This window comes from Escherichia sp. WS338 (assembly GCF_046486405.1).
GTDB classification, from domain to species: Bacteria; Pseudomonadota; Gammaproteobacteria; order Enterobacterales; family Enterobacteriaceae; genus Escherichia; species Escherichia coli.
In genome coordinates this window covers 57,672-114,798 of sequence record NZ_JBJQLL010000012.1, presented here as the reverse complement: position 1 = coordinate 114,798, position 57,127 = coordinate 57,672, and the positions used below count along the sequence as shown (strand labels likewise).

Below are 57,127 nucleotides of genomic sequence, written 5' to 3'. Positions count from 1 at the left end.
ATTAGAGATAATCGGCACGGCCACAATCAGGCCATAACCTATCAAACTGCTTAACCAGCTCAGGCGACGGCTCCAGTAACGGGCGGTCTCGTCATGAATCGTGAACGGGCGCAGCTCCGCCACATTTGGGCAAAAAATCAGGCGTAGTACAGCTTTGAAAAATTCAATCAGGGCAAAGGCGTTGAGAAACAAACTTTGTTGGAAAGCGATGGTGCGACTGCCCGCATTCAGGTTGTCGCTTAAAACCTGACCGACAAATAATGTCAGTGCCAGTAACAGCAGGTCGATAATAAACGCCCCGATAATCATCGCCGGAAGCTGCAACCAGTTACTGCGCTCACGATTTTTTTGCCGCGCCCACTGGCCCATTTTGCGATACAGCGGAAGTGCGCACAGGCGAATCAGCCAGTAAAAACCAAACACTAATACCGCTAACATTGAAAAATGGGTCAACGCATTGCTGAAGGTTTGTGGATTAAACGGCTTATGCGGGGAGCCGGTGATATTGCGATAAAGTTGTCCGAAGCGGGCGGAAAGGGCTTCACCATAATGGCGGCTGACTTCGGTGACTTTTTGCAGCACGGTTTGCTCTTCAACCAGCGTCGGCGGCACGATCTTCGGTACGGGTTCCGCAGGAGGCGTAGCGGCGACGGTGCGCAACTGGTCGATCAACTCTTTACGTGAGGTGTCATTATCCAGCACATCCGCCAGTGCACCATAGGCCGCTTTTTTTTGTTCGATATCCGGTTCCGGGGCCGGTTCAGTCGTTGAGTCCGTTGTCGTTGTGGTTGTAACGCCGGGTATGGATACCGCGTGGGCAGGTGCGCCCAGCAGGCAGAAGAGGATGAACAGGATCCACCGCATGACTCCTCCAGTGAGAAAACAGAGCAAAAAGATAAGTATAGATGCTGGAGGAGGGGCGATTTTAAATGAGAGGAATCTGGTGTGCCTCCCTTTCGGAGGAAAGGGAGGCTGAGAAGTTAAGAGACGTGCTGCAAAAATTCCTGCAAGCGCTGGCTCGGTGGGTTCTTGATCAACACCTGCGGATCGCCATCTTCCGCAATCCGGCCTTTGTCGATAAAGATCAGGCGCGAAGCTACTTTCTCGGCAAAACCGATTTCGTGGGTCACGATTACCATCGTCATCCCTTCTTCAGCCAGATCCTGCATAACCTTCAGCACTTCATGGCGCAGTTCCGGGTCAAGAGCGGAAGTCGGTTCATCAAACAGCATCATTTTCGGCTTCACCGCCAGCGCGCGGGCAATCGCCACACGCTGCTGTTGACCACCAGAAAGTTCGGAAGGGTAGTGATGTGCACGCTCTGCCAGACCGACTTTCGCCAGCAGCTCACGCGCCAGTTTTTCCGCCTCTTCTTTATTCGCGCCACGCACGCGTAGCGGGCCAAACATGACGTTTTCCAGCGCCGTCAGATGCGGGAAGAGGTAAAACTGCTGGAACACCATACCCGCTTCCTGGCGAATCAGGCGCTCATCAACTTTCGGATCGTTAACCTTCAGGCCATCGACAATCAGATCGCCGGAGGTGATTTCTTCCAGTTTGTTGATGCAGCGCAGCAGGGTCGATTTACCGGAACCGGACGGCCCGATAATCACCACGACTTCGCCCTGAGCAATGTTCAAATCGATATTGTGCAGCACCTGGGTTGGACCAAAATGCTTGGAGACGTTTTTAAATTCAATCACAGGATTTTCATCCTTCTTTCCAGACGACGCAGAATAAAGCTCAGCACCAGGGTAATAATCAGATAGAACACCGCCACGGCGCTCCAGATCTCAAGGGCGCGGAAGTTACCGGCAATAATTTCTTGCCCCTGACGGGTCAGTTCCGCCACGCCGATAACAATAAACAGCGAGGTGTCTTTAATGCTGATGATCCACTGGTTACCCAGCGGCGGCAGCATACGACGCAGTGCCAGCGGTAAAATGACGTAGCGAATGGTTTCCCAACGTGAAAGACCGAGCGCCAGTCCTGCTTCACGAAAACCTTTGTGAATAGACAGCACCGCACCACGCGTGATTTCCGCAATGTACGCGCCGGAGTTGATCATGATGGTGACCACCGCCGCAGTAAACGGGTCGATGCGTAAGTCGTTAAACGCCATCGGCAGGGCGAAATAGATAAACATCACCTGGACGACGATAGGTGTGCCGCGGATCACTTCAATAAAGACCAGCGCGACGTGGTTGGCTATCCAACCACCGAAGGTGCGTGCAAAACCTGCCAGCAATCCGATCACCAGGCCGCCAGCCAGACCGAGGACCGAGATCCACAGGGTCATTTTGGCACCTTCAATCAGAAGCGGAATGGCAGGCCAGATGGCACTCCAGTCAAACTGCATATGTTGTTCCTGTTACCGTGGTGTAAATAATCAAATTCAGGGTAATTAATGGCCCCGGAGCGGGTTTGCGCCCCTCACCCTAATCCTCTCCCCAGAGGGGAGAGGGAACTGCCAGTGCGCCTTACAGGCGTAGCGTTATTATTTCGGTTCAGTACCGAACCATTTTTTGTAGATTTCGTTGTAAGTTCCGTTCTCGCGCAGGGTTTTCAACGCGCCGTTGACTTTGTCACGCAGCTCGTCGCTACCTTTCGGGAACGCAATACCGTATTGCTGTGCTTCCAGAGAGTCACCTACCGCTTTGAACTGACCGTTACCGGCGGTTTTGATGAAGTACAGAATGTTTGGCGTATCGTGCAGAACGGCGTCTGCGCGGTTGGTGCCCAGTTCCATATAGGCGTTATCGATGTTCGGGAACTGACGCAGATCTTTAGTTTTGATGTTTGCTTTCGCGTAATCAACGGAGCCAGTGCCGCTCTTCACAGCAACCACTTTCCCGTCGAGATCTTTCACGCTTTTCACATCGTTATTGTTGGCTTTCACCATCACTAACAGGCCGCTTTTGTAGTAGCCGTCAGAGAAATCGATCGCTTTTTTACGCTCGTCGGTAATGGTGATGCCCGCCAGCGCCAGATCGACGTTTTTGGTTTGCAGTGCCGGAATGATCCCACTGAAATCCATCGGCTTCAGTTCGTAATCCAGCTTCAGTTCTTTAGCGATGGCAGCCCACAGATCAACGTCAAAGCCTACATATTTATCACCCTGTTTAAATTCAAACGGAACGAAGGCGGTATCCGTCGCGACAACTAATTTTTTATCCGCGGCATGAGAAGAAACCGCAAAAGCCAGGGTCAGTGCAGCCAGTGAAACTTTTAATACAGACTTCATAGCATTTCCTTTTTTCTATCCACGGGACGATCCCCTGCGTGACATTCACATATATGAAAAAATCGTGCCAATTTTGCAACTCATTGATTTATCGAGATGCGGTAAAAACGTGATGCACGATTTATAGGGCAATACCCTGAAGATGCACCATTCTGGGGCACCAAACTGGTGCGCTAAAATTGTGCACTCAACACAGTGATTATTTAGCGTAAAACCTGATGAAAAAACAATCTTTATGTAACGATTGTGTGATGATGTGGATACAAAAAATTTACTTAATCAGCTGGGGATAGCAGAAGGATGCACTAAATAAGTGCGTTGAGGCAGGCTGCAAAACAAAACGGCCTCCTGTCAGGAAGCCGCTTTAATCGGGTACTAAAGTTCTGCACCATCAGCGATGGATTTATTCGATGTTAGACTCGATAAACCACAGGAATTTATCCAGGTCGCGAGATGCGGCGGTCAGGATATCTGCGGTGTCGTCATCTTTCGCTTCGCCAATCGCTTTGCGTACGTCATTAGCGACGATTGCGTAACGGTCAGCCAGTTCTTTCAGGTGATCCTGAACGTTGTGGATGTCCAGCGGGTAACTTTTCAGCGGGGTTTTGCTGTTGATAACTTGAGTGGTCCCCAGAGCTACACCGCCCAGCTGCACTGCACGTTCTGCCATGGTATCCAGATGATCGATCAGTGCGGTGCGGAAGCCATCCAGCATTTCATGTACGGCAATGAAGTTAGCGCCGCGCATGTTCCAGTGCGCTTGTTTGGTAATCAAAGAAAGATCAATAAACTGGATAACCTGGCGATTCAGCAACTCTACTGTTGCTTTTTTCTCGCTGTCAGAGACATCGTTGCGGGTATAAAGCAGATTGGTCGCTTTTGATTTAACTAATTTAGCGGTACTCATAATTTCATATCCTCTTGATGTTATGTCCCAGTAATTAACGAGACTAAGTATAGCACCAGCTATGTGTTCCGCTATTCTGGCTGTTCCTATCACACTAATAGTGGTAACAAGCGTGAAAAAACAAAACCAATAAAGATTCAATGAGTTAGATATATTGATAAGAACAATTCTTATTTATTTGCTCGACAGGAATTTTCGGAATAAATATGCTTTTGCATAATTCGATATATAAAGACGGTGTAGAGGAAAAGTAGCGATAAATTCTGCATGGTTATGCATAACCATGCAGAAATGTAAATTTAATTAATGTCTAATTCTTTTATTTTGCTCTCTTTGCGTACTGTCAGCGTAGAACCCATTGAAGCGGCGATGATAGCGCCGAGCGCCAGCAGCTGTATGGGTGTCAGTGTTTCTCCGAGGAAAATCATCCCGGAAACGGCAGCCAGCGCCGGTTCCATGCTCATCAGCGTACCAAATGTGCGCGTTGGCAAACGGGTGAGGGCAATCATTTCCAGCGAATAAGGCAGAGCGGTCGAGAGAATAGCGACCGCCAGACCCAATGGAATAACCGACCAGTGCCAGAGTGCTTCACCAGCCTGAAGCGCTCCAATTGGCACGAAAATTAACGCTGCAATCAACGAACCAATTGCCACCGTCGCAGGGCCATGTTCCGCTCCTGCGCGTTGCCCACTTAAAATGTAAATAGCCCAACAAGCCCCGGCCCCCAGAGCCAGCGCACAGCCGGTTAAATCGACATGGGAAACGTCTTGCCCCAGCGGTAGCAGGAACCACAGACCAAGAACCGCCAGCACAACCCAGACGAAATCTACCGGGCGACGAGAAGAGAACAGCGCCACCGCCAGTGGTCCGGTGAACTCCAGCGCCACCGCAATACCCAGCGGTACCGTCTGAATAGAAAGATAAAAAAGATAATTCATCCCACCCAGCGAAACGCCGTAAAACAACAGCGGTAACCGCTGCTCTTTGGCAAAGCGCAGTCGCCATGGCTTAAAGAACGCGATGAGGATCAGCGTTCCTAATGCCAGACGCAGCGCAGTGACACCCGGTGCGCCCACCAGAGGAAAAAGTGACTTAGCTAACGAGGCTCCACCCTGAATAGACGCCATGGCAACGAGCAATATGACTATTGGTAACCAGACCGGCATTTTACGTAATGAACCAGGCATCCTTTCTCCCACAAATATCTAAACCTAAGTAAAGCGTGGAGTGTACTGGATATACCCAATGCTGGTTGAGCATTTGTTGAAAAAATTTTCCCCCGTTTTGACTAAAATGCGCCAGGATTGATGGAATCATTAGTCTGGTGATTAGGAATAATCTGGATGAATGACAGGGAAAACATGCGTAATACTTATGCAGTTCTCTGAAAAAGTGATTTAAATTTAGATGGATAGCGGTGTATGGAAACGTTCTGTTACATGAAATGGCCCGTTAGACATCACAAATCGCGAAGAGTTTCCCATTAATTTTTGATATATTTAAAACTTAGGACTTATTTGAATCACATTTGAGGTGGTTATGAAAAAAATTGCATGTCTTTCAGCACTGGCCGCAGTTCTGGCTTTCACCGCAGGTACTTCCGTAGCTGCGACTTCTACTGTAACTGGCGGTTACGCACAGAGCGACGCTCAGGGCCAAATGAACAAAATGGGCGGTTTCAACCTGAAATACCGCTATGAAGAAGACAACAGCCCGCTGGGTGTGATCGGTTCTTTCACTTACACCGAGAAAAGCCGTACTGCAAGCTCTGGTGACTACAACAAAAACCAGTACTACGGCATCACTGCTGGTCCGGCTTACCGCATTAACGACTGGGCAAGCATCTACGGTGTAGTGGGTGTGGGTTATGGTAAATTCCAGACCACTGAATACCCGACCTACAAACACGACACCAGCGACTACGGTTTCTCCTACGGTGCTGGTCTGCAGTTCAACCCGATGGAAAACGTTGCTCTGGACTTCTCTTACGAGCAGAGCCGTATTCGTAGCGTTGACGTAGGCACCTGGATTGCCGGTGTTGGTTACCGCTTCTAATCACTTCGGTGATATAAAAAATCCGCCTCTCGGGGCGGATTTTTGTTTTTAAGGTTTCGGGTCGAAAATATCGGTTCCGAGATGGTTGTAATCCACCTTCTGTAACTGGAAGTTGGTGATGTATATCGGCCCGGCTTTCTTCTCAGATATAAACGGGTATTTGATATTTATTTCCTTCGCTTTAATTCCCGTCCACTGGGAGAAAAAGCCTAAGAAGTCATTGGCCGAGCGGCGGGCTTTAATCACCCGATGCGCTTTATCGTCGCTGGAAATGACCATAAAAGGCACCTGGAAATTTTGCTGATACTTATCATCATGGGCAAGGTATTGCACGTCTTTGCCGCGCTCTTTAAAGGCCAGACCGTGGTCGGAAAAGTAAACCAGCGAGAAGCTACTGCCGCTGTTGCGTAACTGATCGTACAGCTTACGCAGTAAATTGTCTGTTTGCGTCATGGTATAGAGATAGCACGACGTTTCTTTTGATTGCACAAAGGTTTCGTATTTGCCTTGTGTCCGGTCGCAGGCCTGCGGATGCGAGCCCATCAGATGTAGAACAATCAGCTGCGGTTGCGAGTGCTCTTGCGCCAGCACTTGAGCGGTCATATCCAGTAACGCTTCGTCTTTCGTGTTTTTATCTGCTTCAAAATTACCTTCTTTCAGGAAGTACACTTCATCTGCTCGTTTGGCGATGCTGGCGATGGCGGTATCGTATTCGCCGATTTGACCCTGGTTGGAAAACCACCAGGTCTGGAAGCCCGCGCGATTTGCCAGGGTGACAAAGTTATCCTGAAACTGTGGTTTGCCATCGACTACGCGATTGAGCGTTAAGCCAAGCGATTTCTGCGTGGAGCCACTGGCGGCAATGTAGTCAGCAAATATCAAACCGTTAACGCTGCTGGCAAACGGGGTATTGTCCCAGTGACCGCCAAAGGCACCGAGGGCATCGCGACGCGCGCTTTCACCGATCACCACCACATAGGTCTGATACTTCGGCTTAACGGCAGTGACCGTCCAGGTATCTTTCATTCCGGACAGTTTTGCCATCCGTTCTTGCTCTTCAATCACCTCGTTATTATTGACGATGACATCCTTAGCAAAACGAAATACCGGATAGCCAGTATCTTTCAGTTTAAATACGCCGCCCCAGGCCAGGTTTTGCACGGGAGCAACAAAAAATGTCGCCACACTGAATACCAGACACAGGCTGTCGAAGGTATTCCAGTGCGCTTTTTCATTCTCTTTTTTTCGCCTGATTGCTATTACGCCGAGCGCAAAAATAAATAAGCCGACCAGGTAGCTGTACCACGGAAAAATCGTCAGGATTTCGGTCGACTCTTCCATATTGGTGGAGTGCAATGCCAGCAATGTATTGAAATTAGGTGCGCCGTAGGCCTGAGCAAAAGGGAAATAACAAGCCGCCACCAGCGAACTGACACCGACCAGAACTTTTTGTACGTGAGGCAATGTTCGCCATAGCAAAAGCAAAATAGCCGTAAACGCAGCGGTGTAGAGCAAACTGAAGGGGTAACCTAAGCCGAGGTTAATTAATAGCGACTGTAAAAAGTAGAACGCAGTCCACGGGCTAAATACCCGGCTACGGGTAACAAGCGATTCTTTGAGGGTTAAATTCATATGCCACTATCGTAACAAACGCCATGTGCTTACCCTGGCGTCAAGGGTCAATACCTGCAAGAGTGCGTGAAGAGGGGAAAGGGGGCCGCATCCGCGAGCCGCAATATACGCAGGGCTGCAAGAAGATAGAGCGAGCCGCCGTTCAGGTCAACTACTGACGAACAAATCTTTTGCGAAGGGGATTGCAAATCCGACAAAAAGTGGGGTTTTTCAGACCAAAACGCGTTATGCCTGCATAAAAGCAGGAGTGAAGCGGCGTACCGCGACGCCGCTATTTATCTGAAGGTTTATCTTGCTGCGGTTTGTTGTTGACCATATCGCACAACATAGAGAGCAGCATTAACCGTACTTTAAAGGGAGAATGACTAAACACGCGCATACACCTCTTGAACTCATTCATAAGACCTCCTGACTTGCTAATCCCGTCGATCCTTGAGGGATGATTGCATTACATACAGATATAGCACAGGCTATATTATATAGCTATTGCTAAAACGTTAATTTTTTGTACCTTCGCAACTCTGGTTTACAATGTGCGCACGAAATGAGAACGCTATGTATGCGTCACCATAATGAGGAAGCACAATGAGTCGTCGCGCAGGTACGCCAACAGCAAAAAAAGTGACGCAGTTAGTGAACGTGGAAGAGCACGTTGAAGGGTTCCGCCAGGTCAGAGAGGCGCATCGGCGCGAGCTTATTGATGATTACGTTGAGCTGATTTCTGACTTGATCAGGGAAGTGGGGGAAGCTCGTCAGGTGGACATGGCTGCTCGTCTGGGAGTTTCGCAACCGACGGTGGCTAAAATGCTTAAGCGGCTGGCAACCATGGGGCTGATTGAAATGATCCCCTGGCGAGGCGTGTTTTTAACGGCAGAAGGAGAGAAGCTGGCGCAGGAAAGCCGCGAGCGACATCAGATAGTCGAAAATTTCTTGTTGGTGTTGGGCGTCAGTCCGGAAATCGCCCGTCGCGACGCGGAAGGCATGGAGCACCATGTTAGTGAAGAGACGCTGGATGCCTTTCGTTTGTTTACCCAGAAACACGGTGCCAAATGAGCCTGCCTTTTTTACGCACGCTGCAAGGCGATCGTTTTTTTCAGTTATTAATTCTTGTTGGTATCGGATTAAGCTTTTTCGTGCCCTTTGCACCGAAATCCTGGCCTGCTGCTATCGACTGGCACACCATCATCACCTTAAGCGGCCTGATGCTGCTGACCAAAGGTGTGGAGTTAAGCGGTTATTTTGATGTGCTGGGGCGCAAAATGGTGCGCCGCTTTGCTACGGAGCGTCGGCTGGCGATGTTTATGGTGCTGGCGGCGGCGCTGCTTTCTACCTTTCTGACCAACGATGTCGCGCTGTTTATTGTTGTTCCGCTGACTATCACGCTAAAAAGACTGTGTGAGATCCCGGTTAATCGGCTGATTATTTTTGAGGCGCTGGCAGTCAACGCTGGTTCGCTACTGACGCCAATTGGCAACCCGCAAAATATTCTTATCTGGGGACGTTCTGGTCTTTCGTTTGCCGGATTTATTGCCCAAATGGCACCGCTGGCTGGCGCAATGATGCTGACACTCCTGCTGTTGTGCTGGTGTTGTTTCCCTGGAAAGGCGCTGCAATACCATACGGGGGCGCAAACGCCGGAGTGGAAACCGCGGCTGGTGTGGAGTTGTCTGGGGCTGTATATCGTCTTTCTGATGGCGCTGGAGTTAAAACAAGAGCTGTGGGGACTGGTGATTGTGGCGGTGGGCTTTACGCTGCTGGCACGTCGCGTGGTGCTCAGTGTGGACTGGACGCTGCTGCTAGTGTTTATGGCGATGTTTATCGACGTCCATTTACTAACCCAACTGCCAGCTTTGCAGGGGGTGTTAAGTAACGTGAGTCATTTATCCGAACCCGGATTATGGTTAACGGCAATCGGTTTATCGCAGGTGATCAGTAACGTGCCGAGTACCATATTGTTGCTGAACTATGTGCCGCCGTCGTTGCTGCTGGCATGGGCGGTAAACGTAGGGGGCTTTGGTTTATTACCCGGATCGCTGGCAAATTTGATTGCGTTACGGATGGCGAACGATCGCCGTATCTGGTGGCGTTTCCATCTCTATTCAATACCGATGCTGTTGTGGGCGGCGCTGGTGGGATATGTTTTGTTGGTTATACTCCCAGCCAACTAGGGTCTGGCCAAATAAAAAAGGCGGATTATGAATCCGCCTCTGTTTTACGTTTTGACGATTAATTCAGACGAACCGGCATCCCGGAACGATTTTTGATCGCTTCATCAAGAACAACCTGGTCAACATCTGGCTGACCGGTCACTGTCTGCACGCTCTTCGTCAGGGTAATTGGCACAATTTCCTGACCTTCAAACTGGGCTTCGGTGGTAGACAGCGGGTTATGGACTTCAATGTAACGGCTGCCGTCTGGTTCGGTAGTCGCTTTCACCGGCTCATCAATAAACTGCACGCGAGTACCGACAGGCACTTTCTCGAACAGGAATTTAATGTCTTCGTTACGCAGACGCACACAGCCATGACTTACACGCAGGCCGATACCGAAGTTGGCGTTGGTGCCATGGATAGCGTACAGGCGACCGATGTAGAGTGCATACAGACCCATCGGGTTATCCGGACCTGCCGGAACGACAGCCGGAAGCGGTTCGCCCGCAGCGCGGTACTCTGCGTGCATTTTGGCGGTCGGCGTCCAGGTCGGGCCTGCTTTTTTACGCTCAACTTTGGTGGTCCAGTTGATAGGCGTGTCTTTGCCTAACTGACCAATGCCGATCGGCAGCACGATAACGGTGTTGGTTCCTTTCGGATAGTAATACAGACGCATCTCTGCACTGTTAATGACGATGCCTTCATGAACGGTATCCGGCAGGATCAGCTGCTGCGGAATGTTCAGTACAGTACCGCCTTTCGGCAGGAAGGTATCCACACCCGGGTTCGCTTCCATCATATTGGAAAGTCCCATCTGGTACTCGGCGGCAAAATACTCCAGCGGCTGAGTGTTACCTTCAGGAATGGTGATCACCTGATTCTGACCAACCAGGCGACTCCCGTCGGTTGGCAGAGGATAAGTTACCGCAGAGGCGGTACTGCAAAAGCCGACAACAGCGAAGGCCGCTGCGAATAATGTTTTCAATTTCATATTCATGTTAAGCGAGATTTTGTGCCTGGCAGGCCATTGGGTTGAGAATATTAGAGTATTGGAAGCGCATTATAAGTTCATTCCAGCTCACAGTGAAATCAGATGTGTACGAAATCACATTTTTTGCCTTTGGCTTGAGTGTAGACCTTAAGCGAGGAGCAGGATCTTCTTTCAGATTTATGGCATAATGCGCGGTTTGTCATATCTCTTTTCAGGATACGCCTGTGTTAGTTTCCAGTAACGTCACCATGCAGTTCGGCAGTAAGCCGTTGTTTGAAAACATTTCCGTCAAATTTGGCGGCGGCAACCGTTACGGCCTGATTGGCGCGAACGGTAGTGGTAAATCCACCTTTATGAAGATCCTCGGCGGCGACTTAGAGCCGACGTTGGGTAACGTTTCCCTCGATCCCAACGAGCGCATTGGTAAGCTGCGTCAGGATCAGTTTGCCTTTGAAGAGTTCACTGTGCTGGATACGGTGATCATGGGGCATAAAGAGTTGTGGGAAGTGAAGCAGGAGCGTGACCGCATCTATGCTTTGCCGGAAATGAGTGAAGAAGACGGCTATAAAGTGGCCGATCTGGAAGTGAAATACGGCGAACTGGACGGTTACTCTGCGGAAGCTCGCGCTGGTGAACTGTTGCTTGGCGTGGGAATTCCAGTGGAACAGCACTACGGCCCGATGAGTGAAGTTGCTCCTGGCTGGAAGCTGCGTGTGCTGCTGGCGCAGGCGCTGTTTGCTGATCCGGACATTCTCCTGCTCGACGAACCGACCAACAACCTCGACATCGACACCATTCGCTGGCTGGAACAGGTGCTGAACGAGCGTGACAGCACCATGATCATCATCTCGCACGACCGTCACTTCCTTAACATGGTTTGTACCCACATGGCGGATCTGGATTACGGCGAGCTGCGCGTTTATCCGGGCAACTACGATGAGTACATGACGGCGGCGACTCAGGCGCGTGAACGTCTGCTGGCTGATAACGCCAAGAAGAAAGCGCAGATTGCTGAGTTGCAATCTTTCGTTAGCCGCTTTAGCGCCAACGCCTCGAAATCTCGCCAGGCAACTTCGCGCGCGCGCCAGATTGATAAAATCAAACTGGAAGAGGTGAAAGCCTCCAGCCGTCAGAACCCGTTCATCCGTTTTGAACAGGATAAGAAACTGTTCCGTAACGCGCTGGAAGTGGAAGGTCTGACTAAAGGGTTTGATAACGGTCCACTGTTTAAAAATCTCAACCTGCTGCTGGAAGTGGGTGAAAAACTGGCTGTACTGGGTACCAACGGCGTCGGTAAATCAACGCTGCTGAAAACGCTGGTGGGCGATCTGCAACCGGACAGCGGCACCGTAAAATGGTCTGAGAACGCGCGCATTGGTTACTACGCCCAGGACCATGAATATGAGTTCGAAAATGATCTGACCGTGTTCGAATGGATGAGCCAGTGGAAGCAGGAAGGCGATGACGAGCAGGCGGTACGCAGCATTCTCGGTCGTTTACTGTTCAGCCAGGACGACATCAAAAAGCCAGCGAAAGTGCTTTCCGGTGGGGAGAAAGGGCGGATGCTGTTTGGTAAGTTAATGATGCAGAAGCCGAACATTCTGATCATGGACGAACCGACCAACCACCTGGATATGGAATCCATTGAGTCGCTGAACATGGCGCTGGAACTGTATCAGGGCACGCTGATCTTTGTGTCTCACGACCGTGAGTTTGTAAGCTCCCTGGCGACCCGAATTCTGGAAATCACCCCGGAACGCGTGATCGACTTTAGCGGTAATTACGAAGATTATCTGCGTAGTAAAGGGATCGAGTAAGTTATTATCCGTCAGCCCGATACTGTCGGGGTGACGGCGGCTGATGACAAACGCAAGATTGCCTGATGCGCTATGCTTATCAGGCCTACGCAGTACCTGCAATATATTGAATCTGCAGGACTTTGTAGGCCGGATAAGGCGTTAACGCCGCATCAGGCATTAACAAAGCGCATTTGTCAGCAATCTGAGTAACGTTGAATCGATTTTCTTAATCCCACATCAATTCACTTCCATTAACTCTCAAACATCCATGCCCAGTGCGCGCTTACCGTGAATGTTCAGATCCTCCAGCGTAAAGCGGCCTTCCCAGTTTGCTTCATAATCTTCCCGCGGGAAGTCGCCAGGTGATGCGCCTTTTTCCAGCGCCATTTTGACTTTGTGTGCATAAGCCCGATTTTTCTCGCACATCGGTGCCGCAGGAATGTACATCACGTTGCCCCAACCCTGTTGATTGTCTACTGGCGCGACGGAGTGAATCACATCGCAGTGCCACCAGACGGAATCCCCTGCTGTTATCGCGGGAATGGAAGTCAGCGCTTTAAGCAGTAGTGGATGCCATTTCTCTGAAATGGGCAGAACTTTGCCAGGTGCAACCCCGCACAGTTCATCGTCCGGTACGTCATCCAGCAGCGGGCGCAATAAAACATACGCCATCGCTTCCGGGATAGGCACCACATGTAACAATCCCTGACCCGATAACATATCAGAGAGCGCCGTCCAGCCCTGAAACGTGCGGAACACCGAACATTTTGTAGTGTTATCTACCGTGTACTCTTCGACATCGGTCCGGTGTGCAGCATCCCAGGGATCGTAATCATCGAAATTACCATTAAACACATTGGCAAAAACGCGCTGATAAGCGGGTAATAACCACCGTTCCAGCGCACCAGAATCGGTATGCGCGCCCAGGCCTTTAGATGTAGTACCTGGAGGGCGGCGGCGGATCCTGTCTGGATAAATCACACTGATATCAGGATTAAACCACTGTTTGCCGTTGCTTTCAGACTTCCACAGTCGGTTTAGAAAAGATTGCACAGCAGCCATGTTTTCGCTCTGCCGCGCCTGCATCTGTGCTTGCGACCAGTAAATGGGATAGATTTCGGGACGAGAAGCCTCCAGCGAGCCGAAAAAACTGTCGCCAGGGCCTTTATAAACATCATCAAAATGATTGATATCAAGATAATCGAGCATGGCACGATCCCACGCCATCGCCTGCTCGCGAGGGAAATGGCCTTTTATGACTGCACAACCGCGACGTTTAATTTCATTGCGAGTGGCATCGCTTACTGTACCTGCGGCAATATCACTATAAGAAACTTCCGGCCAAACCGGCAGCCCTTGCGCTTTTAGGGCATCGATTTCAGCAACACGCGTTTCGATTTTTGCAGAGAGTGTATCGAAAACCTGTTGCACATCACTGAGCTGTTCCCGCAGCGCAGCTTTCATCTCTCGGATAGCTGCTTTCGCATCTGTGGGCAGCATCTCACAGGAAAAAGTCATATCAACCTCGCTTCTTTCATTCGAAAGTAAAATGATTGCGATTGATACATTAAGTTAAAAATAAGTTAACGCAAGATAAAAATCTTGAGTCAGTGCACAAAGCGAGCAAAAAGGAGAGAGGCCGAAGTGGTCACTTCGGCCAGGGGGAAGATCAACAATTGAAAGGAGCGATATTATCCAGCACCGCCTGAATCACATTCAGCGCGCCTTCATGATTATTATCATCGGTAGCGTAACGGGCGATTTGTTTAATGTTTTCCGCAGCATTGCCCATCGCAAAGGAATAACGCGCCATTTTCAGCATCTCCGCATCGTTACCGCTGTCGCCAATCGCTACCACATTTTGCGGCGACAGATCCCAGCGTTTCAGTAACCGCGAAATACCGTTTGCTTTATGTAGACCGGGAATAATCAGGTCGATAAAGCCAAAACCACTGGTAACGGGTTTCATAATGCCATCCAGCGCTATGTGTAGTTTGTCGATCACTAACGGGATTTGTTCATCCGGCAGGTTGAGCGAAAACTTGAACAGTACGTCGTCAATCTCCTGATAATCTTTTACAGGTTTCAGGCGATGGTAGTGTTTTGCCATCAGTGCGACGAATGCTTCGGGGGCGTTTTCGCTGACATATGCACTTTGCTGACCGCAGGCGACAAAATTGAGTTGCTTATCTTTTAGCAACTCGCCAATAACAATCCGCGATTCATGTCGGGTCAGTTCGCCGTGGAACAGTTGCTTGCCATGTTCGTAAACCAGTGCGCCGTTTTCCGCGACAAAAGAGATCTCATCCTTTAGCTCAGGAAAAAACGAAATAAGCTGGTAATACTGATTACCGCTGGCGACAACGAACTCAATGCCGCGCTTTTTCAGTTCCTGATATTGCGCCATAAAACGTGGTTGGTTGTACGTTTTGGCGTCGTTAAGAAAAGTACCGTCCATGTCTGTGACGATAACTTTTACGCTCATAGGTGTGCTCCTGGCTCGAAAATGAAACCGTAACAGTGTAATAACAATGTGACGCAGAGCACAAATTATATTTCGAATGAAAGCGAGGCTGAAATTGATGATGTGAATGATTTAGCCCGGCGACGACGCCGCCGGGCTGAGGAGATTACAGCATATGTTCAGTACGGGCGATGATATCGTCCTGAGCGTCTGGAGAGAGCGCGGTGAAGAAGGCGGAATAGCCTGCGACACGCACTACCAGATCGCGGTACTGATCCGGATGTTTTTTCGCTTCCAGCAGCGTTTCGCGGGAAACGATGTTGTACTGAATATGCCAGCCTTTATGCACTTCAAAGAAGGTGCGTAGCAGTATCATCAGTTTCTGCTTGTCAGATTCGTTCTCCAGCGTTGCTGGATTCAGTTTCTGGTTGAGCAGCACGCCGCCGAGAATCGCTGCCGTAGGCAGTTTACCCACCGAGCCAATGACCGCAGTAGGTCCAAGATGATCAGTACCGGAGGCCGGACTAGCGCCTTCTGCCAGCGGGGTATGCGCTTTACGTCCGTCCGGCGTTGCCATCGTCTGCGCGCCAAAGGGTACGTTAGCGGAGATAGACGACGTACCCGCGTAATAATTGCCGCCAACCGGACCACGACCATAGCGCGGGTTATGGTACTGTTTTAGTTCGTCGATATAGGTCTGATAAGCGCGAGCCAGCAGCGTATCGACAGTATCATCGTCGTTGCCGTACTTAGGCGCACCGTTAATCAGCCGCTGACGCAGCTGCTCGTGAGTCAGGCCGTCGAAGTCATCCGCCAGTGCGGCAGCCAGCTGTTGCTGACCAATCGCGCCCTGTTCAAATACCAGTTTCTTCACTGCCGCCAGGCTGTTGCCGAGGTTAGCAATGCCGACCTGCAGGCCAGAAACCCAGTCATATTTCGCGCCGCCTTGCTTGATACTTTTCGCTCGCTCAATACAGTCATCCACCAGCGCCGAGCAGAGAATATCGTGTACGTTCTCTTCCAGCATGGTGTCGACGACATATTCGATTTCGATTGATTTACGCGTGTAGTAACGGATTTGCGTATCCCATGCGTCCATTACTTCATCGAAGTTGTTGAAGTTACCCGCTGACAACGCTTTTTCTTGTGGCAGGAACACTTTACCGCTGGTGGCATCACGACCGCCTTCCAGCGCCGCCAGCATCACGCGGGCGAAGTTGATAAAGCTCATGCCGGTACAGCGATAGCCCCATTTGCCACCGACGGCGGTTTCGATACAACCAATCGCTGCGTAGTCGTAAGCGTCCTGCGGTTCAATACCGAGTTTAATAAATTCCGGGATGACGATTTCGTCGTTGTTGAACGCCGGCATCCCGAAGCCGCAGCGGATCACCTGAACACAGGCGTCGAGGAAATCGTTACTCATACCCGCATGGTAACGCACGCTGAGGTTAGGCTGAGTCGAACGCAGGCGACCGCAAGATTCGAGGATCGCATAAGAGAGTGGATTTACCGCGTCCATCGGTTGACCATCAACCAGATTTTGCCCGCCAATGGTGACGTTCTGATACAGCGGACTTCCCGCAGAGGCTTTTGAGTGTGAGCCGGAGCGGATTTTGTTCACTTCCAGCAATTTCAACCAGCAGCTATGCAGCATCTCGATGGCGTGTTCGCGATCCAGTGTCTGGTTCAGTTCAACGTCACGGCGATAGTACGGGTAGAGATACTGGTCCATACGACCAAACGATACCGAGTGACCGTTAGATTCGATCTGCAAAATCAACTGGATGAAGTAACACAGTTGCAGCGCCTGCCAGAAAGTCTGCGGCGGTTGGTGGGCGATAAGATCGCAGTTTTCTGCCATCGCCAGCAGTTCATCGCGACGGCTTTCGCGGGTTTCGGTCGCGGCCATTTCACGCGCCAGGGCAGCGAAACGTTCAATGTGTTCACTGACTGCCACCAGCACGATATCAATCGCTTTCAGGAATTGCTCACCGTGTAAATCTTCCAGCACCGTCAGGTTGATGCGCGAGCGACGTTCCGCTACTTTCTCGCGCAGACCATCAAGCCCTTTTTCCAGCAGCAGCGGGAAATTGACCGCCAGGTGCGCATCGCCGGAGGTCATATTGCCTTCCGCTTTAATGATGCCGGTCGCCAGCAGACCTTTTTGCTCATCGGTAAACATGCCGTAGCAGCGATCCTGTACGGTCTGACCGCGCCACCACGGGCACACTTCATGCAGAACGCGTTTGTTCTCTTCGCTCACCGCAAAGCCAGCACCGGGACGATCTGCCAGATCATCAATCTCTTTTTCGATCCACGAGACAGTATATTCCGGGAAGATCGGCGCGGCGCGAACTTCGCTTGCCTGGTTGCCGATGATCAACTCATCGTGCTTGATCCAGATAGTGCGATTCGCCAGGTGATGTGCCAGCGCCAGCGCGCGACGTACAGGGATCGGCTTATCGAGATGTTGTTGATACATCTCGGTATAGTGCTGCGCGCGCTCGGTACAAACCGGCGGTTTCACAATATGCACCAGCGCATTTTTGTGCGCTTTAATGCGGTCGCTGAGCGTGTCCAGTTTCAGTGTGGTCATGGTTGTTATCCTCGTAAGGTCGCGGTTAACCCTTTCTGGCAGGCATACTGCTGGGCAAAGTCGAGCAGTTCTGGCGCATCAAGCGGTTTTTCCGGGGCGTCATAGGGCAGATTAAGTAAGTGATATTTGTTGATGCCCAGCGTGTGGTAGGGCAGGAAATGAATTTCACCAACGTGCAGCTCGTCGGCGGCAAAATCGGTAATGGCTTTCACAGAGGTTTCGTCGGCATTAAAGCCCTGAATCAGCGGCACGCGGATAATGATTTTTTTGCCCGCTGCGGCGAGTTTTTTCAGGTTATCCAGCACTCTGGCGGCGTTACCGTCGGTCCACTGTTTAAACGGCGCGTCGGCAACGTGTTTTAAATCGGCAAGAAACAGATCGATATAGGGCAGAGAAGGGGCGATATATTTCCACGGCACATGCAGACAGGTTTCTACCGCAGTATGAATGCCGGCCTCGTGGCTGGCTTGCAGTAGCGCTGTCGCCATTTCCGGCTGCATGAATGGTTCACCGCCAGAAAGTGTTAAGCCGCCGCCGCTGCGATCGTAAAACGGTTTATCGCGCAGAACGGTCGCCATGATCTCCTCAACGCTTTTCACTTCACCACACACGGTTAACGCCTGTGTCGGGCAGCAGTCGGTTAGCGCCGTAAAATGCTCCGGGGTTAACTTTTCCCGATGAATCAGCAAGCCATTCAGCGCGCGCTCAATCACTTCCGGCGCGGCCTTAGCGCACAGCTCGCAGCCTTCCAGACACAGTCGTGTGTCATACAGCAGATCCTGCGTGCGGGCGCGGCTTTCCGGGTTCTGACACCAGCGGCAGCCCAGCGAACAGCCTTTAAGAAATACGACCGTGCGGATACCGGGGCCATCATGGGTCGAGTAGCGCTGAATATTGAAAATCATAGTTGCCTCTCTGTTTCGTTCAAACATTAAAATACTTTCGAATGAAAGTTAGATTGATGTGCGTCAACTGTTCAGAGAGTTTTCCCGTGATAGTCTACATTCAGACAAAAAGTACATTTTGAGGATGGTTATGGAACTGTATCTGGATACTTCAGACGTTGTTGCGGTGAAGGCGCTGTCACGTATTTTTCCGCTGGCGGGTGTAACCACTAACCCAAGCATTATCGCCGCGGGTAAAAAACCGCTGGAGGTTGTGCTTCCGCAACTTCACGAGGCGATGGGCGGTCAGGGGCGTCTGTTTGCCCAGGTAATGGCTACCACTGCTGAAGGGATGGTGAATGACGCACGTAAATTGCGTTCTATTATTGCGGATATCGTGGTGAAAGTTCCGGTGACCGCTGAGGGGCTGGCAGCAATTAAGATGTTAAAAGCGGAAGGGATTCCGACGCTGGGAACCGCGGTATATGGCGCAGCACAAGGGCTACTGTCGGCGCTGGCAGGTGCGGAATATGTTGCGCCTTACGTTAATCGTATTGATGCTCAGGGCGGTAGCGGCATTCAGACTGTGACCGACTTACACCAGTTATTGAAAATGCATGCGCCGCAGGCAAAAGTGTTAGCCGCAAGTTTCAAAACCCCGCGTCAGGCGCTGGACTGCTTACTGGCAGGATGTGAATCAATTACTCTGCCACTGGATGTGGCACAACAGATGATTAGCTATCCGGCGGTTGATGCCGCTGTGGCGAAGTTTGAGCAGGACTGGCAGGGAGCGTTTGGCAGAACGTCGATTTAACCGGACGTTCTGCATCCTCATAAATTGCTGATGACGTGGCGGAGTGCACCGATGCCTGCCACGTCTTATCAGGCCTGGAGGTGGCAATTACTGCCCGCACACCTCACACCCCGGATTGCGCATCAGTTTCATTTCGCGAAACTGACAGGTCATCGCATCGTACATCACGATTTTCCCGCTGGCTGGTTTGCCATAACCTGCCAGCAGTTTGATCGCTTCCATTGCCTGCAACGAACCAATTACGCCGATCAACGGTGCCATCACGCCTGCTTCTACGCAGGTTAACGCGTTCTCGCCAAACAAACGGCTAAGGCAGCGATAGCACGGTTCGCCGTCCTGATAAGTGAAGACGGTGATTTGCCCTTCCATACGAATTGCCGCGCCGGAAACCAGCGGCACCTTCGCGGCAAAACAGCCTGCGTTCAGTTGATTACGTACTGCAACGTTATCCGTACAGTCGAGCACCAGATCGTGTTTTGCAATCATCGCAGCAAGTTCAGCGTCATCAAGCAGCGCATTGACTGGCGTAATCGCGATATGTGGGTTGATCCGCGTCAGGGCGTCACGGGCGGATTCCACCTTTGGTTGCCCGACCGTGGCATCACTGTGCAGCGTCTGGCGTTGCAGATTGGAGAGCGAAACCGTGTCGAAGTCGAGCAGCGTCAGGTTGCCGACACCGGCGCTTGCCAGATACTGCGAAGCTGCGCAGCCGAGTCCACCAAGGCCGACGATCAGCACACGAGAATCTTTTAGCGCCTCCTGACCGTCAAAATCAAAACCGCGCAGAATGATTTGCCGGTTGTAGCGCAGCATCTCCTGATCGCTGAGTTCCGCCATTACAGGCCTCCGAACAACGCGTTAAACGGTTCTACTTCCACCCATTCGCCCGCTTCAACATTGCCGCGATCGCGCTCCAGCACGATAAAGCAGTTACCGAGGCTAAAGGAGCTAAATATATGTGAACCCTGATGTCCGGTGGTCGTCACTTCCAGTTCGCCATCGGCGTTGCGTTGCAGCACGCCGCGCTGGAAATCAAGGCGTCCTGGCGATTTCTTCAGAGGCGATGCCGTGCGCACACGCTGGCGCGCGGGCAGGCCGCTGGCGGTATTGCCGCTTAGTTTTGCCAGCAAAGGCTGTACCAGTTGATAGAAGGTCAGCGTCGCTGAAACCGGGTTGCCCGGCAGGCCGCAGAACCAGCTATTAGAAAGTTTTCCGAACGCGAACGGTTTACCTGGTTTAATCGCCAGCTTCCAGAAGGCGATCTCCCCCAGCTCTTCAAGAATGGTTTTGGTGTAATCCGCTTCACCCACTGAAACACCGCCGGAACTGATCACCACATCCGCCTGGCTGTCGGCTTCAATAAAAGCGGCGCGCAGGGCATGGGGATCGTCGCGGATAATCCCTAAGTTGATTACCTCGCATCCCAGCTGTTCTAACATCAGGTGTACGGCGAGACGGTTGGTATCGTAGATTTGGCCGTCGCCCAGCGGCTGGCCTGGCAACTGGAGTTCATCACCGGTAGAAAAAAGCGCTACACGCACTTTACGAATCACCGGAACTTCGGCAATCCCTAGCGAAGCAATCACTGGCAGTTCAGCGGTAGTCAGGCGAGTCCCCGCCGGGAAAACAACCGCACCTGCAGATATATCTTCACCGCGACGGCGAATATTTTGCCCGCTACGCACTTCAGCAGTAAAACGCACGCCATTGTCCGTTTGTTCAGTCTGCTCCTGCATCACCACCGCTTCGCAGCCTTCTGGCACCGGCGCACCGGTCATAATACGAATGCAGGTACCCGCAGGCCATTCACCATGGTACGGCTGACCGGCAAAGGATTTACCGGCAACGGGCAGCGGTTGCCCGGAGGCAATATCGGCTAAACGCACCGCGTAGCCGTCCATAGCGGAGTTATCAAACCCCGGGACATCCAGTGGCGAAACGACATCGCTCGCCAGAATACGACCAAAACACTGTACCAGTGGCAGCGTTTCCTGGGCGGTCAGTGGGGTAACGCGAGAAAGCATCTCATTAAGCGCGGTGTCGAGCGACATCAATCCGGTGGTAAATTCCATGAAAACACTCCTGCGGAGGCAAAATCGAATTTGCCTATTATGTCAGAAAAACGCCACAGACTGTATGCCACCTCGGGCGTAGCGCTGGCTCCTGCCTTTACATGCCATATCCATCTTTCTATATTCAAAAATTGAATGAGTAATTCATAAAAATTCTGATATTTATAGCAAAAGTGGCGAGCCACCCTTAATGGACGAATACTATGGGCAAAGCAGTCATTGCAATTCATGGTGGCGCAGGTGCAATTAGCCGCGCGCAGATGAGTCTGCAACAGGAATTACGCTACATCGAGGCGTTGTCTGCCATTGTTGAAACCGGGCAGAAAATGCTGGAAGCGGGCGAAAGTGCGCTGGATGTGGTGACGGAAGCGGTGCGTCTGCTGGAAGAGTGTCCACTGTTTAACGCCGGAATTGGCGCTGTCTTTACGCGTGATGAAACCCATGAACTGGACGCCTGTGTGATGGATGGTAACACCCTGAAAGCCGGTGCGGTGGCGGGCGTTAGTCATCTGCGTAATCCGGTTCTTGCCGCCCGGCTGGTGATGGAGCAAAGCCCGCATGTGATGATGATTGGCGAAGGGGCAGAAAATTTTGCGTTTGCTCATGGCATGGAGCGCGTCTCGCCGGAGATTTTCTCCACGCCTTTGCGTTATGAACAACTACTGGCAGCGCGCGAGGAAGGGGCAATGGTTCTCGACCATAGCGGTGCGCCACTGGATGAAAAACAGAAAATGGGCACCGTGGGGGCCGTGGCGTTGGATTTAGACGGCAATCTGGCGGCAGCCACGTCCACGGGCGGAATGACCAATAAATTACCCGGACGAGTTGGCGATAGTCCCTTAGTGGGGGCCGGATGCTATGCCAATAACGCCAGTGTGGCGGTTTCCTGTACCGGTACGGGCGAAGTCTTCATCCGCGCGCTGGCGGCATATGATATCGCCGCGTTAATGGATTACGGCGGATTAAGTCTCGCGGAAGCCTGCGAGCGGGTAGTAATGGAAAAACTCCCTGCGCTTGGCGGTAGCGGTGGCTTAATCGCTATCGACCATGAAGGGAATGTCGCGCTACCGTTTAACACCGAAGGAATGTATCGCGCCTGGGGCTACGCAGGCGATACGCCAACCACCGGTATCTACCGTGAAAAAGGGGACACCGTTGCCACACAGTGATGAACTTGATGCCGGTGATGTGCTGGCGGTTGAAAATCTGAATATTGCCTTTATGCAGGAGCAGCACAAAATAGCTGCGGTCCGCAATCTCTCTTTTAGCCTGCAACGTGGTGAGACGCTGGCAATTGTTGGCGAATCCGGCTCCGGTAAGTCAGTGACTGCGCTGGCATTGATGCGCCTGTTGGAACAGGCGGGCGGTTTAGTGCAGTGCGATCAAATGCTGTTGCGGCGGCGCAGTCGTGAAGTGATTGAACTTAGCGAGCAGAGCGCTGCACAAATGCGCCATGTGCGCGGTGCGGATATGGCGATGATATTTCAGGAACCGATGACATCGCTGAACCCGGTATTTACTGTGGGTGAACAGATTGCCGAATCAATTCGTCTGCATCAGAACGCCAGTCGTGAAGAAGCGATGATCGAGGCGAAGCGGATGCTGGATCAGGTACGCATTCCGGAGGCACAAACCATCCTTTCACGTTATCCGCATCAACTCTCTGGCGGGATGCGCCAGCGAGTGATGATTGCGATGGCGCTGTCATGCCGCCCGGCGGTGCTGATTGCCGATGAGCCAACCACCGCGTTGGATGTCACTATTCAGGCGCAGATCCTGCAATTAATCAAAGTATTGCAAAAAGAGATGTCGATGGGCGTTATCTTTATCACTCACGATATGGGCGTGGTGGCAGAGATTGCCGATCGGGTACTGGTGATGTATCAGGGCGAGGCGGTGGAAACGGGTAGCGTCGAACAGATTTTTCATGCACCGCAACATCCTTATACCCGTGCGCTGTTAGCTGCTGTTCCGCAACTTGGTGCGATGAAAGGGTTAGATTATCCCCGACGTTTCCCATTGATATCGCTTGAACATCCAGCAAAACAGGAACCACCCATCGAGCAGAAAACGGTGGTGGATGGCGAACCTGTTTTACGGGTGCGTAATCTGGTCACCCGTTTCCCTTTGCGCAGCGGTTTGTTGAATCGCGTAACGCGGGAAGTGCATGCCGTTGAGAAAGTCAGTTTTGATCTCTGGCCTGGCGAAACGCTATCGCTGGTGGGCGAGTCTGGCAGCGGTAAATCCACTACCGGGCGGGCGTTGCTGCGCCTGGTCGAATCGCAGGGCGGCGAAATTATCTTTAACGGTCAGCGAATCGATACCTTGTCATCCGGTAAACTTCAGGCTTTGCGCCGGGATATTCAGTTTATTTTTCAGGACCCTTACGCTTCGCTGGACCCACGTCAGACCATCGGTGATTCGATTATCGAACCGCTGCGCGTACACGGTTTATTGCCAGGTAAAGAAGCGGCTGCACGCGTTGCGTGGTTGCTGGAGCGCGTGGGCCTGTTACCGGAACATGCCTGGCGTTACCCGCATGAGTTTTCCGGCGGTCAGCGCCAGCGCATCTGCATTGCTCGCGCGTTGGCATTGAATCCAAAAGTGATCATTGCCGACGAAGCCGTCTCGGCGCTGGATGTTTCTATTCGCGGGCAGATTATCAACTTGTTGCTCGATCTCCAGCGTGATTTCGGCATTGCGTATCTGTTTATCTCCCACGATATGGCCGTGGTAGAGCGGATTAGTCATCGTGTGGCGGTGATGTATCTCGGACAAATTGTTGAAATTGGTCCACGGCGCGCGGTCTTCGAAAACCCGAAGCATCCTTATACGCGTAAATTACTGGCGGCAGTTCCGGTCGCTGAACCGTCCCGACAACGACCGCAGCGTGTACTGCTGTCGGACGATCTTCCCAGCAATATTCATCTGCGTGGCGAAGAGGTTGCAGCCGTCTCGTTGCAATGCGTCGGGCCGGGGCATTACGTCGCACAACCACAATCAGAATACGCATTCATGCGTAGATAACATTCAGGCGGAGAATAAAATGGCAAGAGCTGTACACCGTAGTGGGTTAGTGGCGCTGGGCATTGCGACAGCGTTGATGGCATCTTGTGCATTCGCTGCCAAAGATGTGGTGGTGGCGGTAGGATCGAACTTCACCACGCTCGATCCATATGACGCGAATGACACGTTATCTCAGGCCGTAGCGAAATCGTTTTACCAGGGGCTGTTCGGTCTCGATAAAGAGATGAAACTGAAAAACGTGCTGGCGGAGAGTTATACCGTTTCCGATGACGGCCTTACTTACACCGTGAAACTGCGGGAAGGAATTAAATTCCAGGATGGCACCGATTTCAACGCAGCGGCGGTAAAAGCGAATCTGGACCGGGCCAGCGATCCGGCGAATCATCTTAAACGCTACAACCTGTATAAGAATATTGCCAAAACGGAGGCGATCGATCCGACAACGGTAAAGATTACTCTCAAACAGCCGTTCTCAGCGTTTATTAATATTCTTGCCCATCCGGCGACCGCGATGATTTCACCGGCAGCGCTGGAAAAATATGGCAAGGAGATTGGTTTTCATCCGGTGGGAACCGGGCCGTATGAACTGGATACCTGGAATCAGACCGATTTTGTGAAGGTGAAAAAATTCGCGGGTTACTGGCAGCCAGGATTGCCCAAACTGGACAGCATAACCTGGCGTCCGGTGGCGGATAACAACACCCGCGCGGCAATGTTGCAAACCGGTGAAGCGCAGTTTGCTTTCCCCATTCCCTACGAGCAGGCCACACTGCTGGAGAAAAACAAAAATATCGAGTTGATGGCCAGTCCGTCAATTATGCAGCGTTATATCAGTATGAACGTGACGCAAAAGCCATTCGATAACCCGAAGGTCCGTGAGGCGCTGAATTACGCCATTAACCGCCCGGCGCTGGTGAAAGTGGCCTTCGCGGGCTATGCAACGCCAGCTACTGGTGTGGTACCGCCGAGTATCGCCTACGCGCAAAGTTATAAACCGTGGCCTTACGATCCAGTGAAAGCGCGCGAATTACTGAAAGAGGCGGGATATCCCAACGGTTTCAGTACCACGCTGTGGTCGTCACATAACCACAGCACCGCGCAGAAAGTGCTGCAATTTACCCAGCAGCAGTTAGCGCAGGTCGGGATTAAAGCCCAGGTGACTGCGATGGATGCCGGACAGCGGGCGGCAGAAGTTGAAGGTAAAGGGCAAAAAGAGAGCGGCGTGCGGATGTTCTACACTGGCTGGTCGGCTTCAACCGGCGAAGCTGACTGGGCTCTATCGCCGCTGTTTGCCTCGCAGAACTGGCCACCGACGCTGTTTAATACCGCGTTTTACAGCAATAAACAGGTGGATGACTTCCTGGCTCAGGCACTGAAAACTAATGATCCGGCGGAAAAGACCCGCTTGTATAAGGCGGCGCAGGATATCATCTGGCAAGAGTCGCCGTGGATCCCGCTGGTGGTAGAAAAACTGGTGTCGGCACACAGTAAAAACCTGACCGGTTTTTGGATCATGCCAGACACCGGCTTCAGCTTTGAAGACGCGGATTTGCAATAAGCAACGCAGGGAGTGGAATGCTTAATTACGTTATCAAACGCTTACTGGGGTTGATTCCGACGCTGTTTATCGTCTCGGTGCTGGTGTTTTTATTTGTCCATATGCTGCCCGGCGATCCGGCGCGATTGATTGCCGGGCCTGAAGCTGATGCGCAGGTTATAGAACTGGTGCGTCAGCAGCTGGGGTTGGATCAGCCCCTGTATCACCAGTTCTGGCACTATATCAGCAATGCTGTGCAGGGGGATTTTGGCCTGTCGATGGTGTCGCGTCGTCCGGTTGCCGATGAGATTGCCAGCCGCTTTATGCCAACGCTGTGGCTGACCATAACCAGTATGGTCTGGGCGGTGATATTTGGTATGGCGGCGGGAATTATCGCCGCCGTCTGGCGTAATCGTTGGCCGGATCGATTGAGTATGACCATTGCGGTGTCGGGGATCTCGTTTCCGGCATTTGCTCTGGGGATGCTTTTAATTCAGGTATTCTCCGTTGAACTGGGCTGGCTGCCTACCGTGGGAGCAGACAGTTGGCAGCACTACATTTTACCCTCCCTGACGCTCGGCGCGGCAGTGGCAGCCGTGATGGCGCGCTTTACCCGCGCGTCGTTTGTCGATGTTTTAAGCGAAGATTATATGCGTACCGCGAGGGCGAAAGGGGTGAGCGAAACCTGGGTTGTCCTCAAACACGGGCTACGCAACGCGATGATCCCGGTAGTGACCATGATGGGCTTACAGTTTGGCTTCTTGCTCGGTGGTTCCATCGTGGTGGAGAAAGTTTTCAACTGGCCCGGACTTGGACGCTTACTCGTTGACTCCGTAGAAATGCGCGATTACCCGGTGATTCAGGCGGAAATTCTGCTTTTCTCGCTGGAATTTATTCTTATCAACTTAGTGGTGGATGTGCTTTACGCCGCCATTAACCCGGCTATCAGGTACAAGTAAGGATGCGACTATTTAACTGGCGACGTCAGGCGGTGTTAAACGCCATGCCACTGGTCAAACCTGACCAGGTACGTACACCGTGGCATGAATTCTGGCGACGATTTCGCCGTCAGCATATGGCGATGACCGCCGCATTGTTCGTTATTTTATTGATTGTGGTGGCTATTTTTGCACGCTGGATCGCTCCCTATGACGCCGAAAATTATTTTGATTATGACAATCTGAATAACGGACCTTCTTTGCAGCACTGGTTTGGCGTCGATTCACTGGGGCGTGACATTTTCAGCCGTGTCCTGGTTGGTGCGCAAATCTCGCTGGCGGCGGGCGTGTTTGCCGTGTTTATCGGTGCGGCGATCGGGACGTTGCTGGGCTTGTTGGCTGGATATTATGAAGGCTGGTGGGATCGGCTGATCATGCGCATTTGCGATGTGCTGTTTGCCTTTCCGGGTATTTTACTGGCGATCGCTGTTGTTGCGGTGTTGGGAAGCGGCATTGCTAACGTGATTATCGCAGTCGCCATTTTTTCCATCCCCGCCTTTGCCCGCCTGGTGCGCGGCAACACGCTGGTGTTGAAACAGCAAACCTTTATTGAGTCAGCACGCAGTATTGGTGCCAGCGATATGACCATTTTATTGCGTCATATCTTGCCTGGGACCGTCTCGTCTATCGTGGTGTTTTTCACCATGCGCATTGGCACCTCGATTATCTCTGCCGCCAGCCTGTCATTTCTCGGCCTCGGTGCGCAGCCGCCGACACCAGAGTGGGGAGCAATGCTCAATGAGGCACGAGCGGATATGGTTATCGCGCCGCATGTCGCTGTTTTTCCGGCCCTGGCTATTTTTCTGACCGTACTGGCGTTCAATTTGTTGGGCGATGGTTTACGCGATGCGCTGGATCCGAAAATTAAAGGATAGTTACGTTTGAATATTGCTTGAAAGGGTAATCACCTCACAGGAAATTATTGCCCTAAGCAAGTGTTGTAACTTTCTGCTGATTTTGTAGAATCGGGTAATTTGGTTAAAAAGCCGCAGCAAGGGACTGTTTTTGCAGTGGCACAGCGTTCAGACAGTTATTTTGTTAAATGTATTAACATGCTGAGTTTATACGAAAAGATAAAGATAAGGCTGATAATTTTATTTTTATTGGCAGCACTGTCATTTATTGGCCTTTTTTTCATCATTAACTATCAACTGGTATCGGAACGCGCGGTAAAACGTGCCGATAGCCGCTTTGAACTTATTCAGAAAAACGTTGGCTATTTCTTTAAAGATATTGAACGCTCGGCCCTGACATTAAAGGACTCACTGTATTTATTAAAAAATACAGAGGAGATTCAACGCGCTGTGATCCTGAAAATGGAAATGATGCCATTTTTAGACTCGGTGGGACTGGTACTTGATGATAATAAATATTATCTCTTTTCGCGGAGGGCGAATGATAAAATCGTTGTTTATCATCAGGAAGAAGTAAATGGACCGCTTGTCGACGAGTCAGGGCGGGTTATTTTTGCCGATTTTAATCCATCGAAACGACCATGGTCGGTGGCTTCAGATGACTCTAACAACAGCTGGAATCCGGCATACAATTGCTTTGATCGTCCGGGTAAAAAATGTATCTCTTTTACGCTACGCATCAACGGCAAAGATCATGATTTGTTAGCAGTAGATAAAATTCATGTCGATTTAAACTGGCGATATCTGAACGAGTATCTTGATCAAATCAGCGCTAATGATGAAGTTCTATTTTTGAAACAAGGCCATGAGATCATTGCCAAGAATCAACTCGCGCGTGAAAAACTGATTATTTATAATAGCGAAGGTAATTATAATATTATTGATTCTGTCGATACTGAATATATCGAAAAAACATCAGTAGTGCCAAACAACGCATTATTCGAAATATAGTTTTATTATCCTGGCGGTAATTTATTGAACGCATCAGATAAACTTTTTTATCTGCCGTTTGCGTTCATTATTATCGTATTGTTGGTGGTTTATTTAATGACCACTCGTGTGTTCCGTCGGCAATTTTCTGAAATGACCGAGCTGGTTAATACGCTGGCGTTTTTGCCCGACTCAACGGATCAGATCGAGGCTCTGAAAATTCGCGAAGGCGATGCGAAAGAGATTATCAGCATCAAAAATTCGATCGCGGAAATGAAAGATGCCGAAATTGAACGGTCAAATAAATTGCTCTCACTGATCTCTTACGATCAGGAAAGCGGTTTTATTAAAAATATGGCGATTATTGAGTCCAACAATACTCAGTATCTGGCTGTGGGGATCATCAAACTGTGTGGTCTGGAAGCTGTGGAAGCGGTGTTTGGTGTTGATGAACGCAATAAAATCGTCAGGAAATTGTGTCAGCGAATTGCCGAGAAATATGCGCAATGCTGCGATATCGTGACATTTAATGCCGATCTCTATTTACTCCTGTGCCGGGAAAATGTACAGACGTTTACCCGTAAGATAGCGACGGTAAACGATTTTGACAGCAGTTTTGGCTACCGCAATCTGCGCATCCATAAGTCTGCTATTTGTGAACCTTTGCAGGGGGAAAACGCCTGGAGTTACGCAGAAAAGCTGAAACTGGCGATTTCCAGTATCCGCAACCATATGTTCTCAGAGTTTATTTTCTGTGATGATGCGAAACTCAACGAAATAGAAGAGAATATCTGGATTGCGCGTAATATTCGCCATGCAATGGAAATTGGCGAACTATTCCTCGTCTATCAACCGATCGTTGATATTAACACCCGCGCCATTCTGGGCGCGGAGGCGTTGTGCCGTTGGGTGTCTGCGGAGCGGGGGATCATTTCACCGCTGAAGTTCATTACCATTGCTGAAGATATCGGGTTTATCAATGAGCTGGGTTATCAGATTATTAAAACGGCAATGGGTGAATTCAGACATTTTAGTCAGCGTGCATCGCTGAAGGATGATTTCTTACTGCATATTAATGTTTCGCCCTGGCAGTTAAACGAACCACACTTTCATGAGCGTTTTACCACCATCATGGAAGAAAATGGCCTGAAGGCGAACAGCCTCTGTGTTGAGATCACTGAAACCGTGATCGAGCGAATTAATGAACATTTTTATCTCAATATTGAACAACTGCGTAAACAAGGGGTACGGATATCGATTGATGACTTTGGCACCGGTTTGTCAAACCTGAAACGTTTTTATGAAATTAATCCAGATAGCATAAAAGTGGACTCACAATTTACCGGCGATATTTTCGGTACTGCGGGAAAAATTGTGCGCATTATTTTCGATCTGGCACGCTATAACCGGATCCCGGTGATTGCGGAAGGCGTAGAGAGCGAAGACGTTGCGCGCGAATTAATCAAATTAGGATGTGTTCAGGCTCAGGGGTATCTGTACCAGAAACCCATGCCATTCTCCGCCTGGGATAAAAGTGGAAAATTAGTAAAAGAGTAGTTTACGTATGTCCAGAATCAATAAGTTCGTACTTACAGTCAGTCTGCTGATTTTTATCATGATTTCAGCAGTTGCCTGCGGGATCTACACTCAAATGGTAAAGGAACGGGTGTATAGCCTGAAACAGTCCGTTATTGATACTGCTTTTGCGGTGGCAAATATTGCTGAATATCGGCGTAGCGTGGCAATTGATCTTATCAACACGCTAAATCCCACGGAGGAACAGCTGTTGGTTGGCTTACGCACAGCTTACGCCGACTCGGTTTCACCCTCTTATTTGTACGATGTCGGTCCTTATCTGATTTCCAGTGACGAATGTATTCAGGTAAAGGAGTTCGAGAAAAATTATTGTGCAGATATTATGCAGGTTGTGAAGTATCGACATGTCAAAAATACAGGGTTTATCTCTTTTGATGGTAAAACCTTCGTCTATTACCTCTATCCGGTAACTCACAATCGTAGTCTGATATTTTTGCTTGGTCTGGAACGTTTTTCTTTACTGTCAAAATCGCTGGCGATGGATAGCGAGAACCTGATGTTCTCCCTGTTCAAGAACGGTAAATCGGTGACCGGTGATGAATATAACGCTAAAAACGCCATCTTCACTGTTTCGGAAGCGATGGAGCACTTCGCCTATTTGCCGACCGGGTTGTACGTATTTGCTTATAAAAAAGACGTTTATTTTCAGGTATGTACATTGATTATTTTCTTTGCCGCATTGGTGGCAGTGATATCGGGTGCCAGTTGCCTCTATCTGGTACGCAGAGTGATTAATCGTGGTATTGTGGAGAAAGAAGCCATTATTAATAACCATTTTGAACGCGTACTGGATGGCGGGCTTTTCTTTTCGGCTGCCGATGTCAAAAAACTCTACAGTATGTATAACTCGGCATTCCTGGACGATCTGACCAAAGCGATGGGCAGAAAATCCTTTGACGAAGATTTAAAAGCGCTGCCGGAAAAAGGCGGTTATTTGTGCCTGTTTGACGTCGATAAATTCAAAAACATTAACGACACCTTCGGTCATTTGCTGGGCGATGAAGTGTTGATGAAAGTGGTGAAAATCCTTAAATCACAGATCCCGGTAGATAAAGGTAAAGTCTACCGCTTCGGCGGTGACGAATTTGCGGTGATTTATACGGGGGGAACGCTGGAAGAGTTGCTATCGATTCTAAAAGAAATTGTTCATTTCCAGGTGGGAAGCATTAATTTAAGCACCAGTATCGGTGTAGCGCATTCAAATGAATGTACTACCGTCGAACGCTTGAAAATGCTGGCGGATGAGCGGCTGTATAAGAGTAAGAAAAACGGCAGGGCACAGATTAGCTGGCAGTAGAATTAGAATAGTGTTAGTACCCCTTAATCAAGGGGTACTAATGAATGTGGTAAATCATTTGCAAACATTTTACTTTGCAAAAACTTCCGGCCCTTTTATTGCCAATGTATTCAAAATACGTAATGCCGGGCCGCTCGGTTTTATTTCATTACGTTCCCATTTCGAGACACTTTCTTTTGACATTCCCATTGTATGTGCCAGCACGGATTGTGACATGCCGTATCGGGTGCGGATGGCTTTGATCTCTTCACCCGTCATTGATTTGACTTTGGCTATACGGGCGCTGACTTCACGAGCTTTGACCATGACGGCAATGGCATCAACTTCACTATCAGACATCAGGCCCAGTGCATTCAGTTCCTTTGCATCTTCCAGCATCATTTGTAATTTATCGCTCATTTTTCACCTCAATCAAAAAGCCAGTTTCGATCAAATCCTCTATTTGCTTATTGCTAAAGGCCAGAAATGCATTTGCCATTTTTTTGTAGGCCGCCAGTTCATCATCTTCGATTTCTTTGGTTCCTTTACTGCTTAGACCACTCTTGGACCAACCATCATAAAAAAACACATGATTTGCTGATTTAAAAAAGATAATTGTTCTGGCTCCACCACTCTTTCCTTGTTGGAGGGGTAAACGTTTTTTGATGACACCGCTACCTAAATCAGCCTCCCATATGCCCTGCATCACTTCTTCAGCGGCAGCCATGAGAACTTTATCGTGAATACCAAGTTTTTTCGTGCTTTGGCTGAATCGTCTTGCCTTATACACACCCATACATCCATCCTTGTGGTAATGTTTACTATAGTAACCATTACGCTTATTTCAAGTAATTGCGATCAAAACTTTAATTTGGTGTGAAAAAGTGAGAGTTGCCTCGAGTACGATTCATTTTTCTCGATTTATGCGTCAGGGGATTTTGTGCGTAAGGGTAGGACATCGGGAAGGGTAGCAGAGGCAGATCGAAGAACAATATCCTTGTTAGATCTGCCTTAAGATTAATTAAACCCGGCTACCCCACAAATCGTACTCATCGGCGTGCTCGACTTTCACACGCAGGATATCACCCGGCTTAACGTTGGTTTCACCATTGAGATAAACCGCGCCGTCGATTTCCGGTGCATCTGCCATGCTGCGACCAATCGCGCCTTCTTCGTCCACTTCGTCGATAATCACCAGAATTTCACGGCCCACTTTCTCTTGCAGGCGCTCGGCGGAAATTTGCTGCTGCAACTGCATGAAACGGTTCCAGCGTTCTTCTTTCACTTCTTCCGGAACCTGGTCAGGCAGGGCATTGGCGTCTGCACCTTCAACCGGGCTGTATTTAAAGCAGCCAACGCGATCCAGACGTGCTTCTTTCAGGAAGTCGAGTAGCATCTGGAAATCTTCTTCCGTCTCGCCAGGGAAGCCAACAATAAAGGTTGAGCGTAGGGTCAGTTCCGGGCAGATTTTGCGCCACTGTTTGATGCGCGCCAGTTGGCGATCTACAGAACCCGGACGTTTCATCAGTTTGAGAATGCGCGGGCTGGCGTGCTGCAACGGAATGTCCAGATACGGCAGGATTTTGCCCTCTGCCATCAGTGGGATGACGTCGTCCACATGCGGATAAGGGTAAACGTAGTGCAGACGTGTCCAGATCCCCAGTTTCGATAACTGTTCGCACAGGCTGACCATGCTGGTTTTTACCGGCTCGCCGTTGTGGAAGCCAGTACGATGTTTAACATCGACGCCATAGGCGGAAGTATCCTGCGAGATCACCAGAATCTCTTTAACGCCCGCATCAACCAGACGTTTCGCTTCACTTAACACTTCGCCAATCGGACGGCTCACCAGGTCGCCGCGCATAGACGGAATAATGCAGAAGGTGCAGCGGTGATTACAGCCTTCAGAAATTTTCAGATAGGCATAATGACGCGGCGTCAGTTTCACGCCTTGTTCTGGCACCAGGCTCAGGAATGGGTTGTGTTTCGGTTTTGGCACGTAGTGATGAACGTGCTCCAGAACCTGCTCATAGCTATGAGGCCCGGTGATTTCCAGCACTTTCGGGTGGACTTCGCGGATCTGATCTTCTTTTGCCCCCAGACAACCGGTCACAATTACCTTGCCGTTTTCATTCAACGCTTCACCAATGGCTTCCAGTGATTCTTGTACCGCGCTGTCAATAAAGCCGCAGGTGTTGACGATCACCATGTCCGCATCGTCATAGCTCGGTACCACGTCATAACCTTCAGTGCGTAGTTCGGTGAGAATACGCTCTGAATCGACAAGGTTTTTCGGACAGCCAAGGGAAACAAAGCCGATTTTCGGCTGGGGAGTTACTTTGCTCATAGCTTAAAAAATATTCAGTTACAGGAAAGGTCAGGGCAGGGATTCTACAGAGTTCTGGATAAAATTTGTATCGCAATCTCATTCGCTGGCGGAGGCGAAGGAAATGTAAATTTTGTTAATTCGGCGTGAAGAATTGATCCTGGACAGCATTTTGCTCAAAAAATAGCCATACTATTTAATTGCAATAAGGCTGGAAAGAGGAGGATCGAAGTATGTTCGTTGACAGACAGCGAATCGATCTGCTGAACCGGTTGATCGACGCACGCGTTGACCTCGCCGCATACGTGCAACTGAGGAAGGCAAAAGGATACATGTCCGTCAGCGAAAGCAATCATCTACGAGATAACTTTTTTAAACTGAATCGCGAACTGCACGATAAATCGCTGCGGTTGAATCTTCATCTGGATCAGGAAGAGTGGAGTGCTCTTCATCATGCTGAAGAAGCATTAGCGACAGCCGCAGTATGTTTGATGAGTGGGCACCATGATTGCCCGACTGTTATTACCGTCAACGCCGATAAGCTTGAAAATTGTCTGATGAGCTTAACGCTGAGTATCCAGAGCCTGCAGAAGCACGCCATGCTTGAGAAGGCCTGAAAACTAAGGGGGAGAAAGCGTCTCCCCCTTCATGTTTAAGTTTTTGTAAAAATAAATTTGTTATCTCCTCCACTGACTACGCTTTAAGCCAGAGTCAATCCGGAGGCGTTATGCATCGACAATCCTTTTTCCTTGTGCCCCTTATTTGTCTTTCTTCCGCTCTCTGGGCGGCTCCTGCAACGGTAAATGTCGAAGTACTGCAGGACAAACTCGACCATCCCTGGGCGCTGGCCTTTTTACCCGACAATCACGGTATGTTAATCACTCTGCGCGGCGGCGAGTTGCGTCACTGGCAAGCAGGAAAAGGATTATCTGCGCCGCTTTCCGGAGTGCCGGACGTTTGGGCGCACGGGCAGGGCGGCCTGCTGGACGTGGTTTTAGCGCCCGATTTTGCTCAGTCGCGCCGCATCTGGTTAAGTTATTCCGAAGTTGGCGATGATGGCAAAGCCGGAACTGCTGTGGGTTATGGCCGCTTAAGTGATGATCTCTCAAAAGTGACCGACTTCCGCACCGTCTTTCGTCAGATGCCAAAACTGTCTACCGGCAACCATTTTGGCGGGCGGATGGTATTTGACGGTAAAGGTTATCTTTTTATTGCTCTGGGCGAAAACAATCAGCGCCCGACGGCGCAGGATCTGGATAAATTACAGGGCAAACTGGTGCGACTGACCGACCTGGGAGAAATCCCGGATGATAATCCTTTTATAAAGGAATCTGGTGTGCGCGCCGAGATCTGGTCTTATGGCATTCGTAATCCGCAAGGAATGGCGATGAATCCGTGGAGTAATGCACTATGGCTGAATGAACATGGCCCGCGCGGTGGCGATGAAATTAATATCCCGCAAAAAGGCAAAAACTACGGCTGGCCGCTGGCAACCTGGGGAATCAACTATTCAGGCTTTAAGATACCGGAGGCGAAAGGGGAGATCGTCGCCGGGACCGAGCAACCTGTTTTTTACTGGAAAGATTCGCCCGCCGTGAGCGGCATGGCCTTCTATAACAGCGACAAATTCCCCCAGTGGCAGCAAAAATTATTTATTGGCGCGCTGAAAGATAAAGATGTCATTGTGATGAGCGTCAACGGCGACAAAGTGACAGAAGATGGCCGTATTTTAACGGACAGAGGGCAGCGAATTCGTGATGTTCGCACTGGACCCGACGGTTATTTATACGTTCTCACCGACGAGTCCAGTGGGGAATTACTTAAAGTTAGCCCACGCAATTAGCTAACGGGAATCATCACCACTTTGCGCACTGCGGGGCGTTCAGTGAGTTGCTGATACCAGCGTTGCAGATTTGGACGCGGTGTCCAGGTCAGGCCAACGTTAAACAAATTGTAGATGAACGGTGCGATAGCGATATCGCCCACACCAAACTCGTCGCCTGAGAACCATTTTACTTTTGCCAGTTCCGCATCGAGCAGGGCAAACAGGGCGTCGCACTCTTTGCAACTGGCATCAATGGCGGCCTGATCGCGCTCTTCCGGTGGTGTTCTGACTAATCCCATCAGGATCCCGCGATGAGCATTACTGAGCGTCTGGTTTGCCCAGTCCATCCATTTTTCGGCTTCCGCACGACGTGCCGGTGAGTCGATCCACAGGCGTTTTTGCCCGTACTGTGCCGCCAGATAGCGGACAATGGCGTTTGATTCCCAAAGAATGAGATCACTTTCGTCGTCACGCAACAACGGCACCAGCCCGTTAGGGTTCATCGCCAGAAAATCAGCATCGTGATTTATCCCAAACTCACGGCCCGCGAGAATTTGCTCATAAGGTAGTTCCAGTTCTTCGAGCGTCAGCAATACTTTTTTTACGTTGGTTGAATTATTCCGACCCCACAGCGTAATCATACTCACCCCTTTTCCGACAGGCAGCCACGGCTGAACAGGACTCCGATGGTGAAGTAAAGTTAACTTTTAAGCAACAGCTGGCAAAAAAATGACACCAGAAGCAGCGAAGCGGCAGGATATTGCATAAACTTTAAAAACTTTACCAACTTACGGTTTCTTTAAGTTTGTGTGTGCGTTATTAATCACCGAACTTATCATACGGCGATATAACGTATTTTTTTTGAATGGATACTCGGGTGGCATTTATGACGCAATACTCCTCTCTCCTTCGTGGTCTTGCAGCGTGTTCTGCATTTTTATTCCTTTTTGCCCCAACGGCATTCGCGGCGGAACAAACCGTTGAAGCGCCGAGCGTGGATGCGCGTGCATGGATTTTAATGGATTACGCCAGCGGTAAAGTGCTGGCAGAAGGCAATGCGGATGAAAAACTGGACCCCGCGAGCCTGACTAAAATCATGACCAGCTATGTGGTTGGGCAGGCGCTTAAGGCCGATAAGATTAAACTCACCGATATGGTGACGGTCGGTAAAGATGCCTGGGCGACGGGAAATCCGGCACTGCGTGGTTCATCGGTAATGTTCCTCAAACCGGGCGATCAGGTTTCGGTGGCAGACTTGAACAAAGGTGTGATTATCCAGTCCGGTAATGACGCCTGTATTGCGCTGGCTGATTACGTTGCCGGGAGCCAGGAGTCATTTATTGGTCTGATGAATGGTTATGCCAAAAAACTGGGTCTGACCAACACTACCTTCCAGACGGTGCACGGTCTGGATGCGCCGGGGCAGTTCAGTACCGCGCGCGATATGGCATTGCTGGGTAAAGCATTGATCCACGATGTGCCGGAAGAGTATGCCATTCATAAAGAGAAAGAGTTCACCTTCAACAAAATTCGACAGCCTAACCGTAACCGTCTGCTGTGGAGCAGCAATCTGAATGTTGATGGCATGAAGACAGGAACCACGGCAGGCGCGGGATATAATCTGGTTGCTTCGGCTACCCAGGGCGATATGCGTTTGATCTCCGTAGTACTGGGTGCGAAAACTGACCGTATCCGTTTTAATGAGTCTGAGAAATTATTGACCTGGGGTTTCCGCTTCTTTGAAACCGTGACGCCAATTAAACCTGATGCCACCTTTGTGACTCAGCGCGTCTGGTTTGGTGATAAGAGCGAAGTGAATCTCGGGGCAGGCGAAGCGGGCTCAGTGACCATACCGCGTGGGCAGCTGAAAAACCTGAAAGCGAGCTACACGTTAACGGAACCGCAGCTTACCGCACCGCTGAAAAAAGGTCAGGTTGTCGGGACCATTGATTTCCAGCTTAACGGTCAATCCATTGAGCAGCGTCCGCTGATCGTGATGGAAAATGTGGAAGAGGGCGGATTCTTTGGTCGGATGTGGGATTTCGTTATGATGAAATTCCATCAGTGGTTCGGCAGCTGGTTCTCTTAATCTTCTGATAACCGGATGGCGCGAAACGTCATCCGGTTATACGTCATTAATACATCAACTTAATACGCTGCGTCTGAGCGTACTTCACATACTCATCTTCCGGGCAACAATCGCTCACCACAATATCAAAGCGTTTCAGGTCACCCATGCGCGCCGGACGCACCTTACCAAATTTACTGTGGTCGACAACCAGCACATGCTTTTGCGCCATCGACATGGCCCAGTGTTTTACCGGCAACTCTTCAAGATTAAAGCAGGTAGCGCCTTTACTGACATGCACGCCCGCAGCGGAATAAAAAGCGATATCCGGGCAAAAATTATTCAGCGTTTGCTGAAAATCGATGGGTTTGAAAATGGCGTTGCTGGCGTGAAATTCACCACCGCAAAGAAACGCGCGGCAATGGGGTTTCTCTTTCAGCGCCAGAAAAGTATTTAGCGAATAACAAACGGCGGTAAAAGGGATTTCATTATCAATTGCTTCAATAATCCACGGCGTGGTGGTGCCACAGTCAAAAAAGAGGGTCTGATCGGGTTCTATCAGCGTCGCAGCCAGTTTTGCCGCCCGGCGTTTTTCTTCCACCAGGCGGGATTTTTGATCGCTTAACAGGTAATGGCTGGCGCTGCGTGGTTCCAGAACAATATAGCCGCCGAGCAAAACGACGGGCGCACTGTGGTTGTTCAGATCGCGACGAATCGTCATCTCCGAAACCCCAAGCAGGGCGGCGGCGTCTTTAAGATGTAACTTATCACTGCGTTTTAATTCTTGCAGCAGCTGCCCGATACGCTCTTCGCGACGTGTTTCCATAATCCCTCTGAATAGTTATTGAAGCGAGCCGCTCAATACTACACTTTTTAGCAGAGATCAGTCACGCACCCAGCCTTTGCGGATCGGTAATGCAAAACAGAAGCGATACCACGATTGCAGACGTTGATAGAGTTTATGCCCCATCGCTTGCCAGATAATCTGGGCGCTAAGGCAGCCAATCATACCTGCCAGCAATCCACCGAGCATATCCAGCGGCCAGTGGACGCCAAGATAAACGCGCGACCAGGCAATGACGACGGCCAGCACCATTAAAAGTGAGCCGGACCACAGGCGATGCCAGCATAAAAATGCCAGTGCAAAGGTGAAAATCACCGTACCGTGATCGCTCGGGAATGAGTCATCCGCCGCATGATGCAGGAAGTTATAGCCGATATTTTCGACAAAGGGTCGGTCGTGCGGAAAAAGATGTCCCATCGTCCAGGACACAAACAGGCTGACCGCCAGCGCGATAGCGATTTTTATCACCAGTTGCCGTTGTGCTGTAAGCCCCCACAACCAAAGTACTGCGGCCAGCAACGGCACCACGGTAATCAAATCTTTAGCAATAAAAATCGCCAACGAGATCATCCACGGCGCAGAGTCTGGCGTTGCGTTAATAAGAGAGAATAGAGAGAGATTCAAATTTTCCAGCATAACTTCCCGACGCAAAGTGATTAAAAGGGAGCCAATACAGGCAAGTCGTTGAGAATAAAGTGCAGGTTAAACTGGGTAAAGCGGCATCGTCTTATTTCCCTCAAGCGGCCTGTTTACGGTAGGTGATTGTAACGGGCAAAGGTTAAATAAAACTTAAAGAAAGCGTAGCTATACTCGCAATAATGTAAGAATGTGCTTAACCGTGGTTTCAGCTACAAAATTCGCTTTCTCGTTAGCTGCGCTTTTATTAAACTTTGCGCGATTATTATTGGCGAAGAAATTGCATGCAAAATAAATTAGCTTCCGGTGTCAGGCTTGGACGTCAGGCGTTACTTTTCCCTCTCTGTCTGGTGCTTTACGAATTTTCAACCTATATCGGCAACGATATGATTCAACCCGGTATGTTGGCCGTGGTGGAACAATATCAGGCGGGCATTGATTGGGTTCCTACTTCGATGACTGCGTATCTGGCGGGCGGGATGTTTTTACAATGGCTCCTGGGGCCGTTGTCGGATCGTATTGGCCGCCGTCCGGTGATGCTGGCGGGAGTGGTGTGGTTTATCGTCACCTGTCTGGCAATATTACTGGCACAAAACATTGAACAATTCACCCTGTTGCGCTTCTTGCAGGGCATAAGCCTCTGTTTCATTGGCGCTGTGGGATACGCCGCAATTCAGGAATCCTTCGAAGAGGCGGTTTGTATCAAGATCACCGCGCTAATGGCGAACGTGGCGCTGATTGCTCCACTACTTGGTCCGCTGGTGGGCGCGGCGTGGATCCATGTGCTGCCCTGGGAAGGGATGTTTGTCTTGTTTGCCGCATTGGCAGCGATCTCCTTTTTCGGTCTGCAACGAGCTATGCCTGAAACCGCCACGCGTATAGGCGAGAAACTGTCGCTGAAAGAACTCGGTCGTGACTATAAGCTGGTGCTGAAGAACGGCCGCTTTGTGGCGGGGGCGCTGGCGCTGGGATTCGTTAGCCTGCCGTTGTTGGCGTGGATCGCCCAGTCGCCGATTATCATTATTACCGGTGAGCAGTTGAGCAGCTATGAATATGGCTTGCTGCAAGTGCCTATTTTCGGGGCGTTAATTGCGGGTAACTTGCTGCTAGCGCGTCTGACCTCGCGCCGCACCGTACGTTCGCTGATTATTATGGGCGGATGGCCGATTATGATTGGTCTGTTGGTCGCTGCTGCGGCAACGGTTATCTCATCGCACGCGTATTTATGGATGACCGCCGGGTTAAGTCTTTATGCTTTCGGCATTGGTCTGGCGAATGCGGGACTGGTGCGATTAACCCTGTTTGCCAGCGATATGAGTAAAGGTACGGTTTCTGCGGCGATGGGAATGCTGCAAATGCTGATCTTTACCGTCGGTATTGAAATCAGCAAACATGCCTGGCTGAACGGGGGCAACGGACTGTTTAATCTCTTCAACCTTGTCAACGGAATTTTGTGGCTGTCGCTGATGGTTATCTTTTTAAAAGATAAACAGATGGGAAATTCTCACGAAGGGTAAAAAAAAGCCTGATTGCTTTGTGCGATCAGGCATTCTCGAATTAATGGTGATGGTCGTCAATCTGGTGTTCGATAACCATCCCTTCACCTACGCTGGCAAGATGGCGAACATAAGGATGCGGGCGGTAAGCCGGAGCAGGAGCCGTATAGACGGTTTGCGGCACAGTCGCGACGCTGACCGCTTGTGGAACGCTGACTGAATCAGGAACCACAACCACTTTGTATCCACTCGGCACATCGACGGTGACATTTTGCGCCATCGCCACACCAGTAAAGCCCATTAAAAGCGCGCCCAACAGTAGACAATTTTTCATAATCATTTCGCCTGAAATAATGCAGCGGGTTAATTTCCGCGAATTATGCAGCCTTCATTCAGGCATTGTGTTGCCGGGCGTGCTGCCGTTTTTATTGGTTAAATGGCGCTTCGTGTTTAAGCACTTTATCGATCACATCCAGTACGCCTTCACGGTTATTGGAGCCTGCCCGGTATTTTGCCGCTGCGACGACCGCGCTGCCGGCATTTTCCATTGCAAAACTAAAGCCTGCCTGACGCAGCATCTCAATATCGTTACCGCCATCGCCAAAGACCACCACTTCGCTGTCGTCTATTCCCCATAATTTCTGCAGTTGGCGAAGGCCATTGGCTTTATGTACGCCGGGGATAATCAGATCGATGCTGCCGTTGCCGGTGTGGACCGGCACCATAATATCGCCGATGGCCTCATGTAATGCTTTTTGTACTTGTGGAATCAGTTCATCGGAAAGATTCAGACCAAACTTAAAGAAGATATCATCTAAGTTGTCAAAGTTATCGACGTATTCCAGACGGTGATAATACATTTCCGCCACCGTTTTCGTGGCATCGTCATATTTTTTGAGGGTATAGGCGCTATTTTTTCCGCAGGCAATAATTTCCACTTCCGGGCGCGTCAACAAATGTTCCACGACAGTAGCAAACGCATCCTTCGACAGCTCGCCATTAAAAACATCTTTGCCTTCGCTCACTACCCAGCCGCCGTTTTCAGCCACAAAGGCTATTTCATTAGCAATTTCCGGAAAGAAAGAGATCAACTGATAATATTGATTCCCGCTGGCGACCACAAAGCGAATGCCTTGTGCTTTCATTTGCTGATACTGAGCCATAAACCGCTCACGGTTATAGGTTTTTTGATCGCTTAAGAAAGTACCATCCATGTCTACCGCAATTAATTTAATGCTCATCAACTATTCTCCATCGCCGTCTGCGTTTTGGTATCGGGTTTGGCGACGGCTTTCGCGACAATAGCCGCGAGAATAACCAGCGCCAGTACAACCAGCATTGCACTACGTAATCCATAATGTTCGCCGAGATAGCCCAGCAGTGGCGGCCCGACGAGGAAAGCCAGATAACCGGTCGTAGCTACCACGCTGACGCGGGTTGGTGCATCGGGGCCGGTATCGCTGGCGGCAGAAATGGTCAGCGGGAAGCCCAACGAGGCACCCAGTCCCCAAAGTACAACAGACACCCCAGCAACCCAGGCGCTATCGACAAAAATAATCAGCCCAATACCCAACGCCCCCATTAGTGCACTGGCCCGAACCACGGCAACGCGACTGTAACGGTCAATGAACCAACCGCCGGTAAAGCGTCCAACGGTCATCCCCAGGGTAAAACCGGCATAAATCAGCGAGCCGGAAGTAGGGCTAAAACCGTGACCGTCAACCATTAATAAGGGTAACCAGTCGTTGGCAGAACCTTCGGCAAAGGCCATCGCCAGCACTACAACACCAATCAGCAGCAACTGGATATCGCGATAAAAAGGTACGCCTTTTTCACCATGCTGGGTGCCATCGGCAGCATTTTTGCCCGTACCATCAGGGATTGCCTGAATGGCGATATAAATAGGCGCGATGCCTACCAGCGCCGCCAATAAAATGTGCACCGTTGCCGGAACGCCAAAGGCCGTTAGTGCCATCCCGACACCAGCGCCTGCCAGCGTGCCCAGGCTATAAAAACCGTGCATCATCGGCAAAACCGTCTTATTCATTTCTCGCTCAACGGCAGCACCTTCAACGTTTATCGCCACTTCCGCAGAACCAAAACTTGCCCCAAAGACGCCGAGACCAACCGCGAAGAGCAGGGGCGATGTCAGCCAGAGTGCCAGACTTAGTATCATCATCCCGATCAATGCGCAGGACATCGTGACCAGGATGACATTACGCGTCCCAAAGCGTTTCACTAACCACGCCGAGCAGAGAATACCGCTCATTGAACCGATCGACAGACCAAAGAGGACTCCGCCCATTTCAGCGATCGAAACAGAAAGAATATCGCGGATAGCAGGCGTACGGGTTGCCCAGGACGCCATTAACAGGCCTGGCAAAAAGAAGAACATAAACAGCGCCCAGGTTCGGCGTTTCAATGCATTACGTGAAGAATTTACGGTCATAGATCACGTCAAAATAAGAAGAGGGAAGACAACATTAGCAAGGTTGTGTACATTTGTACACAATTGCAGAGAGAGGAAATGACATGCGTCGCGCTAACGATCCGCAACGGCGAGAAAAAATTATCCAGGCCACGCTGGAGGCGGTGAAACTTTATGGAATACATGCTGTTACGCACCGCAAAATTGCTACCCTTGCCGGGGTACCGTTGGGGTCGATGACCTACTATTTTTCAGGAATTGATGAGTTGTTGCTGGAGGCGTTCAGCAGTTTTACTGAGATCATGTCCCGGCAATATCAGGCATTTTTTAGCGATGTTAGTGATGCTCCGGGCGCATGCCAGGCGATCACCGATATGATTTACAGCTCACAGGTTGCAACGCCGGATAACATGGAGCTGATGTACCAGCTCTACGCGCTGGCTAGCCGAAAACCGCTATTAAAAACGGTAATGCAAAACTGGATGCAGCGCAGTCAGCAAACGCTCGAACAATGGTTTGAACCCGGAACCGCCCGCGCGCTTGATGCGTTTATTGAGGGGATGACGCTGCATTTTGTCACCGACCGTAAGCCGCTATCGCGCGAGGAGATTTTGAGGATGGTTGAGAGGGTTGCAGGGTAGTAGATAAATTTTAGGCAACAAAAAACCCACCAACCTTGAACCGAAATGGCGGGGTTGATGGGCTCCACAAAATGGGGACATCAAAGAAAAGCAGTGGCACTAATTAAGACTGATGCCCTGCGGAAAAGTTCTGCGGTTGTGCAAAAAAATTTCATTTTCAGGGCAACTTCAGTTTTATCCTAATCCTGGCCATACCATGACGATGATTGTCCCTGCCAGCGTCAGCAGGACGTTGGCGATTGCGTAAGTGCCCGCATAGCCCAGTGCCGGGATATTACTGCGAGCTGTATCACTGATGATCTCCATTGCCGGCGCGCAGGTGCGTGCGCCCATCATTGCGCCGAACAACAGTGCGCGGTTCATTCGCAATACATAAGCACCGAACAAGAAGCAGATAACCACTGGCACCAGACTGACAATCAATCCGGCAATCAACATCTGACCGCCAATCGCGCCCAGGCCGTTATTAATACCGCTACCAGCGCTCAGACCAACGCCTGCCATAAACACCATCAAGCCGAACTCCTTCACCATGCTTAATGCACCCTGCGGAATGTAACCGAAGGTCGGGTGGTTAGCACGCATAAAGCCCAGCATAATTCCGGCGAATAACAACCCGGCAGCGTTCCCCATACCGAAACTGAATGTGCTGAACTGGAAGGTGATCATCCCGATCATCAGCCCAATAACAAAGAAGGCGCAGAATGCCAGCAAGTCAGTGACCTGGCTGTGAATCGAGATAAAGCCGATGCGATCGGCGATGGTTTTTACCCGGCGGGCATCGCCGCTGACTTGTAAAACGTCACCTTTGTTAAGCACGACGTTGTCATCAATCGGCATCTCAATCTGGCTACGTATGACGCGGTTAAGGAAGCAACCGTGATCGGTCAACTTCAGTTGTGCCAGGCGTTTGCCAACAGCGTTATGGTTTTTAACGACCACTTCTTCAGTGACGATACGCATGTCGAGAAGGTCACGATCGAAAACTTCTTTGCCATTACGGAAACTGGGATCGAGTCGGGCGTGGGCGTCAGGATAGCCTACCAACGCTATTTCATCGCCCATTTGTAGTACGGCATCACCGTCTGGATTTGCCAGAATCCCGTTACGCCGAATACGTTCAATGTAACAGCCAGTTTGTCGATAAATACCCAGTTCACGCAGATTTTTGCCGTCGGTCCAGGCTACCAGCTCCGGGCCGACGCGGTAGGCGCGGATCACCGGCAAATAAACCTTACGGTTGGCATCTGTGTCCAGGCCACGTTCGCGGGCGATTTGCTGGGCGCTGGTCTGTAAGTCCTGATGCTGCAATTTCGGCAAGTAACGCGCACCAACAATCAAACTCACCAGGCCGATTAAATAGGTTAAGGCATACCCGAGGCTCAGATTATCCAGTGCCAATGAGAGCTGCTTGCTTTCCATGCCGGAATGACGCAGTGTATCGCCAGCACCGACCAGAACCGGTGTTGACGTCATAGAGCCTGCTAACATACCGGCCGTCAGGCCAATATCCCAGCCAAACAGCTTACCTAACCCTAAGGCGATGACCAGCGCACTGCCAACCATCACCAGTGCTAACATTAGGTAATTTTTCCCATCGCGAAAAAAAATGGAAAAAAAGTTCGGTCCGGCTTCGACCCCGACGCAGAAAATAAACAGCATAAAGCCAAGATTAAGCGCGTCGGTGTTAATGCTGAAATGTTGTTGGCCTAATAACAGCGATACGACTAAAACGCCAATGGAATTACCCAGTTGGATCGAACCAAGTCGTAATTTCCCGAGACATAGCCCAAGCGCGAGGACCACAAATAATAACAGAATGTAATTCCCATTTAACAATTCGGCGACGTTTATATTCACGGAGGCTAACTTCTTGTTTACTAGTAAGCTGTTGAAAGAAATGGTAATTTACGATAATGTTTTTTACCAGAATTCAGGGCGCAGATTCATTCAGCGCACCTAAACGATAGTAAAGTAACAATATATTTTACTAGTGTAATCACATTAGGTATCAACGGCTATATGAATTGCGTTGGCCTATATTAGCATGGAATGCGAAGCGGCTTTATCTTACTGAACGCCACACTGGCGAAAAATGTGTTCGATAGACGCAGTGTCAGGAGGAACGAGTGAAACATAAACAACGTTGGGCGGGGGCAATCTGCTGTTTTGTCCTCTTCATTGTGGTGTGTCTTTTTCTGGCGACGCACATGAAAGGCGCTTTTCGGGCTGCCGGGCATCCTGAAATCGGTTTGCTATTTTTCATTCTTCCTGGTGCAGTTGCCAGCTTCTTTTCACATCGTAGAGAAGTCCTGAAACCTCTGTTTGGTGCAATGCTGGCGGCACCCTGTTCGATGCTCATTATGCGGCTGTTTTTTTCACCGACGCGCTCATTCTGGCAAGAGCTGGCATGGTTATTAAGTGCGGTGTTCTGGTGTGCGCTGGGGGCATTGTGTTTCTTATTTATCAGTAGTTTGTTTAAACCACAGCACAGAAAAAATCAATAAAGCCCTCAACGCGAGGGCTTGTCAGACGATCAGGCGTCCAGATTCTCTTTCACCCATGCAGCAAAATCGGTATAGCCGCCGATATGTTGCTGATCGACAAAAATCTGCGGCACGGTTTCTACGGGTTTTCCTGCCTTTTGTTGTAGATCTTCTTTAGTGATCCCTTCCGCACGAATATCTACATACTGATACTGGAAATCATCGCGTTCATTGCTCAATTTCTCAGCCAGATCTTTTGCACGCACACAGTAAGGGCAACCCGGACGACCAAAAATAACGGTTTGCATTATTTCTCTCCTCATAGATTTATACCTGTAATGATCACGCTAAAATGTATTCGCTGAAAGTAGGTTTAACCTGTTGCATTAATTGCTAAAAGCTATAACTGTTAAACACAATACAGTGAAAAGTTTTAGACTGAAGGCTCACTTTGCAGAGGGAAGCGTATGCGCGCGATCGGTAAATTGCCTAAAAGTGTGTTGATACTGGAATTTATCGGAATGATGTTGCTGGCGGTGGCGCTGCTGTCGGTAAGCGACTCCCTGTCGCTACCTGAGCCATTTTCTCGACCAGAAGTGCAGATTCTGATGGTTTTTCTCGGTGTTTTGCTCATGCTTCCCGCTGCGGTGGTGGTGATTCTTCAGGTGGCAAAACGTCTTGCCCCACAGCTGATGAACCATCCACCGCAATATTCACGTTCAGAAAGAGAAAAAGATAATGACGCCAACCATTGAACTTATTTGTGGCCATCGCTCCATTCGCCATTTCACTGATGAACCCATTTCCGAAGCGCAGCGTGAGGCGATTATTAACAGCGCCCGTGCGACGTCCAGTTCCAGTTTTTTGCAGTGCAGTAGCATTATTCGCATTACCGACAAAGCGTTACGTGAAGAACTGGTGACGCTGACCGGCGGGCAAAAACACGTAGCGCAAGCGGCGGAGTTTTGGGTGTTCTGTGCCGACTTTAACCGTCATTTACAGATCTGTCCGGATGCTCAGCTCGGCCTGGCGGAACAACTGTTGCTCGGTGTCGTTGATACGGCAATGATGGCGCAGAATGCATTAACCGCAGCGGAATCGCTGGGATTGGGCGGGGTATATATCGGCGGCCTGCGCAATAATATTGAAGCGGTGACGGAACTGCTGAAATTACCGCAGCATGTTCTGCCGCTGTTTGGGCTGTGCCTTGGCTGGCCTGCGGATAATCCGGATCTTAAGCCGCGTTTACCGGCCTCCATTTTGGTGCATGAAAACAGCTATCAACCGCTGGATAAAGACGCACTGGCGCAGTATGACGAGCAACTGGCGCAATATTACCTCACTCGTGGCAGCAATAATCGCCGGGATACCTGGAGCGATCATATCCGCCGAACAATCATTAAAGAAAGCCGCCCATTTATTCTGGATTATTTGCACAAACAGGGTTGGGCGACGCGCTAAAACTGCCACGTCGATGTATGATACGCGGGCTTTTGACCAGGTCTGACAGAGAGGTGCAGGGTGAAAATTGCCATATTGTCCCGGGATGGAACGCTCTATTCGTGTAAGCGGCTGCGTGAAGCCGCTATACAGCGCGGTCACCTGGTTGAAATTCTTGATCCGCTTTCTTGCTACATGAACATAAATCCTGCGGCGTCTTCTATTCACTACAAAGGCCGCAAGTTACCCCATTTTGACGCAGTGATCCCGCGTATTGGCACCGCCATTACCTTTTATGGGACGGCGGCACTGCGCCAGTTCGAGATGCTGGGGAGCTATCCGCTCAATGAGTCGGTCGCCATTGCCCGGGCGCGTGACAAATTGCGTTCCATGCAACTGCTGGCGCGTCAGGGCATCGACCTGCCTGTCACGGGCATTGCGCATTCGCCGGATGATACCAGCGATTTAATCGACATGGTCGGTGGTGCGCCGCTGGTGGTCAAGCTGGTTGAAGGCACGCAGGGAATTGGTGTCGTGCTGGCGGAGACGCGTCAGGCGGCGGAAAGCGTGATTGACGCTTTCCGCGGTCTGAACGCGCATATTCTGGTGCAGGAATATATCAAAGAGGCGCAAGGGTGCGATATCCGCTGTCTGGTTGTTGGCGATGAAGTAGTCGCTGCGATTGAACGGCGAGCGAAAGAGGGCGATTTTCGTTCCAATTTGCATCGTGGCGGCGCGGCAAGCGTCGCCAGTATCACACCACAGGAGCGTGAAATCGCGATAAAAGCCGCGCGAACGATGGCGCTGGACGTTGCTGGTGTGGATATTCTGCGTGCTAATCGCGGGCCGTTGGTGATGGAAGTGAATGCGTCGCCAGGGCTGGAAGGAATAGAAAAAACCACCGGTATCGACATCGCGGGTAAAATGATCCGCTGGATCGAACGCCACGCTACGACAGAATATTGCCTGAAAACGGGTGGTTAGTCGCAATCACATTACTGATCATGGTTTTGCCTGCGCTTTTTGCGTAAGCTGTGCCGGTCTTTTTATCGGAAGAGGTTGTACAAAATTATGACATCGCTGGTCGTTCCTGGTCTGGATACGTTGCGTCAATGGCTCGATGACCTGGGGATGAGTTTTTTTGAATGTGATAACTGTCAGGCTCTGCATCTGCCCCATATGCAGAATTTCGACGGTGTCTTTGATGCTAAAATCGATCTGATCGATAACACGATCCTGTTTTCTGCCATGGCGGAAGTCCGACCTTCAGCCGTATTGCCGCTGGCGGCGGATTTATCAGCCATCAATGCCAGTTCGCTGACCGTGAAAGCATTTCTTGATATGCAGGATGATAATCTGCCAAAGCTGGTGGTTTGCCAGTCTTTATCCGTTATGCAGGGCATAACCTATGAGCAGTTTGCATGGTTCGTGCGTCAGAGCGAAGAGCAGATTTCGATGGTCATTCTTGAAGCTAATGCCCATCAACTGCTGTTACCGACTGACGATGAAGGGCAAAATAACGTTACCGAAAACTATTTCCTCCACTGATAACTCCTTTCGAGCACGCAGTCGCTGCCGCAGTGACTGCGTGCCGCAAAATTATCCGCTGTTTTAACCTTTTATTAAAGATTAATTCACTTCTCTTGTGCCGATTTGGCTTTATCACATAGAGCAAATACGCATAAAAATTTGTTAAATACCGTTTTTTAATCCGAGCTATAGTCTCAAACCCTGGCTAAAGTTATTCTTGCGATGCTTTTATATAGCGAGCAGTGCTGGCCGGGAGAGAGTTCTCTTTTCTTACACCGCGCCGATAAAAAATATGCACGTTTATTGCATATCTTTCAGTGTGACAACTTTTGTTCGTTTGTTAACGAACTTTCAGAAGGAAAGAGATATGACCGCCTTAAATAAAAAATGGCTATCGGGTCTGGTTACGGGTGCTCTGATGGCCGTCTCTGTCGGCACGCTCGCGGCTGAACAAAAAACACTTCACATTTATAACTGGTCTGATTATATCGCCCCGGACACGGTGGCCAATTTTGAAAAAGAAACCGGTATTAAAGTCGTCTACGATGTTTTCGACTCTAACGAAGTACTGGAAGGCAAATTAATGGCGGGTAGCACCGGCTTTGACCTGGTGGTGCCGTCAGCAAGCTTTCTTGAACGCCAGTTGACTGCGGGAGTTTTCCAGCCGCTGGATAAAAGCAAATTGCCGGAGTGGAAGAATCTCGATCCGGAGCTGCTGAAGTTGGTCGCCAAACACGATCCCGACAATAAATTTGCTATGCCCTATATGTGGGCGACGACCGGGATTGGCTATAACGTCGATAAAGTTAAAGCGGTGCTGGGCGAAAACGCGCCCGTCGATAGCTGGGACTTGATCCTCAAACCTGAAAATCTGGAAAAACTGAAAAGCTGCGGTGTCTCTTTCCTCGATGCGCCAGAAGAAGTGTTTGCTACCGTGCTGAATTATCTCGGCAAAGATCCTAACAGCACTAAAGCGGATGATTACACCGGACCGGCTACCGATCTGCTGTTAAAGCTGCGCCCGAACATTCGTTATTTCCATTCATCCCAATACATCAATGATCTGGCGAATGGTGACATCTGTGTCGCTATTGGCTGGGCGGGCGATGTCTGGCAGGCGTCAAACCGCGCGAAGGAAGCGAAGAATGGCGTGAATGTCTCGTTCTCGATTCCAAAAGAAGGGGCGATGGCGTTCTTTGATGTCTTCGCCATGCCTGCGGATGCCAAAAACAAAGACGAAGCCTATCAGTTCCTGAATTACCTGCTGCGTCCTGATGTGGTGGCACATATCTCTGACCATGTGTTCTATGCTAACGCCAATAAAGCAGCCACGCCGCTGGTGAGTGCGGAAGTCCGTGATAACCCGGGTATTTATCCGCCTGCGGATGTTCGTGCGAAGCTGTTCACTCTGAAAGTGCAGGACCCGAAAATCGACCGTGTGCGCACCCGCGCGTGGACCAAAGTGAAGAGCGGAAAATAATCCGCAGCCGTAGATGCCGGACGGGCGCACCACACCCGCCGGCAATTCGCACCATCATGGTGCGCTTGCACACATTCAATGCCGGAGAGCAGCCGTGAATGACGCTATCCCTCGCCCGCAGGCGAAAACCCGTAAGGCGCTGACGCCGCTATTAGAAATCCGTAACCTGACCAAATCCTACGATGGTCAACATGCGGTGGATGATGTCAGCCTGACCATCTACAAAGGTGAAATCTTCGCGCTGCTGGGCGCATCCGGCTGTGGCAAGTCCACGCTGCTGCGTATGCTGGCAGGTTTTGAACAACCTTCTGCCGGGCAGATTATGCTCGATGGCGTCGATTTGTCACAGGTGCCGCCTTACCTGCGCCCCATCAATATGATGTTTCAGTCTTACGCGCTGTTTCCGCATATGACCGTGGAACAGAACATCGCTTTTGGCCTGAAACAGGACAAACTACCGAAAGCGGAAATTGCCAGCCGGGTCAATGAGATGCTTGGGCTGGTGCATATGCAGGAGTTCGCCAAACGCAAACCGCATCAGCTTTCCGGTGGTCAGCGTCAGCGTGTGGCCCTGGCCAGAAGCCTTGCCAAGCGCCCGAAACTATTACTGCTCGATGAGCCGATGGGCGCGCTGGATAAAAAGCTGCGTGACCGGATGCAGCTTGAAGTGGTGGATATTCTGGAGCGTGTCGGTGTGACTTGTGTGATGGTCACCCACGATCAGGAAGAGGCGATGACCATGGCGGGGCGTATCGCCATTATGAATCGTGGGAAATTTGTCCAGATTGGCGAACCGGAAGAGATCTACGAGCATCCGACCACCCGCTATAGCGCTGAATTTATCGGTTCGGTTAATGTCTTTGAAGGTGTACTCAAAGAGCGTCAGGAAGATGGTCTGGTGCTTTATTCGCCGGGACTGGTGCACCCACTGAAAGTCGATGCAGATGCTTCAGTGGTTGATAACGTGCCGGTACACGTAGCGCTGCGTCCGGAAAAAATCATGCTTTGCGAAGAGCCGCCCGCCAATGGTTGTAACTTCGCGGTGGGGGAGGTGATACACATTGCCTATCTCGGCGATCTTTCGGTGTATCACGTTCGTCTGAAAAGTGGGCAGATGATCAGCGCCCAGCTACAAAACGCCCATCGTCATCGTAAAGGGTTACCGACCTGGGGCGACGAAGTACGTTTGTGCTGGGAAGTGGACAGCTGTGTGGTGCTGACGGTTTAAGGAGCAAAGATGAGTACACTTGAACCTGCTGCCCAGTCGAAACCGCCGGGCGGATTTAAGCTGTGGTTGTCGCAGCTGCAAATGAAGCATGGGCGCAAACTGGTCATTGCGTTGCCATATATCTGGTTGATCTTGCTGTTTCTGCTGCCATTTCTGATCGTCTTTAAAATAAGCCTGGCGGAGATGGCGCGCGCTATTCCACCTTATACCGAATTGATGGAGTGGGCTGACGGGCAACTTTCTATCACTCTTAATCTCGGTAATTTTCTGCAACTGACCGACGATCCGCTCTATTTTGATGCTTATCTCCAGTCGTTACAGGTGGCGGCGATTTCGACTATTTGCTGTTTACTGATCGGCTATCCGCTGGCGTGGGCGGTGGCGCACAGTAAGCCTTCGACCCGTAATATCTTATTACTACTGGTGATCCTGCCGTCGTGGACCTCGTTTCTGATTCGTGTCTACGCCTGGATGGGAATATTAAAAAACAACGGTGTGCTGAATAATTTTCTGCTGTGGCTGGGGGTTATCGATCAACCGCTGACCATTCTGCATACCAACTTTGCGGTTTATATTGGCATTGTTTACGCCTACGTGCCGTTTATGGTGCTGCCGATTTACACCGCGTTGATTCGTATTGATTATTCGCTGGTAGAAGCGGCACTGGATCTCGGTGCACGACCGCTGAAAACGTTCTTTACCGTGATCATGCCACTCACCAAAGGGGGGATTATTGCCGGATCGATGCTGGTGTTTATCCCTGCTGTGGGCGAGTTTGTGATCCCGGAACTGCTCGGTGGCCCGGACAGCATCATGATCGGGCGCGTGCTGTGGCAGGAGTTCTTTAACAACCGCGACTGGCCGGTAGCCTCGGCGGTAGCGATCATCATGTTGCTGCTGCTAATTGTGCCGATAATGTGGTTTCACAAACACCAGCAAAAAAGCGTGGGAGAACACGGATGAATAATTTACCGGTTGTTCGTTCGCCCTGGCGGATTGTGATTTTGCTGCTGGGCTTCACCTTTCTCTACGCGCCAATGCTGATGCTGGTTATCTATTCATTCAACAGCTCGAAACTGGTGACGGTGTGGGCCGGCTGGTCAACGCGCTGGTATGGCGAATTATTGCGCGATGACGCGATGATGAGTGCGGTTGGTTTAAGTCTGACAATTGCAGCCTGTGCGGCAACGGCAGCGGCGATCCTCGGGACGATTGCGGCGGTGGTGTTGGTGCGTTTTGGCAGGTTTCGCGGATCAAATGGTTTTGCCTTTATGATCACCGCGCCGCTGGTGATGCCAGATGTCATCACGGGGTTGTCGCTGTTGTTGTTATTCGTCGCGCTTGCTCATGCTATTGGCTGGCCTGCGGACCGCGGTATGCTCACCATCTGGCTGGCGCATGTCACTTTCTGTACGGCTTATGTGGCAGTCGTTATTTCGTCGCGTCTGCGGGAACTGGATCGCTCGATAGAAGAAGCCGCGATGGATCTCGGTGCGACGCCGCTGAAAGTGTTTTTTGTCATTACGCTACCGATGATCATGCCCGCGATCATTTCTGGCTGGTTACTGGCTTTTACTTTGTCGCTTGATGATCTGGTGATCGCCAGCTTTGTTTCCGGGCCGGGAGCCACCACGTTACCGATGCTGGTCTTTTCCAGCGTGCGGATGGGGGTGAATCCGGAAATCAACGCCCTGGCAACATTGATCCTCGGCGCGGTCGGAATTGTCGGATTTATCGCCTGGTATCTGATGGCGCGCGCAGAAAAACAGCGGATACGCGACATCCAGCGTGCAAGACGTGGCTGAAGACACTAAAATTTGCCAACCTGGCTACATAATGCCGCGCATGTCGCGGCATTGTTTTCATGGAAGACGAAACGTTGGGATTTTTTAAGAAAACATCTTCATCTCATGCTCGCCTGAATGTGCCTGCGCTGGTGCAGGTGGCGGCGCTCGCCATTATTATGATCCGTGGCCTCGACGTGCTGATGATTTTCAATACGCTGGGCGTGCGCGGTATTGGCGAGTTCATTCATCGCAGCGTACAAACCTGGAGTTTAACGCTGGTCTTTTTGAGCAGTCTGGTGCTGGTTTTCATTGAGATCTGGTGTGCGTTTTCACTGGTGAAAGGGCGTCGCTGGGCGCGCTGGCTGTATCTGTTGACACAAATCACAGCCGCAAGTTACTTGTGGGCGGCCTCGCTGGGGTATGGTTATCCGGAGCTGTTCAGCATTCCCGGTGAATCAAAACGTGAAATCTTCCATAGTCTGATGCTGCAGAAGTTGCCGGATATGCTCATCCTGATGCTGCTGTTCGTTCCCTCGACCAGTCGGCGGTTCTTCCAGTTGCAATAATGTGTATAATCGTCGCCCCTGATGATGTGAAGGTCAATGTATGCAGTGCGCACTTTACGACGCGGGTCGCTGTCGTTCCTGTCAGTGGATAACGCAGCCGATTCCAGAGCAACTCTCCGCTAAAACCGCCGATCTTAAAAATCTGCTCGCCGACTTTCCGGTTGAGGAATGGTGCGCGCCGGTGTCAGGCCCGGAACAAGGGTTTCGTAATAAAGCCAAAATGGTGGTGAGTGGTAGCGTTGAAAAACCACTGCTCGGTATGCTGCATCGCGACGGCACGCCGGAAGACCTTTGTGACTGTCCGCTTTATCCTGCCTCATTTGCGCCCGTTTTTGCGGCGCTAAAACCGTTTATCGCCCGAGCGGGGTTAACGCCCTACAACGTGGCGCGTAAGCGTGGCGAACTGAAATACATTCTGCTGACTGAAAGCCAGAGCGATGGCGGCATGATGCTGCGCTTTGTACTGCGTTCTGATACCAAGCTGGCGCAACTGCGTAAGGCGCTGCCGTTGTTACAGGAACAACTACCGCAGCTGAAAGTTATTACCGTCAATATTCAGCCGGTACATATGGCGATTATGGAAGGGGAGACGGAGATTTACCTGACTGAACAACAGGCGCTGGCAGAGCGTTTTAATGACGTACCGCTGTGGATCCGTCCGCAAAGTTTCTTCCAGACTAATCCGGCGGTCGCCAGCCAGTTGTACGCCACCGCGCGCGACTGGGTACGACAGCTGCCGGTTAAACATATGTGGGATCTGTTCTGCGGTGTGGGGGGCTTTGGTTTACACTGCGCGACGCCTGACATGCAGTTAACCGGGATCGAAATTGCGCCAGAGGCCATTGCCTGTGCAAAGCAGTCAGCCGCTGAACTGGGCTTAACGCGTTTGCAATTTCAGGCGCTGGACTCCACTCAGTTTGCCACTGCTCAGGGGGAGGTGCCGGAGCTGGTGCTGGTTAACCCGCCGCGCCGCGGCATCGGTAAACCGCTGTGTGATTATCTCTCAACGATGGCACCGCGTTTTATTATCTACTCCAGCTGTAACGCCCAAACCATGGTGAAAGATATCCGCGAACTGCCAGGTTACCGCATCGAACGGGTACAGCTTTTTGATATGTTCCCGCACACTGCGCATTACGAAGTGCTGACACTGCTGGTTAAGCAATAAAAAAGCCGCAGGTGCGGCTTTCTGAATCTTACTGCGGGAACCACTGGTCATTGATTTTCTGATATGTACCGTCAGCTTTAATTGCTGCCAGCGCGTTATTCAGTTTTTCCAGCAGAGCTTTGTTATCCGGACGTACAGCGATACCCAGGCCGGTGCCGAAGTATTGCGGATCGGTCACTTTTTCAGTCGCAACGCCCAGTTGTGGGTTGGTTTTCAGCCATTCATTAACCACCGCTGTGTCACCAAATACCCCATCAATACGGCCATTTTTCAGATCGATAAAGGCATTCTGATAACTGTCATAGGAGACGGTTTTCACTTCCGGGTGCTGATCCTGAATATATTTCTGGTGCGTGGTGCCGTTTTCCATCCCAATACGTTTGCCTTTCAGATCGGCAAACGTTTTGTAGGTATCTTTTTTGGCAATCACGACGGCTGAGTTTTCGTAGTAGGGCGTGGTAAACGATACCTGTTTGCTACGCTCCGGCGTGATATCCATTCCGGAGATTACGGCGTCATATTTTCTGAATTTCAGTGACGGGATCAGGCTGTCGAACGCGTGATTAGTAAAAGTACATTCTGCCTGCATTTGTTTGCACAAGGCTTTTGCCAGGTCGATATCAAAGCCGACAATCTCATTATTAGCACCTATAGATTCAAAGGGTGGATAGGTGGCTGAAACGCCAAAATTGATTTTCTCTGCGGCAGAAGCACCGAAAGTAAAAGAAGCAAGTAAAGCGGCAAGAACTAACTTTTTCATGATGGAACTCCCGTCTGTCAATCTTATGATTTTTGGCCGTGTCTGCGGCATGGGATAACAATGCCATCAAGTGAATTTATATGCAATAAATATGATTAAATAATTTAAATGAAATAAAAAAAGACGGACAGCTTAGTGAGTTGTCCGTCTTCATTATAAGAATTTATGCACTATGTAGGCCGGATAAGGCGTCCACGCCGCATCCGGCATCAGCACGCAGCCAAATTAATTCCTTCGCTCAAACGCCAGTGCTTTACGCTCGATCAGACGCATCATCAGCGTCAGCAGACCGTTAACAATCAGGTAAATAATCCCTGCCGCACCGAACACCATGACATCGTAGGTGCGTCCGTACAACAACTGGCTGTATCCCATCACTTCCATCAGCGTAATGGTGTAAGCCAGAGAAGTACTTTTGAACACCAGCACCACTTCGTTGGAATAAGAAGAGAGCGAGCGTTTAAACGCGTACGGCAGCAGGATCGCCAGCGTATCTTTTTTGCTCATTCCCAGGGCGCTACAGGACTGC

56 protein-coding genes and 1 pseudogene (2 of these 57 only partly in view) are annotated in these 57,127 nt (G+C 50.4%); 29 read left to right on the top strand and 28 right to left on the bottom strand.

Annotation, left to right across the window (positions count from 1 at the left end):
* The 6 genes from ybiO to rhtA all read right to left on the bottom strand — a co-directional run.
* Positions 1 to 864 carry the beginning of a mechanosensitive channel protein gene (ybiO, locus tag ACJHWT_RS13250; protein WP_001267233.1) on the bottom strand. The gene continues 1,362 nt to the left of window position 1, outside the view, so only the first 864 of its 2,226 coding nucleotides appear in the window; its start codon is at positions 862 to 864; its stop codon lies off the left edge, out of view.
* 116 nt (positions 865 to 980) lie between these two features.
* Positions 981 to 1,703, bottom strand: coding sequence for a glutamine ABC transporter ATP-binding protein GlnQ (gene glnQ / locus ACJHWT_RS13245; RefSeq protein WP_000569080.1), 723 nt, complete (start codon positions 1,701 to 1,703; stop codon positions 981 to 983).
* The gene (glnP, locus tag ACJHWT_RS13240; protein WP_001159065.1) at positions 1,700 to 2,359 is read right to left on the bottom strand and encodes a glutamine ABC transporter permease GlnP; all 660 of its coding nucleotides are present in this window, start codon (positions 2,357 to 2,359) and stop codon (positions 1,700 to 1,702) included. Before glnP ends, glnQ begins: the two co-directional genes overlap by 4 nt.
* A gap of 138 nt (positions 2,360 to 2,497) precedes the next feature.
* Positions 2,498 to 3,244 carry a glutamine ABC transporter substrate-binding protein GlnH gene (gene glnH / locus ACJHWT_RS13235; RefSeq protein WP_000843866.1) on the bottom strand — a complete coding sequence of 249 codons (747 nt, stop codon included), beginning with the start codon at positions 3,242 to 3,244 and terminating at the stop codon, positions 2,498 to 2,500.
* A 403-nt stretch (positions 3,245 to 3,647) separates the two neighbouring features.
* Positions 3,648 to 4,151, bottom strand: coding sequence for a DNA starvation/stationary phase protection protein Dps (gene dps / locus ACJHWT_RS13230; RefSeq protein WP_000100800.1), 504 nt, complete (start codon positions 4,149 to 4,151; stop codon positions 3,648 to 3,650).
* 299 nt (positions 4,152 to 4,450) lie between these two features.
* Positions 4,451 to 5,338 carry a threonine/homoserine exporter RhtA gene (rhtA, locus tag ACJHWT_RS13225; protein WP_001295297.1) on the bottom strand — a complete coding sequence of 296 codons (888 nt, stop codon included), beginning with the start codon at positions 5,336 to 5,338 and terminating at the stop codon, positions 4,451 to 4,453.
* 234 nt (positions 5,339 to 5,572) lie between these two features.
* Here rhtA and ACJHWT_RS13220 point away from each other — a divergent pair, with 234 nt between their 5' ends.
* Together ACJHWT_RS13220 and ompX are read left to right on the top strand one after the other, a co-directional pair.
* Positions 5,573 to 5,638: a protein YliM gene (locus ACJHWT_RS13220; RefSeq protein ID WP_120795379.1), complete on the top strand. Its 66-nt coding sequence runs from the start codon at positions 5,573 to 5,575 to the stop codon at positions 5,636 to 5,638.
* Between the two features lie 52 nt (positions 5,639 to 5,690).
* Positions 5,691 to 6,206, top strand: a complete 516-nt coding sequence (gene ompX / locus ACJHWT_RS13215; RefSeq protein WP_001295296.1) for an outer membrane protein OmpX — start codon at positions 5,691 to 5,693, stop codon at positions 6,204 to 6,206.
* Positions 6,207 to 6,254: 48 nt separating this feature from the next.
* Here ompX and opgE read toward each other — a convergent pair whose 3' ends face one another.
* Entirely contained in the window at positions 6,255 to 7,838 is a 1,584-nt protein-coding gene (opgE, locus tag ACJHWT_RS13210) for a phosphoethanolamine transferase (protein ID WP_001054648.1), read from the bottom strand.
* Between the two features lie 271 nt (positions 7,839 to 8,109).
* Positions 8,110 to 8,238: a manganase accumulation protein MntS gene (gene mntS / locus ACJHWT_RS13205; RefSeq protein ID WP_001001761.1), complete on the bottom strand. Its 129-nt coding sequence runs from the start codon at positions 8,236 to 8,238 to the stop codon at positions 8,110 to 8,112.
* Between the two features lie 185 nt (positions 8,239 to 8,423).
* Between mntS and mntR the strand changes: the two genes are divergently transcribed.
* Positions 8,424 to 8,891, top strand: a complete 468-nt coding sequence (mntR, locus tag ACJHWT_RS13200; protein ID WP_000091016.1) for a manganese-binding transcriptional regulator MntR — start codon at positions 8,424 to 8,426, stop codon at positions 8,889 to 8,891.
* Entirely contained in the window at positions 8,888 to 10,006 is a 1,119-nt protein-coding gene (locus ACJHWT_RS13195; protein ID WP_000056421.1) for an anion transporter, read from the top strand. Before mntR ends, ACJHWT_RS13195 begins: the two co-directional genes overlap by 4 nt.
* A gap of 58 nt (positions 10,007 to 10,064) precedes the next feature.
* Here ACJHWT_RS13195 and ldtB read toward each other — a convergent pair whose 3' ends face one another.
* The gene (gene ldtB, locus ACJHWT_RS13190) at positions 10,065 to 10,985 is read right to left on the bottom strand and encodes a L,D-transpeptidase (protein WP_001056384.1); all 921 of its coding nucleotides are present in this window, start codon (positions 10,983 to 10,985) and stop codon (positions 10,065 to 10,067) included.
* Positions 10,986 to 11,203: 218 nt separating this feature from the next.
* On the opposite strand from ldtB, the gene ACJHWT_RS13185 reads away from it, so the two are divergent.
* Positions 11,204 to 12,796 (top strand): ABC-F family ATPase, encoded by a 1,593-nt coding sequence (locus tag ACJHWT_RS13185; protein ID WP_000961441.1) that lies wholly within the window; start codon positions 11,204 to 11,206, stop codon positions 12,794 to 12,796.
* Positions 12,797 to 13,036: 240 nt separating this feature from the next.
* Here the strand turns inward: ACJHWT_RS13185 and ACJHWT_RS13180 are convergent, their stop codons facing one another.
* From ACJHWT_RS13180 to ACJHWT_RS13165, 4 genes are all read right to left on the bottom strand, one after another.
* Positions 13,037 to 14,296, bottom strand: coding sequence for a DUF1479 domain-containing protein (locus ACJHWT_RS13180; RefSeq protein WP_000144237.1), 1,260 nt, complete (start codon positions 14,294 to 14,296; stop codon positions 13,037 to 13,039).
* Between the two features lie 151 nt (positions 14,297 to 14,447).
* On the bottom strand, positions 14,448 to 15,263 hold the full coding sequence (gene ybiV / locus ACJHWT_RS13175; RefSeq protein ID WP_000114264.1) for a sugar-phosphatase YbiV: 816 nt from the start codon (positions 15,261 to 15,263) through the stop codon (positions 14,448 to 14,450).
* 145 nt (positions 15,264 to 15,408) lie between these two features.
* Positions 15,409 to 17,841 (bottom strand): glycyl radical protein, encoded by a 2,433-nt coding sequence (locus ACJHWT_RS13170; RefSeq protein WP_000209345.1) that lies wholly within the window; start codon positions 17,839 to 17,841, stop codon positions 15,409 to 15,411.
* Between the two features lie 5 nt (positions 17,842 to 17,846).
* Positions 17,847 to 18,746: a glycyl-radical enzyme activating protein gene (locus ACJHWT_RS13165; RefSeq protein ID WP_001317740.1), complete on the bottom strand. Its 900-nt coding sequence runs from the start codon at positions 18,744 to 18,746 to the stop codon at positions 17,847 to 17,849.
* Positions 18,747 to 18,876: 130 nt separating this feature from the next.
* Between ACJHWT_RS13165 and fsa the strand changes: the two genes are divergently transcribed.
* Positions 18,877 to 19,539, top strand: a complete 663-nt coding sequence (fsa, locus tag ACJHWT_RS13160) for a fructose-6-phosphate aldolase (RefSeq protein ID WP_001317741.1) — start codon at positions 18,877 to 18,879, stop codon at positions 19,537 to 19,539.
* 87 nt (positions 19,540 to 19,626) lie between these two features.
* On the opposite strand, the gene moeB is transcribed toward fsa, so the two are convergent.
* Entirely contained in the window at positions 19,627 to 20,376 is a 750-nt protein-coding gene (moeB, locus tag ACJHWT_RS13155) for a molybdopterin-synthase adenylyltransferase MoeB (RefSeq protein ID WP_000829221.1), read from the bottom strand.
* Positions 20,376 to 21,611: a molybdopterin molybdotransferase MoeA gene (gene moeA / locus ACJHWT_RS13150; protein WP_000397357.1), complete on the bottom strand. Its 1,236-nt coding sequence runs from the start codon at positions 21,609 to 21,611 to the stop codon at positions 20,376 to 20,378. The genes moeB and moeA overlap by 1 nt, the downstream gene beginning before the upstream one ends.
* Positions 21,612 to 21,814: 203 nt before the next feature.
* On the opposite strand from moeA, the gene iaaA reads away from it, so the two are divergent.
* From iaaA to ACJHWT_RS13115, 7 genes and pseudogenes are all read left to right on the top strand, one after another.
* Positions 21,815 to 22,780, top strand: a complete 966-nt coding sequence (gene iaaA / locus ACJHWT_RS13145; protein ID WP_000513758.1) for a beta-aspartyl-peptidase — start codon at positions 21,815 to 21,817, stop codon at positions 22,778 to 22,780.
* Positions 22,767 to 24,638 carry a glutathione ABC transporter ATP-binding protein GsiA gene (gene gsiA / locus ACJHWT_RS13140; protein WP_001317742.1) on the top strand — a complete coding sequence of 624 codons (1,872 nt, stop codon included), beginning with the start codon at positions 22,767 to 22,769 and terminating at the stop codon, positions 24,636 to 24,638. The genes iaaA and gsiA overlap by 14 nt, the downstream gene beginning before the upstream one ends.
* Before the next feature lie 19 nt (positions 24,639 to 24,657).
* Complete coding sequence (gene gsiB, locus ACJHWT_RS13135; protein WP_000090164.1) at positions 24,658 to 26,196, top strand: glutathione ABC transporter substrate-binding protein GsiB; 1,539 nt, start codon at positions 24,658 to 24,660, stop codon at positions 26,194 to 26,196.
* A 17-nt stretch (positions 26,197 to 26,213) separates the two neighbouring features.
* On the top strand, positions 26,214 to 27,134 hold the full coding sequence (gene gsiC / locus ACJHWT_RS13130; RefSeq protein WP_000936043.1) for a glutathione ABC transporter permease GsiC: 921 nt from the start codon (positions 26,214 to 26,216) through the stop codon (positions 27,132 to 27,134).
* Between the two features lie 2 nt (positions 27,135 to 27,136).
* Positions 27,137 to 28,048, top strand: a complete 912-nt coding sequence (gene gsiD / locus ACJHWT_RS13125; protein ID WP_001236044.1) for a glutathione ABC transporter permease GsiD — start codon at positions 27,137 to 27,139, stop codon at positions 28,046 to 28,048.
* A 177-nt stretch (positions 28,049 to 28,225) separates the two neighbouring features.
* Positions 28,226 to 30,574: pseudogene (locus tag ACJHWT_RS13120) on the top strand (EAL domain-containing protein).
* A gap of 7 nt (positions 30,575 to 30,581) precedes the next feature.
* Positions 30,582 to 31,910, top strand: coding sequence for a GGDEF domain-containing protein (locus ACJHWT_RS13115; RefSeq protein ID WP_000086919.1), 1,329 nt, complete (start codon positions 30,582 to 30,584; stop codon positions 31,908 to 31,910).
* Positions 31,911 to 31,979: 69 nt separating this feature from the next.
* On the opposite strand, the gene ACJHWT_RS13110 is transcribed toward ACJHWT_RS13115, so the two are convergent.
* The 3 genes from ACJHWT_RS13110 to rimO all read right to left on the bottom strand — a co-directional run bounded on the left by ACJHWT_RS13110 (position 31,980) and on the right by rimO (position 34,236).
* Positions 31,980 to 32,309, bottom strand: coding sequence for a helix-turn-helix domain-containing protein (locus ACJHWT_RS13110; protein ID WP_001280945.1), 330 nt, complete (start codon positions 32,307 to 32,309; stop codon positions 31,980 to 31,982).
* The gene (locus ACJHWT_RS13105; RefSeq protein ID WP_000539521.1) at positions 32,299 to 32,685 is read right to left on the bottom strand and encodes a type II toxin-antitoxin system RelE/ParE family toxin; all 387 of its coding nucleotides are present in this window, start codon (positions 32,683 to 32,685) and stop codon (positions 32,299 to 32,301) included. The genes ACJHWT_RS13110 and ACJHWT_RS13105 overlap by 11 nt, the downstream gene beginning before the upstream one ends.
* Before the next feature lie 225 nt (positions 32,686 to 32,910).
* Complete coding sequence (rimO, locus tag ACJHWT_RS13100) at positions 32,911 to 34,236, bottom strand: 30S ribosomal protein S12 methylthiotransferase RimO (protein ID WP_000049378.1); 1,326 nt, start codon at positions 34,234 to 34,236, stop codon at positions 32,911 to 32,913.
* 212 nt (positions 34,237 to 34,448) lie between these two features.
* Between rimO and bssR the strand changes: the two genes are divergently transcribed.
* On the top strand, positions 34,449 to 34,832 hold the full coding sequence (gene bssR, locus ACJHWT_RS13095) for a biofilm formation regulator BssR (protein WP_000497137.1): 384 nt from the start codon (positions 34,449 to 34,451) through the stop codon (positions 34,830 to 34,832).
* Positions 34,833 to 34,942: 110 nt separating this feature from the next.
* Positions 34,943 to 36,058 (top strand): aldose sugar dehydrogenase YliI, encoded by a 1,116-nt coding sequence (gene yliI, locus ACJHWT_RS13090; RefSeq protein ID WP_000555041.1) that lies wholly within the window; start codon positions 34,943 to 34,945, stop codon positions 36,056 to 36,058.
* On the opposite strand, the gene gstB is transcribed toward yliI, so the two are convergent.
* On the bottom strand, positions 36,055 to 36,681 hold the full coding sequence (gene gstB, locus ACJHWT_RS13085) for a glutathione S-transferase GstB (RefSeq protein WP_001295292.1): 627 nt from the start codon (positions 36,679 to 36,681) through the stop codon (positions 36,055 to 36,057). The genes yliI and gstB overlap by 4 nt on opposite strands.
* A 245-nt stretch (positions 36,682 to 36,926) precedes the next feature.
* On the opposite strand from gstB, the gene dacC reads away from it, so the two are divergent.
* Entirely contained in the window at positions 36,927 to 38,129 is a 1,203-nt protein-coding gene (gene dacC / locus ACJHWT_RS13080) for a serine-type D-Ala-D-Ala carboxypeptidase (RefSeq protein ID WP_001695604.1), read from the top strand.
* Between the two features lie 46 nt (positions 38,130 to 38,175).
* On the opposite strand, the gene deoR is transcribed toward dacC, so the two are convergent.
* Positions 38,176 to 38,934, bottom strand: coding sequence for a DNA-binding transcriptional repressor DeoR (gene deoR, locus ACJHWT_RS13075; RefSeq protein WP_000450116.1), 759 nt, complete (start codon positions 38,932 to 38,934; stop codon positions 38,176 to 38,178).
* Between the two features lie 57 nt (positions 38,935 to 38,991).
* Positions 38,992 to 39,588, bottom strand: coding sequence for an undecaprenyl-diphosphate phosphatase (ybjG, locus tag ACJHWT_RS13070; RefSeq protein ID WP_000892317.1), 597 nt, complete (start codon positions 39,586 to 39,588; stop codon positions 38,992 to 38,994).
* Positions 39,589 to 39,872: 284 nt separating this feature from the next.
* On the opposite strand from ybjG, the gene mdfA reads away from it, so the two are divergent.
* A complete protein-coding gene (mdfA, locus tag ACJHWT_RS13065) occupies positions 39,873 to 41,105 on the top strand; it encodes a multidrug efflux MFS transporter MdfA (protein ID WP_001317744.1) in 1,233 nt (410 codons plus the stop codon).
* 40 nt (positions 41,106 to 41,145) lie between these two features.
* Here mdfA and ybjH read toward each other — a convergent pair whose 3' ends face one another.
* The 3 genes from ybjH to ACJHWT_RS13050 form a co-directional block, all read right to left on the bottom strand.
* A complete protein-coding gene (gene ybjH / locus ACJHWT_RS13060; RefSeq protein WP_000605472.1) occupies positions 41,146 to 41,424 on the bottom strand; it encodes a protein YbjH in 279 nt (92 codons plus the stop codon).
* Between the two features lie 85 nt (positions 41,425 to 41,509).
* The gene (gene ybjI / locus ACJHWT_RS13055; RefSeq protein WP_001317745.1) at positions 41,510 to 42,325 is read right to left on the bottom strand and encodes a 5-amino-6-(5-phospho-D-ribitylamino)uracil phosphatase; all 816 of its coding nucleotides are present in this window, start codon (positions 42,323 to 42,325) and stop codon (positions 41,510 to 41,512) included.
* A complete protein-coding gene (locus ACJHWT_RS13050) occupies positions 42,325 to 43,533 on the bottom strand; it encodes an MFS transporter (protein ID WP_000217859.1) in 1,209 nt (402 codons plus the stop codon). Before ACJHWT_RS13050 ends, ybjI begins: the two co-directional genes overlap by 1 nt.
* A gap of 83 nt (positions 43,534 to 43,616) precedes the next feature.
* On the opposite strand from ACJHWT_RS13050, the gene rcdA reads away from it, so the two are divergent.
* Positions 43,617 to 44,153 carry a DNA-binding transcriptional regulator RcdA gene (gene rcdA, locus ACJHWT_RS13045; protein WP_001295289.1) on the top strand — a complete coding sequence of 179 codons (537 nt, stop codon included), beginning with the start codon at positions 43,617 to 43,619 and terminating at the stop codon, positions 44,151 to 44,153.
* Between the two features lie 174 nt (positions 44,154 to 44,327).
* On the opposite strand, the gene ACJHWT_RS13040 is transcribed toward rcdA, so the two are convergent.
* On the bottom strand, positions 44,328 to 46,013 hold the full coding sequence (locus tag ACJHWT_RS13040; RefSeq protein WP_001024868.1) for an aspartate:alanine antiporter: 1,686 nt from the start codon (positions 46,011 to 46,013) through the stop codon (positions 44,328 to 44,330).
* A gap of 269 nt (positions 46,014 to 46,282) precedes the next feature.
* On the opposite strand from ACJHWT_RS13040, the gene ACJHWT_RS13035 reads away from it, so the two are divergent.
* Complete coding sequence (locus ACJHWT_RS13035) at positions 46,283 to 46,660, top strand: inner membrane protein YbjM (RefSeq protein WP_000681104.1); 378 nt, start codon at positions 46,283 to 46,285, stop codon at positions 46,658 to 46,660.
* Positions 46,661 to 46,689: 29 nt separating this feature from the next.
* Here ACJHWT_RS13035 and grxA read toward each other — a convergent pair whose 3' ends face one another.
* A complete protein-coding gene (grxA, locus tag ACJHWT_RS13030) occupies positions 46,690 to 46,947 on the bottom strand; it encodes a glutaredoxin 1 (protein ID WP_001195231.1) in 258 nt (85 codons plus the stop codon).
* A gap of 159 nt (positions 46,948 to 47,106) precedes the next feature.
* On the opposite strand from grxA, the gene ACJHWT_RS13025 reads away from it, so the two are divergent.
* From ACJHWT_RS13025 to rlmC, 10 genes are all read left to right on the top strand, one after another.
* Positions 47,107 to 47,394, top strand: coding sequence for a DUF1418 family protein (locus tag ACJHWT_RS13025; RefSeq protein ID WP_001201578.1), 288 nt, complete (start codon positions 47,107 to 47,109; stop codon positions 47,392 to 47,394).
* Entirely contained in the window at positions 47,378 to 48,100 is a 723-nt protein-coding gene (nfsA, locus tag ACJHWT_RS13020) for a nitroreductase NfsA (RefSeq protein ID WP_000189166.1), read from the top strand. The genes ACJHWT_RS13025 and nfsA overlap by 17 nt, the downstream gene beginning before the upstream one ends.
* 60 nt (positions 48,101 to 48,160) lie before the next feature.
* Positions 48,161 to 49,063, top strand: a complete 903-nt coding sequence (rimK, locus tag ACJHWT_RS13015; RefSeq protein ID WP_000684321.1) for a 30S ribosomal protein S6--L-glutamate ligase — start codon at positions 48,161 to 48,163, stop codon at positions 49,061 to 49,063.
* An 87-nt stretch (positions 49,064 to 49,150) separates the two neighbouring features.
* Positions 49,151 to 49,627, top strand: a complete 477-nt coding sequence (locus ACJHWT_RS13010; RefSeq protein ID WP_065203389.1) for a YbjN domain-containing protein — start codon at positions 49,151 to 49,153, stop codon at positions 49,625 to 49,627.
* 349 nt (positions 49,628 to 49,976) lie between these two features.
* A complete protein-coding gene (gene potF / locus ACJHWT_RS13005; protein WP_000126102.1) occupies positions 49,977 to 51,089 on the top strand; it encodes a spermidine/putrescine ABC transporter substrate-binding protein PotF in 1,113 nt (370 codons plus the stop codon).
* A gap of 94 nt (positions 51,090 to 51,183) precedes the next feature.
* Entirely contained in the window at positions 51,184 to 52,317 is a 1,134-nt protein-coding gene (potG, locus tag ACJHWT_RS13000; protein WP_000996007.1) for a putrescine ABC transporter ATP-binding subunit PotG, read from the top strand.
* A 9-nt stretch (positions 52,318 to 52,326) separates the two neighbouring features.
* Complete coding sequence (gene potH / locus ACJHWT_RS12995) at positions 52,327 to 53,280, top strand: putrescine ABC transporter permease PotH (RefSeq protein ID WP_000105433.1); 954 nt, start codon at positions 52,327 to 52,329, stop codon at positions 53,278 to 53,280.
* A complete protein-coding gene (gene potI, locus ACJHWT_RS12990) occupies positions 53,277 to 54,122 on the top strand; it encodes a putrescine ABC transporter permease PotI (RefSeq protein ID WP_001061658.1) in 846 nt (281 codons plus the stop codon). Before potH ends, potI begins: the two co-directional genes overlap by 4 nt.
* A 59-nt stretch (positions 54,123 to 54,181) precedes the next feature.
* A complete protein-coding gene (locus ACJHWT_RS12985; RefSeq protein ID WP_000389260.1) occupies positions 54,182 to 54,670 on the top strand; it encodes a YbjO family protein in 489 nt (162 codons plus the stop codon).
* A gap of 40 nt (positions 54,671 to 54,710) precedes the next feature.
* Positions 54,711 to 55,838 carry a 23S rRNA (uracil(747)-C(5))-methyltransferase RlmC gene (gene rlmC / locus ACJHWT_RS12980; protein WP_001149700.1) on the top strand — a complete coding sequence of 376 codons (1,128 nt, stop codon included), beginning with the start codon at positions 54,711 to 54,713 and terminating at the stop codon, positions 55,836 to 55,838.
* Between the two features lie 28 nt (positions 55,839 to 55,866).
* On the opposite strand, the gene artJ is transcribed toward rlmC, so the two are convergent.
* Both artJ and artM read right to left on the bottom strand, forming a co-directional pair.
* Positions 55,867 to 56,598 (bottom strand): arginine ABC transporter substrate-binding protein ArtJ, encoded by a 732-nt coding sequence (gene artJ, locus ACJHWT_RS12975; protein WP_001295905.1) that lies wholly within the window; start codon positions 56,596 to 56,598, stop codon positions 55,867 to 55,869.
* A gap of 225 nt (positions 56,599 to 56,823) precedes the next feature.
* A protein-coding gene (artM, locus tag ACJHWT_RS12970; RefSeq protein ID WP_000464489.1) for an arginine ABC transporter permease ArtM crosses the window boundary here: on the bottom strand, positions 56,824 to 57,127 show its 3' portion. Its footprint extends 365 nt past the window's final position; only the last 304 of its 669 coding nucleotides appear in the window; its start codon lies beyond the right edge, outside the window — the gene reads right to left on this strand; the stop codon is at positions 56,824 to 56,826.

Excerpts from the sequence above, each read along its gene's own strand:
- glnP (WP_001159065.1), bottom strand. The coding sequence starts at position 2,359 with ATGCAGTTTGACTGGAGTGCCATCTGGCCTGCCATTCCGCTTCTGATT.
- glnH (WP_000843866.1), bottom strand. The coding sequence starts at position 3,244 with ATGAAGTCTGTATTAAAAGTTTCACTGGCTGCACTGACCCTGGCTTTT.
- dps (WP_000100800.1), bottom strand. The coding sequence starts at position 4,151 with ATGAGTACCGCTAAATTAGTTAAATCAAAAGCGACCAATCTGCTTTAT.
- rhtA (WP_001295297.1), bottom strand. The coding sequence starts at position 5,338 with ATGCCTGGTTCATTACGTAAAATGCCGGTCTGGTTACCAATAGTCATA.
- ompX (WP_001295296.1), top strand. The coding sequence starts at position 5,691 with ATGAAAAAAATTGCATGTCTTTCAGCACTGGCCGCAGTTCTGGCTTTC.
- opgE (WP_001054648.1), bottom strand. The coding sequence starts at position 7,838 with ATGAATTTAACCCTCAAAGAATCGCTTGTTACCCGTAGCCGGGTATTT.
- mntS (WP_001001761.1), bottom strand. The coding sequence starts at position 8,238 with ATGAATGAGTTCAAGAGGTGTATGCGCGTGTTTAGTCATTCTCCCTTT.
- mntR (WP_000091016.1), top strand. The coding sequence starts at position 8,424 with ATGAGTCGTCGCGCAGGTACGCCAACAGCAAAAAAAGTGACGCAGTTA.
- ACJHWT_RS13195 (WP_000056421.1), top strand. The coding sequence starts at position 8,888 with ATGAGCCTGCCTTTTTTACGCACGCTGCAAGGCGATCGTTTTTTTCAG.
- ldtB (WP_001056384.1), bottom strand. The coding sequence starts at position 10,985 with ATGAATATGAAATTGAAAACATTATTCGCAGCGGCCTTCGCTGTTGTC.
- ACJHWT_RS13180 (WP_000144237.1), bottom strand. The coding sequence starts at position 14,296 with ATGACTTTTTCCTGTGAGATGCTGCCCACAGATGCGAAAGCAGCTATC.
- ybiV (WP_000114264.1), bottom strand. The coding sequence starts at position 15,263 with ATGAGCGTAAAAGTTATCGTCACAGACATGGACGGTACTTTTCTTAAC.
- ACJHWT_RS13170 (WP_000209345.1), bottom strand. The coding sequence starts at position 17,841 with ATGACCACACTGAAACTGGACACGCTCAGCGACCGCATTAAAGCGCAC.
- ACJHWT_RS13165 (WP_001317740.1), bottom strand. The coding sequence starts at position 18,746 with ATGATTTTCAATATTCAGCGCTACTCGACCCATGATGGCCCCGGTATC.
- fsa (WP_001317741.1), top strand. The coding sequence starts at position 18,877 with ATGGAACTGTATCTGGATACTTCAGACGTTGTTGCGGTGAAGGCGCTG.
- moeB (WP_000829221.1), bottom strand. The coding sequence starts at position 20,376 with ATGGCGGAACTCAGCGATCAGGAGATGCTGCGCTACAACCGGCAAATC.
- moeA (WP_000397357.1), bottom strand. The coding sequence starts at position 21,611 with ATGGAATTTACCACCGGATTGATGTCGCTCGACACCGCGCTTAATGAG.
- iaaA (WP_000513758.1), top strand. The coding sequence starts at position 21,815 with ATGGGCAAAGCAGTCATTGCAATTCATGGTGGCGCAGGTGCAATTAGC.
- gsiB (WP_000090164.1), top strand. The coding sequence starts at position 24,658 with ATGGCAAGAGCTGTACACCGTAGTGGGTTAGTGGCGCTGGGCATTGCG.
- gsiC (WP_000936043.1), top strand. The coding sequence starts at position 26,214 with ATGCTTAATTACGTTATCAAACGCTTACTGGGGTTGATTCCGACGCTG.
- gsiD (WP_001236044.1), top strand. The coding sequence starts at position 27,137 with ATGCGACTATTTAACTGGCGACGTCAGGCGGTGTTAAACGCCATGCCA.
- ACJHWT_RS13115 (WP_000086919.1), top strand. The coding sequence starts at position 30,582 with ATGTCCAGAATCAATAAGTTCGTACTTACAGTCAGTCTGCTGATTTTT.
- ACJHWT_RS13110 (WP_001280945.1), bottom strand. The coding sequence starts at position 32,309 with ATGAGCGATAAATTACAAATGATGCTGGAAGATGCAAAGGAACTGAAT.
- ACJHWT_RS13105 (WP_000539521.1), bottom strand. The coding sequence starts at position 32,685 with ATGGGTGTGTATAAGGCAAGACGATTCAGCCAAAGCACGAAAAAACTT.
- rimO (WP_000049378.1), bottom strand. The coding sequence starts at position 34,236 with ATGAGCAAAGTAACTCCCCAGCCGAAAATCGGCTTTGTTTCCCTTGGC.
- bssR (WP_000497137.1), top strand. The coding sequence starts at position 34,449 with ATGTTCGTTGACAGACAGCGAATCGATCTGCTGAACCGGTTGATCGAC.
- yliI (WP_000555041.1), top strand. The coding sequence starts at position 34,943 with ATGCATCGACAATCCTTTTTCCTTGTGCCCCTTATTTGTCTTTCTTCC.
- gstB (WP_001295292.1), bottom strand. The coding sequence starts at position 36,681 with ATGATTACGCTGTGGGGTCGGAATAATTCAACCAACGTAAAAAAAGTA.
- dacC (WP_001695604.1), top strand. The coding sequence starts at position 36,927 with ATGACGCAATACTCCTCTCTCCTTCGTGGTCTTGCAGCGTGTTCTGCA.
- deoR (WP_000450116.1), bottom strand. The coding sequence starts at position 38,934 with ATGGAAACACGTCGCGAAGAGCGTATCGGGCAGCTGCTGCAAGAATTA.
- ybjG (WP_000892317.1), bottom strand. The coding sequence starts at position 39,588 with ATGCTGGAAAATTTGAATCTCTCTCTATTCTCTCTTATTAACGCAACG.
- mdfA (WP_001317744.1), top strand. The coding sequence starts at position 39,873 with ATGCAAAATAAATTAGCTTCCGGTGTCAGGCTTGGACGTCAGGCGTTA.
- ybjH (WP_000605472.1), bottom strand. The coding sequence starts at position 41,424 with ATGATTATGAAAAATTGTCTACTGTTGGGCGCGCTTTTAATGGGCTTT.
- ybjI (WP_001317745.1), bottom strand. The coding sequence starts at position 42,325 with ATGAGCATTAAATTAATTGCGGTAGACATGGATGGTACTTTCTTAAGC.
- ACJHWT_RS13050 (WP_000217859.1), bottom strand. The coding sequence starts at position 43,533 with ATGACCGTAAATTCTTCACGTAATGCATTGAAACGCCGAACCTGGGCG.
- rcdA (WP_001295289.1), top strand. The coding sequence starts at position 43,617 with ATGCGTCGCGCTAACGATCCGCAACGGCGAGAAAAAATTATCCAGGCC.
- grxA (WP_001195231.1), bottom strand. The coding sequence starts at position 46,947 with ATGCAAACCGTTATTTTTGGTCGTCCGGGTTGCCCTTACTGTGTGCGT.
- ACJHWT_RS13025 (WP_001201578.1), top strand. The coding sequence starts at position 47,107 with ATGCGCGCGATCGGTAAATTGCCTAAAAGTGTGTTGATACTGGAATTT.
- nfsA (WP_000189166.1), top strand. The coding sequence starts at position 47,378 with ATGACGCCAACCATTGAACTTATTTGTGGCCATCGCTCCATTCGCCAT.
- ACJHWT_RS13010 (WP_065203389.1), top strand. The coding sequence starts at position 49,151 with ATGACATCGCTGGTCGTTCCTGGTCTGGATACGTTGCGTCAATGGCTC.
- potF (WP_000126102.1), top strand. The coding sequence starts at position 49,977 with ATGACCGCCTTAAATAAAAAATGGCTATCGGGTCTGGTTACGGGTGCT.
- potH (WP_000105433.1), top strand. The coding sequence starts at position 52,327 with ATGAGTACACTTGAACCTGCTGCCCAGTCGAAACCGCCGGGCGGATTT.
- potI (WP_001061658.1), top strand. The coding sequence starts at position 53,277 with ATGAATAATTTACCGGTTGTTCGTTCGCCCTGGCGGATTGTGATTTTG.
- ACJHWT_RS12985 (WP_000389260.1), top strand. The coding sequence starts at position 54,182 with ATGGAAGACGAAACGTTGGGATTTTTTAAGAAAACATCTTCATCTCAT.
- rlmC (WP_001149700.1), top strand. The coding sequence starts at position 54,711 with ATGCAGTGCGCACTTTACGACGCGGGTCGCTGTCGTTCCTGTCAGTGG.
- artJ (WP_001295905.1), bottom strand. The coding sequence starts at position 56,598 with ATGAAAAAGTTAGTTCTTGCCGCTTTACTTGCTTCTTTTACTTTCGGT.